Below are 57,671 nucleotides of genomic sequence, written 5' to 3'. Positions count from 1 at the left end.
ATCAAAGAAACTGCAAAAGAACTGGATCAATACAGCAATACCGATGAAGGAAAATACTATGAGCTGATCAAAAAAATCACCCTACTGAAACAGGCTTCCATGCGATTGAGCAATATCATCGAGTATTCGCCTATCAAAGGAATCTATATGGATAGAAAAAGATAGATCAGCAAAACGTTGAAGGATATTGTGACAAAAAGTCCTATTAAATTTTAGGAATAAATATTGTAATTTAACCTTCACGAATATTTGTTAAAATAATACATAATAGAAATATGGACATTAAAAAGGAATTCAGAGATTTCTCTGTAAAACATTTAGGAAACAACGGTTTGGTTACCGATCAGTATATGGGCATGTATGGCCCGACGAATCTTACTCCGTACATCATGGAAGAAAGAAGATTAAACGTTGCTCAGATGGACGTTTTCTCCCGTCTGATGATGGACAGGATTATCTTCCTGGGAACAGGAATTGATGATCAGGTAGCAAATATCGTTACAGCGCAGCTTTTATTCTTGGAAAGTGCAGACCCTTCAAAAGATATTCAGATTTATATTAATTCTCCCGGAGGAAGTGTATACGCAGGACTTGGAATTTATGACACAATGCAGATCATTAAACCAGACGTAGCGACAATCTGTACAGGTATGGCTGCTTCAATGGGAGCCGTATTACTGGTTGCCGGAGAAAAAGGAAAACGTTCTGCTCTTAAGCACTCAAGAGTAATGATCCACCAACCTTCAGGAGGGGCACAAGGTGTCGCTTCTGATATGGAAATCAACTTAAGAGAAATGCTGAAATTGAAGCAGGAGTTGTACGAAATTATCGGTCACCACTCAGGACAGACGTATGAGTGGGTGGAGAAATCTTCTGACAGAGATTACTGGATGACTTCTGAAGAAGCTAAAGGCTACGGAATGGTAGATGAGGTTTTACAGAGATCTACAGAGAAAAAATAAGTGATAATCTTTAAGATCAAAATAAATGACGCGCTGATTCAGCGCGTCATTTATTTTGGTGTTTTTATTAAGGTATATAATACATATGTTTGTAAGATATCGTTTTTGTATAATATAACTTTGAGAGAATAAAATAGCTCCGGTTCAAGAAATATACATTTAGTATTAGAAAAGAATAGTTCCTGCAAACACTCCTATACTTAATCGATGTATGGGAAGGGACCCGTAATAATCTAGGTTGGCTCCTGCTCCAAATCTAAAATTCTTAAAAGAGACACCCATTCTTGCATTAATATAACTTCTTTCATGAGTTTGTTGCTTGGTATTATAACTGTATAATGTTTGAAGTCGATTGTACAAGCTCCAATTTTCAGAAATTTTTGGAAAATATTCCAATATCAGGACATTTTCTATCGTATGATCTTTGATCATATCAATACGAAGGATATCTGCCAAGACAAAATTTTCATTTGCTTTTGTATAATGTACAGCGACAGTAGGTCTTAGTCCAATTTTGTTATGCATCCAGACACCGGTATTGATTGAAAGTTCATTGATGAGATTGTAAGAGACCATCGAAAGGGTCATGAATTCATTTTGATCCTTATTGTTTTGATACGTGTTTAAAGAGTTAACCACACCCAAAAAACCCAGCTTGCTGTTGCCTGTGAATTTTTTGTTCAGCATTATCTGTGTGCTAACCGATCTACCAGTTAACATGACTTCTATAGGAATTGGAGAAGAGGAAGGTGGGGGTACAGTAAAATGGTTGATTTCTTGGGTAAAGATAGATATGATAGAACACCGTAAAATAATGATATGAACAAATAGTTTCATCTGAGAGAAATTTGATTAAATGCTTTTTGTTTGAATAACTTTGCAAAGTTGCCACATGCTAATCAGTAAAATGTTAACTTAGTTCAAGAAATCACGTAACGACCAATACATATAAAAAATGCAACAGTTCATACAATATATAGAATCACATACAAGTCTTTTAGGTGAGGAAGTTGATAAAATTATCTCTAAGATTGAAACGGAAACGGTTAGAAAAAACGGATTTCTTTTGAAAGAGGGAGAATTGTGTAAATACAATTATTTTATTCTCAAAGGATGCTTCAGAATTTATCTGATCAGTGATCTTGGGAAAGAACAAATTTTGCATTTTGCTATTGAAAACTGGTGGATCACTGATTTGGCAGGGTTTTTAAATGAAAAAAAAGCCCGTTTCTATATCCAGGCATTGGAGAATTCGGAAGTCGTAAAAATTAGTTATAAAAACTACAATCTTCTCATTACTGAAATTCCAAGTTTTGAAACATTTATCAGAATGATCTTTCAGCAGTCATTTGTGAATTTACAGGAACACTTTATAGATACATTAAATAGTGAAGGAGAGTCTCGCTATTTGACTTTTGTAAAAAAATATCCTCAGATGACGCAGAGAATTCCTCAATATATGATTGCTTCTTATTTAGGACTAAGCGCCGAATTTGTAAGTAAAATAAGAAGGAAACTATATCAGTAAACATATGTATGTTTCTCATTTTTATTTCTTGAATTAATTCAATGATTCCTACTGTTATATGAGACTACCTTTGTCATGTTTAAAATAGAGAACATGAAAAAAGTACTTATGGTATTGACGATTTTTTTATTGGGAAATCTGTCTATTGCTCAGAACAAAGAGCGCTCACAAAAAATTAAATTACATACAATCATTGAGGCGATCGATAGTGGAGATCCATCACAATTTGCTGGATTACTCACTGAGAACTCGGTTTTTAAGTTTGGTAATTTTCCTTCAGCCGTAGGAAAATCAGCAATATTTAAAGCACAGACAGATTTTTTTGCTTCTGTTAAAAGCACAAAACACACTGTTCTGAAATCCTGGAAAGCACCTGATTCAATTGTGGCACAGATGGAGGTTACTTATATAAGACTTGACGGAAGTACGGTGACATTACCTGTAACAGATATTTTTATGTTGAAAAATAATAAAATAGATCAAACGCTTATTTATATGGATATTGCTCCGTTATACCAATCTCAATAGTGTTAAAAAGCACCTTTAAAAAAGGTGCTTTTTCTTTTTTTTAACAATCTTATGAATGCTTGATTTAAAGTTGTAATTTTTACAAAATAAAGATCTGAGCTTAAAGATTGAATGTTAATTCCGGTCTCCTGCGAAGTTATTGCTTTCTGTCCCGAAACAGAATAGATATTCACTTCTTTCATTTTTTCAGGAGTATCAATCAGTATAACATCATTCGCAGGATTATGGTGAATACTGAATATTTATTTGTTAACAGCAGTAAAATCGGCTGTTTTTGTAGGAGTAAAAGGTCATCTTTTTCCAAAGCTTAGTCTTACCAATCATTATTGTTTAACTAAGCTGGCAAAGATAAGCTTTATACTGCAAGTTTGATAGGTCTTTTCCACCATATTATTGTTGCGTAAGCTTGAATTCCTAATTTTAAATTTAATACAGGAATTTGAGAATCTGTTTCCATTTTCGGATTGAAAGTCAGGATATGAGTATTTAAACTGAATTCATTGTAAAAGCTATATTGTTAAAATACAATTATCCTTGTGTTCAAGATCAGTTTACAATCAATTTATACTTTCGCGCCATAAAAAGTATTATGAAAAAACTATTATTATCAGTGCTGGTAGTAACGGTAGGAATATCGTGCAGCAAAGATGATGACCATTCCAATAACCAGGATATTAATTACTCAAAACTTCCTCAGGAATTTCCTTTTTCCACGTTGGCAACAATCAATGGAGTAGATGTGATCAATGGCGGATTCGGCTCCGGAGCCGCAGCTCACCCTTCCAGAAAGGGAGAATTTTATGTGATTACCGATAGAGGACCCAATACAGATTATTTAAACGGAAAGAAATTTCTGACTCCTAATTTTACCCCAACCATTATGCATTTTAAGATCAATGCAGAAGGAAAAGTAGAAGTCATTCAATATATAAAACTTAAGAATCCATCCGGTCAACCGATCACCGGATTACCCAACCCTGTAGGAATGGGAAGTACGGGTGAAGTAGCTTACGATGCATCCGGAAACGTTCTGGGAACTGATAAATATGGGTTGGACAGTGAAAGTATTGTCGCAGCTCCGGACGGTACATTCTGGGTTTCCGATGAATACGGACCTCATATCGTACATTACAGTGCAGAGGGAGTTGAAATGGAAAGAATAAGCCCGGTCGGCGTGAATACAGGCACCAGAAAACTTCCTGCTGTATTGGCCAAAAGAAGAGCCAACAGAGGAATGGAAGGACTTTGCCTTACACCGGATGGCAGAACCTTAGTTGGTACAATCCAGTCTATGATGTATGTCCCGAGCAAAGCTGCCGCAAAAAATACAACGTTAACCAGAATTGTAACTTTTGACACGGTTACAGGTCAGACCAAACAGTTTTTATATAAACAGGAGGGCGGTGGCTCAGATTCTGTTTGTGATATTACAGCATTAAGCAACACCGAATTCCTGGTAATCGAAAGAGATGGAAACTTCGGATCACAAGGAGGAATTAAAAAAGTATACAGAATCAATATCAGCGTAGCTACAGATGTTACAGGAACCGATATAAATGCTGTTGACGGAATGAAAGTGAATAATAAAGCACTGGAAGAATGCACCTGGGACGAATTAAATACAGCGGGAATAAAAACTGTAACTAAAACGTTAGCGGTAGATCTTGTGGCAAAACTGGGATATGAACATGATAAGTTTGAAGGAATAGTTTATCTGGGAAATAATAAACTGGCCGTTTTCAATGATGATGATTTCGGAGTGGTAGATGATGGAAACGGAAACCCGAAAGCAAAAATATTACCTAAAACAGGTAAAGTAGACAAAGGAACTATGTACATAGTCGATTATCAATAGATAACTATTATCAAAAGCAGTAATGATATTTGAGCCTATATCATTGATTATCATATTTAATTTTGATAACATTGTATTGATAATAATATAGTTTTTGCTTTTAATTTATAATAAAAAAATAAACAGCTGCTAATAGCTGTTTATTTTTATTAAACAATAAATACAGATTGCCTATCCATTGCCACACAAATGCCTTCCTTTACAATATAGCATTCTACGTAATGATTTCCACGAAAACTAGTTGGCTCGGTGTGTGAAGAATAACCCATTTTAATCTGACCTCTAATACAGTCATTCCTTAAAGCTTCATCACCACGATTTAAAACTTTCCAATAAATAGTGTATGGTTGAGGAACATTGCAAGTAACAGAAAATGCAACCGAACGTCCTTTGTCGACCTTATTACCCCTTTCTGATAAATTATATGTTCTAAATCCATTTTTAGGAGTTACCCGACCTTTCAATGTAACTTTATAACGAGGATTAATTTTTCGTTGAATATTATGATCTTCAAGTCTTTCTTCAGTATCATTAAATGATAAGACACTTCCATCGGATAATTGCTTTAATTTTGAATTTTCAGATATTGTTTTTTTAAATTCTTCTCCAAAAATTGACTGCCATTTTTCTAAACTTGAGTTTAAATCTTGATCTTCATAAGCATCTGTAATTTTATCACTGTAATAAATCATTTTGTCACGAAAAACTAACCAACCATCTTGATCCCAACGGTCACCAAAGTTTTCTCCAGTTTCACTAGGATCAGCAATTGTAGGCATATAGTAATTTGATTCTACATAATTTTTAAGCTTTTTCATGATATTATATAAAGCAGTAGGAACGTCGTCATAACAATTTTCATTTTCGAGTAATGCGGCATCATTAATTTGTTCTCCAAGTAAAGTATTTAATATTATGGATTTTACTGAAAATGTTCTTTTATAATCACGAATATATTTTATTAATCTGACAACTTTTACAAAATGATGTTTAGTTATTCTACTTCTTTCATCAAGCCAATCTGTAAACTTTTCAGGATCTGTTAATTCAAAAATATTTTCATGCCTATTTGTAATGTACTTTTGACCATGTCTTTCCATAAATGGAACTATATCCATGTGAAAATCATTCGCATATGTAATGGTTACACACCTTGTCTTTCTACTTACTTTGTCTCTATATACATTACTTCCTCGAAATAATGTATATAAATTTTCTACATAATCTTGTGCCTCCCAATCTGTAAATTCTTCCAATTGAAGTAGTATATCTGCATCATATTCATCGGTCGTTCTTACTGGTTTAATAATTGTTTTATGTGCATAAGATCCTTGTGGAATAACATCGATAAAATTTTCCTCCAATAAGTCGCTATTTTTAAGGAATTGAGTAATTGCTTCGGTTCTTTCATCAAGCGTTTTTATTCTGCTTGAATTTAAATTGACCTGATTGTCAAGAAAATTTTTAAAATAATTAATTAGTTTCATAAGCGTTTATTTTAATTGTTGGTAAATATTCTTTTTCTGCAAAATCATAAACTATTAATGCCGGATGTATATTCCTCATTAGACCTCTACCACAAGCAATTCCAGCGGAAATTGGTATTGCTGGAAAAAGATGGAGGTTTTTACAAGATTTTTGCTCGATTTCTAATGAACTTAAAAATTGATGATACATTTTTACGAAATTTTCATAAGTTTTTTTTGAAAGGAATATATCCCTATTGGGAACAGTATTTACAGGTTTAATTAGATAAATGCTAGCACTTGAAATGAGATCTGCGGGAAGTTTATCTAAATCAATACTTCCACTTAAACTTAAAATCAAGATAACATCATCCGATGCTTTGATTTGTTTAGTTTCTATTTCAAATTGTATGTCTTCATTACCTTGCCATGCCCAGCTTTCTTCATTACCCCTCTGCTTTTGATATACCGATACAGGAACTTTATCTCCAATCTTGTATCCTAAGTATATTAATAAAGGTATTCTAGTTAATGCAAAAACAGATAAATGTCTGATAGAGCCACTATTAATTCCCTGCTCAAATAATCTTAGTTCTTTATCAATAATTCCTGTTCCCATTTGCCAATAAGAATCCCAGTTAATTTCTGGTTCTGGAAGTGCAGATAGATCTATTTCGATACTTTGTTTATCAAAACTATCAATAAAACGAGCAAATTTCTTATCAGTATTATAAACGGCATGTCTGGCATTTTCTTGAGAAAGTTCAACAGAAATCCCTCGGATGTTGCCCAACATTCTTAGTACAACAGAATCAGAATCTTTATGTAAGTTTGTAAGATGATGTATTCTAGATTCGTGCTCATTTTTATGAGCAATTAATCTTTCAACAGTAAACTCTTCTAAAGCTTTTTTATCATCAATGATTTTATGATGTTCTGCACAAAGAAGTATCAAATTTTCTTCAGTATTTCTTTTATCTATTGGCAATGCAGAAATTCCTCTTGGAGATTTCTGCTTATTAGTCCATCCAACAATATGGGCCATTTCACCAATATTGACACCATATCCTAAATCAATAAGATATTTGTTGCATATTGCACATCTGCCTCCGGATTTAGTATAAAGTTTTAATTTATCAATTTCCTTTATAGATGGTCTGTCTTCTACAATATAATTTTCTAAATCTATCTTTTTTTTCTGTGATCTCATTTCTTTAGTATTTTAAAACATTACAATTACATGACATTTATAGTTTCATAAAATTATTTTTCCTTTTTAAATTCTTAATAACTTACGATTTCAAAATTAGAAACTTAGTGCGCAATCATTTTGCGTGCTATTAAATATTTACTTTTATTTGTAATATTTTAAAAACATCAAAATAATAATAGAAAATGTTGTTTTTTTTACGGAAACCCATATTCTGTATGATAACATAATTCATATTATTGCAACCTAAAAAACTAATTAAATTACTATGAAAATTTTAAAGCTTGATTTTGAAAACTGCTTCGGCATAGGGCAACTAAAGCATGAATTTAATTTTAATAAAGTCAACTCGTACCTTATTTATGCACCGAACGGGACAATGAAAACCTCATTCGCTAAAACATTTGATTTGATTTCTAAGAATGATAAAAAAAATCTTCCAAAAGATGTTGTGTATAGTAAGAAGTCAAAATTTGAAATATTATCTGATGATGTAGAAATAAATCCAGATTCAATTTTGGTTATTAATGCAGAAGACAATTCTTATGATGCTACAAATAAAATAACATCATTTATAGCTCGTAAGGAACTTAAAGAAAAATATGATCAAATTTATTCTGACTTGAATAATGCTAAAGCTGAACTTTTAAAAAAGCTTAAAACAATATCAAAGAGTACTGACTGTGAAGTTGAATATATGGGAACTTTTAGCAGTGATTCTCAGAAAAACTTCTTTGACATATTATCCTCAAATGTGGATCAGCTTACTGAGGACTTTGATAAGATTACATTTAAGTATAATACAGTATTTGATACTAAAGGAATTGTAAAAAAATTCTTAGATAAAAATGAGGATTTATTAGATGACTATGTAGAAAACTATAATCAAATCCTTTCAAATTCTAAGTTATTTAAATTATCCGGTAATAATACTTTCGGAACCTATCAGGCAAATGAAATTATGAAATCTACAGAGGATAACTCTTACTTTGATGCCGGTCATAAATTTGTTTTGGAAGATGGAACAGAAATTACAGAATCATCACAATTAAAAGAATTATATAATGCTGAGCTTGCAAGAATTTTAGCTGATGAAAAGTTAAAAGAATCTTTTAACAAAGTCGACAAAGCTATTGGAGCAAACATAGATTTAAGAGCATTTAAACAAGTTATTGAGCAAGATAATTCCTTATTGGTAAATTTAAAAGATTATGAAGGTTTCAAAAAAAAGGTTTGGACTAGCTTCGTATCCGAGGTTAAAGATGATGCAGAAGCATTATCTAAAATGTATGAAGAGAAAAAGAAAGAATTAGATATTATTATCTCAGAATCTAAAAAAGAGTTAGAGCTATGGAATGATATTATCAACAAATTTAATGATAGATTTTATGTACCATTTGAAGTAAAAATGGGGAATCTACATGACGTAATTTTAAAAAGGGAGACTGCTAATTTGGAGTTTATTTTTACAGATGAAAATGAAGAATCTAAACCCCAAACAAAAGAAAATTTATTAAAAATACTTAGTAAAGGTGAACAACGAGCATATTTTATTTTACAGTTTTTATTTGAGATAGAATCAAGGAAAAATAATAATGAAGAAACATTGCTAATCTTTGATGATATAGCAGATTCTTTTGATTATAAAAATAAGTATGCCATAATAGAATATATTATTGATCTTCATCAATCAGAAAAATTCAAATCACTTATCTTAACGCATAATTTCGATTTTTATAGAACAATTGCATCTCGTTTGAATATGGGTAAACAATGTTTTATGACTTCTAAGGATGAAAATAGAAAAATTCAAATTATCCCAGGGCTGTATAAGCAAGATCTGTTTAAAGAATTTTTAAATAATTATAATGATGCAAAAACATTTATAAGTCTTATTTCATTTGTGCGCAATATAATAGAGTATTCAGACTCTTCAAATACAGACGATTATAAAAAACTTACTAGTTGTCTCCATGAGAAATCTGATTCTAAAGGGATTATTGTTGATGAAGTATTTACAATTTATAAAAACAGAATTATCAAACTTAGTGATAAGAGTATTGATTTTGATAAAGCTTTTAATATTCAGGATTTTATCTTTTCAACTGCTGACTCAATTGTAGCGGAAAAAGAAATAAACGAAATTTTATTAGAGAATAAAATTACATTAGCAATTGCTTGTAGATTAAAGGCTGAACAATATATGATATCTAAGCTACCAGAAGCAGATGTTACAAAAATAAATTATGTTCAAACAAGAGTCCTATCCAATATGTATAAGAAGAAATATCCTGTAAGTATTAACCTAGGAACAATAGATCGAGTAAATTTGATGACACCTGAAAATATCCATATTAACTCTTTTATGTATGAGCCCTTAATTGATATGTCTGTTCATCATCTAATTGACTTATATAAAAATACTCAAAACTTGAAATAGAAAAATGAGTATTTTATTTTGTCCATTTATTAAAATAAAATACATTTGTAAATGTAAGCATGTCATAGTGATTTAAAGTTATAATTATTAATATTTAAATCGTTTATTATGACACCACAATGTTTACGTTGCGCTGGTTGGAAACCGGTGTATGTTAGAGCTTATCAAAGAATGCGCTTAGGCCGTTTAGAGAATGTAATGCAACACTGCAGGTCTAGACCTGGTCAGCACAGAAATTAGAAGCAAAGTTAATCACTTTGCTTCTTTTTTATTCAGAAACCTACAAATAAATTACACAATTTAAATTGCTTAGCATATGAATGATAATGATTTTGAATTAAAAGCCTATACTTTTGTTCCCCAAATAATAGAGATCAGAGATGAAAGTTTTAAGAAATTTGAAGATGTGTCTTTAAAAGGTTCGCTTTCAACAAGAGAGATTACTGACCTTTCTGATTTGATTAATAATAGTATTGCAATAGTTACACAGTATTTTTCTGATTTATCAGATAGAAAAATTTTCATTTTCAGCAAAGGAATCCGTTATGGCTTTTCTGAATTAAATTATAAAGAATTTTATGAATTTATTTATCAATTCAATGAACACAAAGGTTTATCTGATCTTGTTTCAATTGAATATTTGAAGGAGAAAGTATTGATTTGGATAGTAGATATTTATAAAAATAAGTTTTCCAAGGAGGGCTTATTAAATTACTTAAATAGATTAGTAGATGATGATGTTAAAAAGTATTCGTTTTACTACCCGATTTTAAATCTTGAGGTTGATGAAGAGTTTTCCATTGGCGATGCTAAAATAACATATTTTACTAAAGAATATTTTGAACAATTATTTCAGGAAAAAAAATCCGAAGGAATCAGTGAAGATGATTTCAATAAATTATATAAAAAATATTTGGGTCAGGTTTTTGTTTGCGTAGAGGTTATTGCAGAGAAAAGGCTAGCTAGCAAATTAGCTTCTGAAAAAGCATCTTACATTGTAGATGTATTAAAACTTACATCTCCTACGGTGGTTATACCATTTGAAAAGTGTTTTCTAGAGCTTGCAAGTAAAATGCCTTCGAAATTTGATTTTCTTTCTTTTAAAGAGGGGAATAAATTTGGGCTGGCAATACATGAACAAGTAAATAGATGTCATCAAATAAGTTACACTGCAGAAATGATTAATGGATATATGCCCATTTATGACCAATTTGGAGGTTTATTTCATAGTAAAGTTCATCTAGAAATTTTAGTTAAAAACTCTATTATTTTTTATTCTAAATGTATATCTGAAGATGATTTACATCTTCGAATATCTAAGTTCATTATGATTCTTGAAAGCATATTTCTAAGAGATACTGAAATTCATGGCATGGTTCAAAAATGCAAAGCTCGATTCTTGAATTTTAGAAATATTAGTTCTAAAAACTCTAACGATAAATTAGAACTAATATTAGATAATATGTATCAAATCAGGCATAAAATGACTCATAAATCTATTCGCTTGTATATTGATAATTACGAACTACAAGTTTTCCAAGGTGAATTAGTTCAGATTTTATTTAGTATATGTGAAAAGGCTACTCTTTTTAATGATAAGAATATGTTTTTAGATTATTTAGATGAAATATGACAACGGAAATGTATTTATGTTTAATCGATTGGGAAATTATTGCTTATTTTATTTAATAGTTCCGTCTATTTTACCGTCGGGATTTTCAAACGTGTTTTTGTAACGAAAAAGATTTAATCTTTTCCTCTTCTTTTTAATTTTTATATTTTTAATTCCCAGTTTTACCAGCTTACTCAAGACTTGATCAACTTCAGTTTTGTGTACCTTTAAAATTACCTTTATCATCATATACCGGATTATTTAATATTCTTACATTATAGATTATCCTTTGCTAGATACCGCTTTTATAAAAGAAAGCCACCAACCATAGACTGTCCATCCAAAGAATACATTAATTAATAAAACGATTAGAAATTTGAACTTTAGTACTGGAAGACGAAGTAAAGCTATCATTGAAGGAATGAAATATATGAACAAAATTATTTTTAGAAATAATGCTCCTCCTTCTTCTTGTTGAGTAGTTACGGTTAAAATTTGTATCATGCCTATTTAATAAAAAAGCGTGGAACTAATATCAATCCGTACATAGGTGCCGCGAAGTACCCGATAACCAGAAAGACTTAGCCCACGCCGTATAAGCATGGGCGTAAGTCTATCATTTTTGGTTATCATTTTAAAGTTCGCGGCTTTATGTACCAAAACGATAGCTTACGCTTGACGTTATTTAATTTGTAAGCAAATATATAAAATCAAAATTAAAAGTTTATATAATCAAAATAAACAGTCTCACTTATTATTTTTGTATAATAAATTGTAGGTAAATCCTAAAGTAATTGTAATGAGTGTCATAAATGTATTGTAAATACACCATATTTAGAACTTCTTTTTATTATAATTATCCAGCTCGAAAACGAAAGCTTAAATTAAAATTTTCTTTTATCTGGTGACTGGATTTAGCAATTCTATGTTTCCAATATTTTTGTTAATTTTCTATGTAAATAAGATTATTATATTTTATTCTAATTCTAATCAGCTTTCCGAAAATCATAATTTCTAATTGTATCCCTTATCATGCATGAAGTTGAGGGGGCAATATTATTTTGCCAAGTCAATTCATAAATTTGTAATCAATGACAATTACACTTTTATGTAATATTTTCTAAATCTCTATGTTGCAAAATCAAATATTTTGTTTTTAAGTAATTGACTATTAAAATATTGTTGTAAATTTATTTAAAAATTTGACTATGAATTAAAGCTATCTCTTCAGGATAAATAATTTATCATGGAAGAAAGTATATATACCTTGCACACTTCGCTTAAAAAGTACATAAACGAAAATGGTAATTCAAGTAGTATGTTGAAAAGATTTTCCACTGAATTTAATAATCTAATTAAATACATGGAAAGCAAATCACTTACTAATTATTGTGAAGAAATTGGGGATTTGTATCTAAAATACAAGGACTCTATCATTAGTATTAAGGCTAAACAAAATTACCGCAATGACAGAAGATATATCATTCTTTTAAATGGAATGTTGAAGAAAGAATGGGTATATAAATATCGGGGAAGAAATTATGATATACCTTTTCCCGGTGATCTTGGTGTTTTTTTTATGAATTTTCTTAACAATTATTGTAGTGAAAAAAAACTAGCTATTGGTACAAAGAAAAATTATTATAGATGTCTTTATACATTCTGTGAAAGATTACAAATAGACAATATTATTTCACTAAAAAACGTTACTTCTGATTTAATTCTTTCCTTCTTATCAAGCCAAAATTCTATGGCTAATGAATACGCGATAATATTTAGAGCAATATTAAAAAAATTGTATGAAGAAAAAATTGTAGATTATCATGCTTCACACATTTTAGATCAATTTAAGAAAAAAAGGTTCAAAAAATTACCATCATATTATACTCCTATTGAAATTTCACAACTTGAGGCTAATATTGACAGGACAACAGCTGTCGGTAAAAGAGATTATGCAATGATATTATTAGCAACTAGATTAGGGCTTAGATCTTCAGATATTAGGTATTTAAATTTTTCAAATATTAATTGGAATGAAAATATTATTCGGCTTGAACAGTTTAAGACAAAGAAAATAATAGAGTTACCATTACTAATAGATATTGGAGAAGCTATTATTGATTATATAAAGCATGGAAGGCCAAAGTCAAATAGTTCTTATATATTTTTAAGGGCATCGGGACCTTATAATGCATTAAGTGATGGGGCATTTTATGCGGCAATTAAAAAGTACTTTAAAATAGCTCATATTGATTTTAAAAATAAAAAAGCGGGAAGTCATTCCTTAAGGCATAGCTTAGCTACAAATATGTTAAATAAAGGTACTTCTTTATTAATAATATCAGGTTCCTTAGGACATTCAAATATAACTTCAACAACGGATTACCTAAACTTGAATATTGAGAACTTACTATTATGTTCTTTAGATGTTCCAATTGTAGATAAAGAATTTTATTCACAAATTAATTATTGTCATGAGTAAAGAATTTGTTTTTACAAGTAAATTAGCACCTTATATTGAAAGCTTTTTAAGAGAGAAGGAACAAAAAGGTTTTTTAAAAAGAGATGGGCTAAAATGGATAATGTTAGAATTCGACAAATTCTATAATGAGTATAACATTCGAGATTCGTATATAAAACAAGAGACAATTGTTGAATGGAAGAATAGCAGAAGTAATGATAGCGAACGTAGTCTTTACACAAAAATTTCTGCATGGAATCAGCTTGCTAAATATATGTGCTCTTTGGGTGTAGAATGCTATATTCCTAAACTCCCTAAAAATGGAGGAAGGAATAGGTATTTACCATATGTATTTACCCATAAAGAAATGGAAGAAATTTTTTCAACATCTAGCCAAATAAGGATATGGAAAAAAGATCCTCGAATTATGGTATTTGTAGTTCCTGCTTTAATTAGATTACTTTATAGTACGGGTATTAGAATTAGCGAAGCATTAGAAATAAAAAATGAAGATATTGATTTTGAAAAAAGATGTATACGTATTATAGGAGAGAAAAATAATACAGAAAGATTATCAGCAATAAATGATTCTTTACTGCTAGTTTTGAAACAATATAAAGAATTTAGAGATTGTATTAGAGTTGAAAATATCTTATTACCTAACCATCATTTCTTTATAACCCAACTTGGAAAAAAATGTTGTGTTAATCGAGTTAGAGATTGGTTTAATGAAATTCTAAAGTTTTTAGGAATTAAACAAAAAACAGGTGGGAATCCACCTCGTTTACACGATCTTAGACACACAGCAGCAGTTCATGCACTTATAAAAATGGTAAGAAATGATATAGATATTTATTGTGCTTTACCAATAATTTCGGCTTTTCTAGGACATGTAAATGTAAGGTCAACGGAAATGTATGTTAGAATGACTGCGGAGGCATTTCCTGAATTAATAAATATGGAGAAATTGGCAGCTCAAATTTTTCCAACAGTTGAATCTTTAAATATTGAAAGTATATGACAGATTTTGCCAAGCATTTACATAACTATATACATTTATATCTCATTGGTGAATGTGGAGTTAGTGCAAATACTATTAGAAGTTACAAAAAGGGATTTAGATTACTTGTTATATTTATGAAAGATGAGAAAAAAATTGCTCCAGATAAGATAGAGTTAAAGCATCTTAATAAAAATGTCATTTTAGATTTTCTTAAATGGTTAGAGATAGAACATAAGAATTCAATATCTACAAGAAATCAAAGATATGCTACTATTTGTTCATTCTGTAAATATCTTCAATATGAAGAACCCGATAGAATGATAGAATGGCAAAGTATTCGTTCAATTAGCCCCAAAAAAGAACTACGTAAAGCAATTACATATTTGACAATGGAAGGGATTAAATTATTACTTGAGCAAATACCTGATGATACTATAGCTTCTAGACGGGACTTGACAATGTTAGCACTTTTATATGATAGTGCTGCTCGTGTACAAGAGATTGCTGATTTAACAGTTTCCTGTATAAGGTTTGAAGAACCATATTTTATTAAAGTTACTGGTAAAGGAAATAAGGAGAGAGAAATTCCACTACTAAAGGAACAAATGAAATTGTTGGAGCTATATGTTAAAGAAAATAATCTTAATAAATCAGAAAAATTAATGAATCCTTTATTTACTAATCGTTTTGGAGGAAAATTAACTACTGCAGGTATAACATACATTTTTAAAAAATATGTTCGAAAGGCCAGATTAATTGATAGTAATTTAATTCCAGAAAGTATAAGTCCGCATACTATGAGGCATTCTAAAGCGATGCATCTGGTACAAGCTGGAATTAATCTGATTTTTATTAGAGATTTTTTAGGACATTCAAGTGTAATAACTACTGAAATATATGCCCGTGCTGACTCAAAACAAAAAAGAGAGGCTTTAGAATCTGTTTATGAAGATGTTATTCCACAAAAAGGAAAAGTAGGGTCATGGGAAAAAGACAGCAAACTTAGGAATGATTTAAATAATTTGGGGATATTATAACTTAGTCTTTACTCATCTATTACGGCGTATATTTGGAACTCATATGTAGCAGATAAATTAATTAAAACTTCTATATTCATTCGGTGTCACACCCCGTTCTTTGCTTAAATAACAAATATGGTTTTATCTGGCTTACTACATAAACCGGAAGACGAAGTAGAGCTATCATTGAAGGAATGAAATATATGAACAAAATTAGTTTCTATAAAATTATGAAATTTATTTTCACTTCTCAAACTTAAAAAATTAATATCTATATTTGTCTTAGAAATACGAACAGGGCGAGCAAAATCTGAACAGTTTCGGCAGGGTTTTCAAAGTCTGAACAGTTCTTTTTCTAAAAATATTATATGCTCTACCATTCAAGTGGTAGAGTTTTTTATTAAAAGCCATAGTTTAATCAAAAACATAAAAAAATAGCAACAACAGAATTAGGAAACCGTACCAATAGCATATTCTAGGAAGGTCATTTTTAATAGTTGCTCGTTTTTTAAGATTATCTAATTATAAAAAGACTAAATAATTTAGATAAAAATAATAAGGCTTTAGTATAATTTTCGCTTATTTAATTCTTAATGATACAGTTTGTAAATCTTATTTGGCATTTTTAACAAAATACTTTTGAACGATTAAGGTCATTTCTTGATGACCTTTCCCTTCAATCTCTTTCATTAATTCTACCGGAATTTCAAAACTATTAGCCTTGAAGTATTACCCAAATTCAGTGTATAGAGCATTTATCCATTTTTCTGAAGCTTCTTCTTCTTCTTCTGTCCCTAAAAATTGCACAAGTTTAGGACTTATTGGTTCTTTTTGGTAGTGAAATGTTGCATTTCTAAAAAAGTCAAACTTTTCAGTATAAGAGGAAGCTATTAGTTTATCTATAGTTTCATCAGACAGTTTCAATTCTTTCCAACCTTCAATTATCAAATAAAGAGAAGAGAAGACAAGAGTAGAAGTATGTCATGTAAATACCTACTGTAGAAGAAAAAATCAATATTACATAAGATACATCATCTTTTAAGCTTTTTATAAAATCCTTTAAATTTTCTTTTCTTAAATTATCCTGCATATAACGGCATAAAGGTAGTATCTATATAATGTGAACACCTTAATTTTACTTTCAATATTTTCCATTTGTTATCGTTTTTAGATTAATTACTATTTGAATTTTTAATTTTATCTGATGTTGACATAGTTTTAGCTTTTCCTTTAACCATAGTTTCGGAAATGTAAATCAACTGCCCTTTTTTGTGAGTATAATAATCTGAATTTAGTAATCTAAAATATCCTTTTCTGAAGTGGGGTATTTTAGAAATTTGATAATTGATTTCATCATATATTTTATCAGACATTTTAAATATGACATTATTATCTGATCTATTTTCACCTCTTGGAAAAGAAATTTTGGGAACACCTTCTGTAATACACTCAGGAAAACACTTCATATATGCAATAGTGTTGATAGCAAGCCTAAACATTCTACATAATGTATTAGATTGCAAATCTTGTTTTTTACTCAAATCCGTATAAAATATGTCTGATAAAACACCATTATTTTTTCCATGAGAAAAGTATAATTCTAACGTGTCATTATCAAATAAGCTTAAGGCAAAAGCATAACCGTTCTTCTCATTGGGAATATGTAATCCAAAAGAATAATAAACACAATTTGAACTTCCTTTTACTTTAGTGTAAGTAATTTGTTTCTTTTCTCCATTATCATAAAGATATTTTCTTATTCCGTCTAAGTCCGATAGGTTGGTACTCTCGAGGAAATCCTGTAAATATTTTTCTAGAAAGAAAATATGAAGTAATTCTCCTTTTGAATCTTGCGACCATAGTTCTAAGCCAGTTATTAATAGGTCTCTTTTTTCAGGACTTTCATCAGGTAAAAGAGGAGAATATAAAATATTGTGTCTCAATAATGAGAAAATACTATCATTCGAAAATTGCGGAGTAAGTTTTTTTTGATTTTTATAGAGTTCATCCCAATAAAACCTTAGTGGAGAACTGTAGCCTATTTTTTTTCCTTTATCCATAATAGCTTAATTATCGTTTTTGAAACTTGATATTTTATGATTACATTAGACTGGCAAATGTGTTGCCGACAAAAAGAAATTATTCACTTTAAAAAAAATCTTCTTCGGAAAACTACAACTTCTGACTAATAAAATCAACGCAAAAGTTTGAAGAAGCTATTTCCATAAATAACATTAATAAATTCCGTTTTATATTTGAGATAATACTAAATAGTCATTTTCATTTCTTTTCCAAATAAATGCTGCTTTTGTTCGAACAATTGCTTCAATAAATTCAAAAAAATTGTCGGGCCACCCTGGTATTTGACCAAAAATTTTCTCATAAGGCAATTCTTTACCAATGTTAAAACCAGAAACACTTCCTTCGACGAGCCAACGCAACAACATTCGATCGACAAAAAACGTCCAAGAAGGTTCATTATCTGAGCCGCACATTAAGACACCAATATTAGAATTATTTTTTAAATTTTTATCTTGAAGAATAGGTTTTATAAACTCTTTATATGGTTCAATTAATTCTCCAATATTTACAAACGCATACTCTCGGATAAAGATTTGCTTATTTGGAATCACATTACAAATGGACAAATTAGGAATTCCAAGTTTATTAGCAACAAATTCCTCATGTTTTTTTTTGCAAAGAACTATTTTCTTTACAGTCCATGTTTTTGTGTCATTATCAATCATCTTGGCGTGAGTTTGACACAACCAAATTCCATTTGATATACTTGATCTTTCTGCGGAAGTCATCGTCTCATCATAACGGGGACCTTTTCTTGAAGCTGCAGAAATATGTGCAGCAACTCCGATATTATTGGTTGAAATAATAGATTCAAAACTTGGCCCAATGGTGAAAGATTTACACATTGAGCACAAGTATGCGGATCGTTTTGCCAGGCTTGTCTTTGTAATGATGCTGAAATTGTCTCTATCCGAAGTTTTAGCCATAATTTTAATATATATTTATTTTTTAATCTACAAAATTATGAGTTATCCCTGTTGAAATATGCTCTATAAAATTTATCTTATTAATTAATTGAGAATTAATGATTGCTAATGTAAAGCAATCTATTTCTGTAATTAAAAATGATAAAAATTCAGTATTATAAAAGGCTAATGGTTTGTCTTTTATAAATTGGTATTCTATTCCATTATAGTGAATACTAGTACTGGAATTAGTCTGAAATCCTTCGAAATGAATAGTATTTCTAGTGTAAAGTAGTAGTTTTGAAAATTCTAAGAACTTTGTATTAATATCTAAATGTTCAATAAGTTTTTCAATAGTAACGAGAAGTTTATGATTCTCTAAGCTCTGGTATTTTGCTATCGTTCTAACAAAACCTTCAAATCTCAAAAATACTCGTTGGAACAAGCTCTCTCTTATACTACTAGTAACTGTACTAAGTTTTAAATTTAAAAAATAAGCCATATCTTCATTACTTTTAAACTTAATTTTTTCTATTGATGGGATATGGGGATAATATGTAGCTAATAACTCAACTAAAAGCATTGTTGTTTCAACATCAGAGATCAGCCTGTTATAAAATTGAGTTCTGCAATCATTATCTTGATAGCGATTCATAGAATAAAAGGAAGTACTGATTTTTATATATACAGATTTATAAATTTCAAATAGCTCAGGTGTACTGGTTAATTTATGTTTTAACTCCATTTATGTTTAATATTAGTTTTAAAAAGTTACAAATAAAATCTTTTTTAGATATTTTGAAATGAAATATTAATCATTTATGATATAAATTCACTAATCTATAACTTTATTCATTTGATCGTACTGCTGTAGCATCAAGCTCTCATAGTTTACATTATAAAATTCAATTTTTTCAAATAAGTGATCCAAACTGTCAATAGGTGTACCAAGAGGAAAGTCAAAAAAGAACTCTTTTTTAGAGGCTTCAGAATAGAAATTATTAAAAATTGTTTTAGAAATTGAAATAAGATTGTTAATTTCTTTGATATTCATGATTCCAATATAATTTTTGAAATCCTGATCACTATGAGCATAAACTTTATTTCTTAAATCCACTAGCTTCTTAATAGTCTTTGTTGATTTTTTAAGCAAAATACGTATACTTTTACGAGTGTCGTTAGACATAGTTAGCTTATCGTATTTCTGTCCTGAATTAAATCTCGTATTTAAAGAATAAAAGGAGTAATAATCATTTTTATTTGAGCTAAATAGTTTAAATAATTCAATTATTGTGATTCGAAAGAAATTCACTTCTACAAACCTGAAGAAATCACTTGAGATTTTTTCATGATTTATTAAATTCGCTTTTTTATGATTATCATTATTCAAAAATAATACTACGTCAAAACTTGATTTTGCGTTTAAAATAATTTTGGATATAGTATCCAGTTCTTCTGATAAGCTATTTTGCCCTAACATTTTTTTTAATTATTTCATTAATACTAATTAAATTTATTCTTCATTATCATAAATATGATTCAATCCCACATAAGTATGCTCAATTAATGAAATAGATTTAACATCATTTGTATTAATAATTGTCATTACAAATTCACTTATTTCACTTATCAAAAAATGGAGAAAGTCTTCATTATAGAATGTAACTGGATTATTTTGCTTTAGTTCAAAATCCTGTCCTTTATATGAAATTGTAACATCAGGTTTCGTATGAAATCCTTCTGTGTGGATAGTATTTCTAATATAAGTTACTAAATCAATTAAAGCTTTATACTGATCATCAACATTTAATTTAACAATTAAATCTTTTGTCAATTTATTCAACTTTTCACCGTTTAGTCCTTGACTTCGTGCAATTAGTTTTATAAAGTTTTCAAACCGCAGAAAGATGTTTACAAATAAATTTTCTCTTAAATCAGACACTATAAAATCTAATTGATTTCTCAAGAAAATTTGTTTTTGTTCTTCATTTTCAAATTTTTGCAAATTCCACAGTTCAAGATCGTCAAAATGTTCACCGATTAGATGAAATAATATTACATTTGTTTGAGTTGCTTGACCTGCAAGTTTATAGAAAACAGTTCTACAATCTTTATTTTCATCATATCCATATGACTTAACGATATTTAATGCATCTGAAAAGATAAATCTTATATCTTCGTACATATCAACTAATTTTTGCACTGTAATTTTCTCGTGTTTAATATCCATATTTTTAATATTTATTTAAAAATTATTTTCAAAAGTTTAGAAAACCTTAATTGTAATAGCATTTATTATTTGTAGATGATTCTTTTCATATAACTAATTTTAAAAAGGGTAATATTTATTTTTTAGCGTTTAGCCGCTTAAATTCATTGATTACCGGATTCATAAATGCTAAACTTTTAATCTCAGACTCCTTTTGATGTAAAACAGAAACAATATATTCCATATCATCTATCTTGTCTGAATCAAACAAATAGCAACTGTTTGTCAACTCATCATGGCTTGCTTTGAAGAATACAAGTGATTCAGAATGCTTATGTTTTATTCTCTCTCTGCTCTCCAAATTAAGAATATTTTCGTTATTAGAATACAGATACATTTCACCAACATATAAAACTTCAATAATTCCTTCTGTTTCAATACGATTTGCTATTTCATCGAGTTTTCTATAGACAGTAGTTTTTATTGAGCTATCAAATGATATAAATTTCATTTTCTCATCATTATAAATAATAAAGCAAGTTGGCATTATTATTTTTTGCATTTTAAATACAGTTAAGTGCATCATAATGAAATTGCTAAATAAATCTTTCGATCCAGGAAACATCTTTTCAAAAGTTGTCACAGGGACTTTTAAATCAGTTTGTCCAAAGCTGAATTCTGCCCTTGAAGCTTTTTCAAAACGGTTTTCTCTAGTATAAAATACATAGTCATCAGTTAGCAACATATTTTTAGGAATACGGTGAAAATTCATGTCATCAATCTTTTTTTCAAGTTGATCAGACAGTATATCATTTTCGTTTAGCGCTTCCTTCATTGCCTTCATAAATAATTTCATGTTATTAATACCGGATATGAAATTATCATACAGCTCTTCATTACTGCCCCTTTCATAAAATGAAAATTCAGCAGAAAACATTACTTCAATCAAATTAAATTTTATGAAAAAATTTTGCATTGAGTCAATCAATGTAGAAAATTCTACATCATTTTCTATTGTAAAAGACAATTCAGGTAAAGCAACATTGTTGTTAGTAGTATATACTACAATTCGTATTCTTTTCTCTAAATCAAAAGGTTGTTGTTTCAAAATCTCATTGCGCTTTTCGATAAACCACTTACACACATCGTTAAGCAGATATTTTTGTCTGTTTTCTTCATAAACTTTGAGAAATTGTGTATGTGCTAATGACTTTTGCAGCATAAATGTCACATTCCTATACTCAGAAAAAAAATTATCTAAGTGAGAGATGTTGTCGAAAAAGTTAATTCCTTTTTCAAATTTTTCCAAGCTGCTTAAAGCACTATAAAGCTTGTGATAAGCAGAATATAGTAAACCTTTAGTATTCTCTTTTGGATTAGTGTTATTCATGGTTTATAATTTATTGGTAGTATTATGCAGGGAGATTGCTTATTCATCTATCGTAAATTAAAGTTTTTTAATCCTTTGTATAGTTTACTTAGTTTGAAATATTTCCTTCTTATTAATTCATATAAAGTTGCTCTATTAATTTTTTTTTAAATAATGATTTATTGTTTTGAATTAAGTCTATATGTTCTCCTACCCACCTCCAAACATTATTTGCAAGCCTACTTGCCATCATATTATCACCGGAAGTTGCTTGTCCATGTCCTAATAAAAGATAAGACTTATCATCTACATTTATTCCGAATAAATAACCTTTATTTCTTAAAATACCAATATCTGAGTCATCTAAATCAGGATAAATTCTGAAGCCTGCTTCAAATCTTTCGATACTTTCCGGCCAATTGTTTTTTAAGATCCTAATAAAATCCCTATTACTCCAAACATTCTTATCATTATGAGGTTTTATATCTATAAAATATGCCGTATCATTAGTAAATCTTACAAATAATAGTGGACCAGTTCTTCTATTAAAGAAATCTTGATCAGTAGCTTTTTCATGCGAAATATGAAGGTGGTGTATCCCCCAATCATTAAATAAACTATCATGAACATTACTATTAAAAGACTGTTTACTTTGAAATGGATTTACATCCAGACCTTTACTCGCTTTATTGAAAATTTGTATTAAAGACAAAATATTTACACTGTTATTATTTTCAATTGATTTTAGAAGTTCCTTCGAAATCATTATTTTTCTTGGGACTATTGCAATATATTTCAATCTAAAATTAAAATATCTAACTAGCGACAAGTTTACAGAATTGTGTATTTTATATTTTACATCTGTCTTTAAGTAAAAATCACTTAAAATCTCATTAATCAAATTTTCTACTTCTTTATTCATATTATTTCAAATAATACTCAAAGGTAATATCTTACTACGCAATGTTTTTGCACACATTGTTTTTTTCAATAATTATGTGAAGCCTCACGATTACTAGTATTCAATATTACCTTACTTAATATCTAAAAAATCCTAACTTTTAAAGTTAGGATTTTTTAGATATTATTTTGTAATGTCAGAAAGATCTTTTCGAAAACATCTTTTTTTTTAAAATACCATACCCATCAAACCAGTTTTATTATTTCGTATATTTACAATGTTACATAATTAATACAAGCAAGCTCTGGAGTGCTACGTACTTCATCTAAAAAAAGAAAATGATTATTTCCTTTATGCTTTAATGGTCTTTCAATATTGAATGAATAATTACGGTCGGTTACTTCAGTAATAGTTACTGGAAAGGCTTTTCTACCATTCCATGAAATCCAAGCTTTATCTCCGACATTAAAGTTTTCGCTCGTTCTTTTATCAAAGTGAATAGGTTTAATATTTTTCACTATTGTTATTCTTCTAAGATCAGAATTTCTGATTGAAGGTTTAGAATCTTTTTTTCTTTTGGGAGTAAATCTTTTCAAATAAGTGGTAAAACTTTCCATTCATATATTTGTCAGCTGTAGTACCATAAGGAGTGCTGACATTTGGAGTAACCCTAGTAAGATTTGTAACTGTTGCATTTCTCCATGTTCCCAGGCTATTAGCATCAGAAGTTAACACTCTGCCGTCTGCCTGAGCTTCGTCTACAATTTTTAGTGCTTCATTTACAGTACCATTATTAATATCAACTTTAGCGAAAACTTCAAAAGTGGAAAACATAACCACCATAGATATTAATTTAGTTTTCATAAATAATTAGTTTAATACTATAAAGTTAATTATTAAAAAAGGTGAGGAAAAAAAGAATTCTGCGGAATTATTATTACAAAAATGTGAAATTACTACTACAGGATATTACCTAAGAAATGTACAGCCGAAATTGCCTGTGACAGAGAAAGGGTATCGTAATTGATGATCAAGACAAAAAATCGTGAGAATAAAATTTGAAAAAATATGTATAGAATAGTTATTTAAACATTCAAATTAAAAAATAAAAGGTGACTTTAAAGATTAATAGTCAAGAAACTGAAGACGATTCCATATGTAATTTTGAAGTTCTTCACAATTTATTATCAAAAGCTTAATAAATAAAAATGATCTTAATCTTTTTTATTTTCAGTACTTTGTAAATGTAACTTTAGATAATATTTTACTTTTGATAATTATCGTTATCAAAAGCTTTCGATAAAGTCGATATTCAGTAATTAGATTTTTTTTAAAGAAAACGGCGAACAAAATGTTCGCCGTTTTTATTTGGAGTTGGAAAATACAATATTCCATCGGCTTCAGCCGAAACTTACCATGACAGGATTAGTTAAAAGCTTCAATAATCTTAGAGAAATCTTCCAGTTTTAAGGCAGCTCCACCGATAAGACCACCGTCAATATCCGGTTGTGAAAAAATTTCTTTAGCATTATCCGGTTTTACAGAACCTCCGTAAAGGATAGAAACTTCGTCAGCAACTTCCTGTCCGTATTTCGCAGCAATAATGCTTCTGATGTGAGCATGGATTTCCTGAGCCTGCTCAGGACTCGCTGTTTCTCCTGTTCCGATAGCCCATACAGGCTCGTAGGCGATAACCACTTTCTTAATTTCTTCAGCAGAAAGGGTAAATAGAGCAACTTCAGTCTGGTTTTTTACCACCTCAAAGTGCTCTCCTGCTTTTCTTTGCTCAAGAGTTTCCCCGTTGCAATACACAGGAATAAGACCTTTGTCAAGAGCCAGTTTAATCTTTCTGTTGCAGTGAGAATCTGTTTCACCGTGGTATTGTCTTCTTTCAGAGTGTCCGATTAATGAGCCGGTTGCATCGATAGATTCAAGCATATCTGCAGAGATTTCTCCGGTATAGGCACCGCTCTCATGCTCGCTCATATCTTGGGAAAATACCCCGATTTCATCCTTTTCAAAGATGTCTTTGGCCATCATCAGGTATAATGAAGGGGGAGCAATCCAAACCTCACAGTTGGTAGTATTGTTATTTTTATAGCTTAGTAACTGAATCATCAATTGTTGTGCATCAATTACATTTTTGTTCATTTTCCAGTTGCCTGCAACTATTTTTCTTCTCATAAGATTTATTATATTGATTTATTTACTTTTTATTCTTTCTCACCAGGTAATCTGGGGGCTTTTTTATCTCTCGCTGATTAGTTTGATTGAGCAGAGTATTGGAGTCATAATACACATTTATAGATTGTTTACAACTCTTTTTATACTGTCTAATATATTTGCCGTATTGAAGTTAATCAATAATCCTAATTTTTTATCAGATAACTTTAAATAAGTATTCAATTGTTTATAGTGAACGTTATCTAATTCTTTTACCGATTTCAATTCCAGAATGACCTTATCTTCAATTAAAATGTCAATTTTAAAATTGATATCAAACTTTTGTCATCATAATAAACAGGAAGTATAACTTCGGATTTAACATTCAGATCATTTTTTTCTAATTCATAAATCAGTATTTTTTGATATACAGATTCCAATAAACCAGGTCCTAACTGGTTATATACATTGAAAACAGATTTTCGTACGATATATGAATTTTCGTTTTCTGTCATAATAAATAATCTGCGTGATCTGCGAAATCTACGAGCAAAATATTACGCAATCCCCCAAAGATTCTTCAGCAGAATATAGAATGTATGCTCCTCTTCAGTTACTTTATTATCTGCTTTGATAAGTGATTTGGCAAACTGAACAAACTTTACACGCTCATCTTCTGTAGAATCATCCAGGAAGCATCTTGCATGAAATTCAAAATGATCTTTCCATTCCTCAGGCTGTAAAAGAGCAAGGGTTTCAAGTTCATTGTCAAGATTCATTCTGAAAGGAAATTCGTCAGCAAGATATTGTTGTACAAGCATCCCTTCTTCCGGAGCAAACTCTCCGTCTACAGAAGAAAGGATCATTAATAAGTGGTATCCTGCAATTGATTTATTTGATTTTTGCATTGTTTTTTTTGAATTTATAGTTTAGTGTTTACGTCTCCCGATTATTTCTTACTTTATATAATCCTTTGCAGGCTGTTTATCTACAATTTTTCCATTTTGAAGAATCAGAACAAACGGGTTGCTTCTTGCAATGGTTTTAATAGCAGTACCGTCCATCATGGCATTTTTAATCGTTTTAAAAGTATTCTGATCTGTTGAAACGCCATATATAACTGCTCCTTTCTGAGTATTGACTTTGGTTTCTACCTTTTGAAGAAGATCGGCAGAAACCTCTTTCGGATGATAAGAAAATACTAAAACAGCTTTCGGAGCTTTGATGATCTCATCCGTAAGTTCCATTCCCGCAGGATCTTCAATCTTGAATTTTACAATCTCAGATTTATATCCTTCTTTTACAAGAACAGATTCATTTTTTCCTTCTTCAATCTTCCATGGAGAACCTTCTGCCCAGTATTTCGTTTCTTTGATGTAATCATCCTGGTTTACCTTTAAAATTTCTCCTGTTTTTTGATTTTTCAGAGAATAAAAGGTCTTATATTCAGAAGGATTTTTATTGATTTTTTCTTTTTCTCCTTTAATATCTGTTCCAACTTTATAATCACGGAAATCGATGATCGGTTCATGCATAATTCCTTGAGCCATAATGTAAATCATTCCCAAAGAAAATACAGCGAAAAGAGCATATTTGAACTTGCCTGTAGATTCTTTTTTACTGCTTCCGTACTCATCCGTTTTACGGAAATCTTTTTTATACAGAGCAAACAGAAGGATAAGTCCCACCAAAAGAGCAACATCTTTAAAGAAACTCTGCCAAGGCGTAAATTTAATAGCGTCTCCGAAGCATCCGCAATCTGTAACCACATTGAAATAGGCAGAATAGAATGTAAGGAATCCAAAGAACACACAAAGCGCTATCAATGCTGATAAGGTCAATTTTAGCTTCAGTTTAAGCAACAACATAAATCCGAGGAAAAGCTCGAGTACAACAACAATAATTGAAAACAGCAACGCAAATTTTTCAAAAAACGGCATGTTGAATACAGCAGGTGAAAAATATTCCTCCATTTTGAAAGAGAATCCCACAAGATCCACAGCTTTCACAAAGCCGGACAGGATAAAAATAACTGCGATAATAAAGCGTAATAAACCTTTGATCATATTAAATAGTTTTGGGTTCGAATTGATTTTCTTTTTCCGAGAACTTAATCAGACAGAAAACAGCATAGTTCAGCATGTCGAAATAATTGGCATCAAGACCTTCAGAAACAATCGTTTTGCCCTGGTTATCCTCAATCTGCTTCGTTCTCAGTACTTTCTGATAAATAAGATCTGTGATGGAAGAAATTCTCATATCTCTCCACGCCTCACCGTAATCATGATTTTTTCGCTCCATTAAAGCCTGGGCTTCATGAGCATATTTGTCATACAGACTTATGATCTCTTCTTTATTTTCGTTGAAATCATTGGAAAACCCTTTTTCAAGCTGAATAAGACCAATGATAGAGTAGTTGACAATTGCAATAAATTCATCCTCCTCACTTTCATCTACCATCTTTTTATCGGTCATTTGCAATGTACGGATTCTGTTGACTTTAATATAAATCTGATCCGTAATGGAACTCGGTCGCAAAACCCTCCATGCTGCCCCGTAATCCTGTAGCTTTTTACTGAAAAGGTCACGACACTGACTGATAACTTTCTCGAACTGTACTGATGTTTTTAGCATAAATTTTCTTAATCTTCCAAATATACGAATTGTTTTAGATTGGTAGCAAAGTACGGAGGTGAGAGGGAAGGTGGGAGTATTTGAGAGTCTGAGAATAGGAACGTTAAGCTGTAAGGGTTTGCAGCCACCGGTAAAAAGGATCCGATTCTTTACACTGATCTTCGTGTTTCAGGTACAATTTATTAATTTTGCAGCAGATAAATCTTACTCTTATGCTCTCCAATCCTCCAATTCTCCAACCCTCCGACAACCCAACTTACTCAATCAACTGCAACGGCCGTTTGGTACAGCTTGATACTCCAAAAATCATGGGAATTCTCAATCTGACTCCTGATTCCTTTTCGGACGGTGGAAAGTTTAACACAGAAAAAAGGGCATTGGAACATGCGGAAAAGCTATTGAGTGAAGGCGCCGAAATTCTGGATATTGGACCACAATCCACACGCCCGAATGCAGAGTTTTTGACCAGTCAGGAAGAAATACAAAGAATCGGGAATACCATTTCCCAGATCAAAAAAGAATTTCCTCACACATTGATCTCTCTGGATACATTTTATGCAGAGACCGTACGCTTTGGCTTTAATGAAGGCATAGATATTATTAACGATATTTCCGGTGGACAATATGATGCACAGATGTTTGATGCGGCCGCGGAAACTGGTCTTCCCTATATTTTAATGCATGTAAATCCGTCTTACGAATCAATGCATGACAAAATTAAATTTACAGATATTACCTTAGAAGTCAACAGGTATTTCTCTCAAAAAATAGCAGAACTTTTGCAAAAGGGAGTAAAAGATATAATTCTTGATCCTGGTTTTGGTTTTGGAAAAACAGTAGAAGATCAGATGAAAATGATCCATGAAGTGAAGTATCTTGGATTTGAAAATTTCCCTTTATTAATCGGGATTTCGAGAAAATCATTTATTTATAAACCCCTAGGGAAGTCACCAATGGATATCAATGAAGAAACTCAGAAACTCCATCAGACAGTCCTTGAACAGGGAGCCAAAATTTTGAGAGTGCATGATGTCGCTCAGGCAAAGGAAACTTTAGTGCACTTTTTACAAAAAAAATAAAAAGTGTTAAAAAAACTTGTGAGTAATTAAAAAGTTTATACATTTGCAACATGAATTTTACGAATCAGAAAAATATCATCGTCATTTCTATTATTGCTGTTGTCATTAACAACAGTAAGGAAACGGCATTTTAAATAGATTTTAAATTTAAATTATATACAGGCCGTTTCAATTTGAAACGGCTTTTTTTATTTTAATTTTTTATTGTACAAAGTATGTATCAGTTATTAAGCGTAGTTATTATCGTCATTATTATTCCCTTGCGTCTGTGAGAAGGAAAGTGTATGACTTTACATATATCGGGCCCTCTCACAGCGTGAGAGGGCTTTTTTTATTCCATTTGTTAATTTTTTAAACCAGTACAGCATGTATTACAACGACGACACGGTCATCTATTTTAACGGTAACTTCAGAAAAGCAAAAGAAGCCGGAACCGATCTTTACGGGCAATCTCTTCACTACGGATACTCCGTTTTCGAAGGAATTAAATCTTACAGTACCGATAACGGAACGAAAATTTTTAAAGCAAAAGAACATTACGAAAGGTTAAAAAGGTCCGCCGACCTGATGCATATTCCGTTTGAATATTCTGTAGAGCAGCTTACAGATCTTACCTATGAACTTTTGGAGAAAAATGGATTTTCAGATGCTTATATCCGTCCGTTGGTGACCTGCTCACCCAATATGTCACTTTCAAAAGGGAAAGAATCTTACCTCTCCCTGTTAGCATGGGAATGGAATAACGGTTATCTGGCAGATAAAATGAAGATCGTGACTTCAGAATTTCAACGCCCGAATCCCAAAGCTTTTAAAGTGGAAGCCAAAGTAGGAGGGCATTATGTGAATTCGATCCTTGCTTGTCAGGATGCCAAAGACAAAGGCTACGATGAAGCTTTGGTTCTGGATGAAAACGGAAATGTTGCCGAAAGTTCAGGAGCCAATGTTTTCTATGAAAAAGACGGTACATTATTCACACCCGCCAAAGGAAGTATCCTTCCCGGAATTACCAGACAAACAGTGATGGAAATCTGTCATGAACTTCAGGTCCCCGTGAAAGAAACATTCTTTAAACCCGAAGAAATGCGTGGTGCTGATGCAGGCTTTTTCTGTGGTACCGCAGCAGAAATTGTTGCTCTTGATTCATTGGATGATGTTTCCTTTACCAAAAATTGGGAAGATACGCTAAGTCATAAAGTACAGGAGGCTTATTTAAAATTAGTAAGATTTTAGTCATTGTAGATTTTTAAAGTATAAGTGTTTGATTGTTAATTTTTTATGTGTTATTTGTAAACGATTGAATATTGTAGTTTTCAATAAAATCGAAATTAAGGAAAATATGACAAGCTGTAGTTTTGAACCAAAATTTAGGAAAAAGCTTCATTGATACGTTGTGAAAATCTAAAACTTTCAAAATTTTACTGAGAAATAGACAACGCATGTAAGGAAACTCGGGGAATAGTAAAAAGAACCGGATTATAACGAACGGACATAGATAGCTAGGGATTTGTTTAACGCTAACAGAACCTTATTTAGAGGAAGAAATAAAAAAAAAAAAGGATAAATATGTTGAATAAATATTCAAAAACATTCACCCAAAATAATGAGCAGCCTGCTGCAAAAGCGATGTTGTATGGAATAGGCTTTACAGAGGAAGATATGCAGAAGGCCCAGGTTGGCATTGCAAGTATGGGATATGACGGAAATACCTGCAATATGCATTTGAATGATCTGGCAAAAGTAGTCAAAAAAGGAACCTGGAATCATGGTCTTGCTGGATTGATTTTTAATACAATCGGCGTAAGTGACGGAATGAGTAACGGCACAGACGGAATGCGCTACTCACTGGTCAGCAGAGATGTCATTGCAGACAGTATAGAAGCAATTTGTGGAGCCCAGTATTATGATGGCGTCATTGCCTTACCGGGATGTGACAAAAATATGCCGGGCACGCTCATAGCGATGGGAAGACTCAACAGACCTTCGATCATGGTCTATGGAGGAACAATCGCTCCGGGCTGTTATAAAGGAGAATCATTGAATATTGTTTCAGCATTTGAAGCGCTGGGAAAAAAAATTGCAGGGGAGATCACGGATGAAGATTTTGAAGGAGTTATTAAAAACTCGTGTCCGGGAGCAGGAGCTTGCGGAGGAATGTATACAGCCAATACCATGGCTTCGGCCATAGAAGCACTGGGAATGAGCCTTCCGTACTCATCTTCAAACCCCGCCTTAAGTAAGGAAAAGAAAGAAGAATGTCTGGAGGCAGGAAAATATCTTAAAATATTATTAGAAAAAGATATTAAACCTTCCGATATCATGACCCGAAAGGCTTTTGAAAATGCGCTTCGCTTAATTGTAATTCTTGGTGGAAGTACAAATGCCGTTTTACATTTTATTGCTATGGCTAAAAGTGTCGGAGTATCCGTTACCCAGGATGATTTTCAGAAAATGAGCGATTGTACACCTGTTCTGGCAGATCTCAAACCAAGCGGAAAATATCTGATGCAGGATTTGCACGACCACGGAGGTACGCCGGCTGTCATGAAATATCTCCTGAAGGAAGGATTACTGCATGGAGATTGCCTTACCGTCACCGGAAAAACAATAGCAGAAAATCTGGAAAATGTTCCTGATCTTGATTTTAGTCAGCAAAAAATTATAAGACCGCTTTCTCAACCTGTAAAAGAAACAGGACATCTCAGAATTTTATACGGAAATCTTGCAGAAAAGGGAAGTGTTGCAAAAATAACAGGGAAGGAAGGTGAGCGGTTCACCGGAAAAGCAAGGGTCTTTGACGGAGAAAAGAATCTGATCCGGGGTATTGGAGACGGAACAGTACAACATGGAGACGTGATTGTAATAAGGCATGAAGGCCCGAAAGGAGCTCCCGGAATGCCCGAAATGCTGAAACCAACAAGCGCACTGATCGGAGCCGGATTTGGAAACAGCGTAGCACTCATTACCGATGGCAGATTCAGTGGAGGAACCCACGGTTTTGTAGTGGGTCATATTACTCCTGAAGCCCATGAAGGCGGATTGATTGCTTTCGTAGAGGACAATGATCTTATTGAAATCGATGCCGTAAACAATACGATACAACTGAAAGTTTCAGAAGAAGAAATCGCTAAAAGAAGGGAAGGATGGCAAAAGCCTGAATTAAAAGTAAAAAAAGGACTGTTGTATAAATATGCTCTCACTGTATCATCAGCAGCTGAAGGTTGTGTGACAGACGAAATCATGTAAATAAAAGAATAATGACGAATTGGAATTTATCAACAGAAAAAGAGCTTAGCGGCAGTCGGATCATTCTTGAAGCTTTTCTTCAGGAAGGGGTGAAGACCATTTTCGGATATCCCGGAGGAGCTATCATTCCTATTTATGATGCCCTCTACGACTATAAAGATAAGCTTGAGCACATTCTGGTACGACACGAGCAGGCCGCAGTACACGCGGCGCAGGGGCTGGCAAGGGTTTCGGGAGAAGTCGGTGTGGTAATGGCAACCAGTGGCCCGGGTGCTACAAATCTGATAACAGGACTGGCAGATGCCTTACTCGATAATACACCAGTAGTCTGCATTACAGGACAGGTTTTCGAACACCTTCTGGGAACGGATGCTTTTCAGGAAATAGATGTGATGAATATCAGCAGCCCTGTGACCAAATGGAATTACCAGGTCACTGATGCCCGTGAACTTCCGGAAGTCTTGGCCAAAGCATTTTATATTGCCAAATCAGGACGTCCGGGTCCGGTTTTAATTGATGTCACTAAAAACGCTCAGCTGCAAACTGTTGAATACCAGGGATACACTCCTTGTGATTCTTTGAGAAGTTATAAGCCTGATCCGGTTCCGGATTCGGAAAGCATCGAAAAAGCCGCAGCTTTGATTAATGCCGCAAAGAAGCCCTTTGTAATTGCTGGTCAGGGAATTCTGTTGGGAAAAGCCGAAAAAGAATTCCTTCAGTTCGTCGAGAAATCAGGAATTCCGGTTGCCTGGACGGTGTTGGGAATGAGTGCTGTTCCCACTGATCATCCTCAGGCTGTAGGAATGGTGGGGATGCATGGAAACTATGGACCCAATGTCCTTTCTAATGAATGTGATGTATTGGTTGCCGTAGGAATGCGTTTTGACGACAGGGTTACAGGAAGGCTCGATCAATACGCCAAACAGGCAAAAATTATTCATTTTGATATTGATAAAGCTGAAATTAATAAAAATGTAAAAGCAGATGTACCGGTTCTTGGCAATTGTAAACATACGCTCCCTCTTCTTACTGAGTTGATCCAAAATAGAGCACATCAGGATTGGCATACAAAATTTAAAGATTGCCATGAAGTGGAAAGTATTAATCTGATTCAGGATGAATTGTACCCTAGGGAAGGAGAAATTACGATGGGGGAAGTGATCAGGTGTCTCAACGAAATGACTGCAGGAGAAGCAATTATTGTCACAGATGTAGGACAACATCAGATGGCTGCCTGCCGATACTCAAGTTTTAAGCATTCCCGTACCAATGTCACAAGCGGGGGATTGGGAACAATGGGATTTTGTCTTCCGGCAGCAATTGGGGCCAGCTATGCCGCAAAAGGTCGCCCGGTGATAGCGATCATGGGAGATGGAGGTGCGCAGATGAATATCCAGGAGCTGGGAACAATCATGCAATATCATCCGGAGGTGAAAATTTTAATCCTGAATAATTGCTATCTCGGTATGGTAAGACAGTGGCAGGAATTATTTCATGAAGAAAGATACTCTTCAGTAGATATTCAGAGTCCAGATTTTGTACAGGTCGCCAAAGGATATCATATTCAGGGAAAGAGAATTTCCCAAAGAGAAGATCTGGAAAACGGACTTCGTGAAATGCTTCATCACCACGGAACTTTTCTCCTTGAAGTCATGACAGGGAAAAAGCATAATGTATTTCCTATGATTCCCCAGGGAAAAAGTGTCTCAGAAATTGTATTGAGTAACAAATTTTAAAAAAGAAAAAGATGAAATCGCCATGACTGCATAACATAAACACTATGAAGGTGAAGCGATTCCATATGACTATTGAAAAACATTAAATATCTGCATATGAAAACAGAACATAAAGAATATACCATCACAGCCTATACAGAAGATTATTTCGGATTGATCAGTCGTATCAATGCTATCTTTTCAAGAAGAAGGATTTCCATACAGACCTTTCATGTAGGACCTTCAGAAACAGAAACGGTGAAAAAGTTCATCATCGTCATCAGAGAAACTGAAGAATCTGTTCAGAAGATTACCCGTCAGATGGAAACACAGGTCGATGTACTGGAAGTGCATTATCACAAAAATCCACATTTCACAGCAATGGAATATGCCAGCTGAACGTAACAATGAAACATTTCAGTGGAGTTTAAAAGACGAACACTTAAGCTTTTAGAAACCTTTGATTTTCGCCTTATTTAAAGTAAGGTGAAGCGCTTAAGAAAAAATGAATAGTGAAAAAATAAGATCAAAGAATCTTTATCATCAAAATAATATATAATAATTAAAATCAAGAAAAATGGCAAAATTGAATTTTGGAGGAGTTGAAGAAAACGTAGTAACAAGAGAAGAGTTTCCATTACAAAAAGCCCAGGAGACCTTAAAAGATGAAGTGGTAGCCGTAATCGGATATGGAGTACAGGGACCGGGCCAGGCATTAAATCAGAAAGATAACGGAATTAATGTCATTGTAGGACAGCGTAAAAATTCAAAATCATGGGATAAAGCAGTAGCAGACGGATTCGTACCGGGAGAAACCCTGTTCGAAATTGAAGAAGCTTTACAAAAAGGAACCATTATCTGCTATCTTTTAAGTGATGCAGCACAAATTGAATACTGGCCAAAAGTAAAACAGCACCTTACACCTGGCAAAGCGTTATATTTCTCTCACGGTTTCGGAATTACATTCAATGAACGTACGGGAATCATTCCTCCTGCTGATGTTGATGTTTTCCTGGTAGCTCCTAAAGGTTCAGGAACTTCTTTGAGAAGAATGTTTCTTCAGGACAGAGGTTTGAACAGCAGTTTTGCCGTATATCAGGATGCTACAGGGAAAGCAAGGGAAAGAGTAACCGCTTTGGGGATTGCCATCGGAAGCGGATATTTATTTGAAACAGATTTTAAAAAAGAAGTATACAGCGACCTTGCAGGAGAAAGAGGAACATTGATGGGAGCTGTACAAGGAATATTTGCTGCCCAGTATGATGTGTTGAGAAAAAATGGACACAGTCCGTCAGAAGCATTTAACGAAACGGTAGAAGAACTTACCCAGTCTTTAATGCCATTGGTAGCGGAAAACGGAATGGACTGGATGTATGCGAATTGCAGCACAACCGCTCAGAGAGGAGCATTAGACTGGTGGAAACGCTTCAGAGACGCCACATCCCCTTTATTCGAGGAACTATACGATAATGTTGCCAAAGGAAATGAAGCCCAAAGGTCTATAGATAGCAACAGCAAACCCGATTACAGAGAAAAACTGGAAGTCGAATTGACCGAGCTTAGAGACAGTGAAATGTGGCAGGCCGGAAAAACGGTCCGCAGCCTGCGACCGGAAAACAATTAATCAATCGTAAAAAAATGATGAAGGAAGAAATAAGCTCCTCCGTTTTGGAGAAGGTCTGCAAAGCGGAGGAGCGTCTTAAGAATGTTATTGTAAAGACCCCTCTGGCAGTAAATAATAACCTGTCATTTCTCTATCAGGCCAATATCATGTTTAAAAGAGAAGATCTTCAGCGGGTAAGGTCTTATAAAATCAGAGGAGCTTACAATAAAATGGCTGGTATGTCTCCTGAAAGCCTGGCCAAAGGAGTGGTATGTGCGAGTGCAGGGAATCATGCCCAGGGAGTGGCGTTTGCCTGCCATACGATGAAAGTGAAAGGAACGATCTTCATGCCTTTACCGACACCTGGACAAAAACTGGAGCAGGTAAGGATGTTTGGCGGTGAATATATTGACGTTGTTCTTTACGGAGATACTTTCGATGAGGCTAAAGATGCTGCGTTGAGGTTTTGTAAAGATCACGATGGTGTATTTATTCATCCCTTTGATGATCCTGCGATTATTGAAGGTCAGGCAACAGTGGCACTGGAAATTCTTGACCAATCGGAGCATTCTGTAGATTATCTTTTCGTACCGGTAGGTGGAGGAGGGCTGGCAGCAGGAATTTGCTCCGTCTTCCGGGAGTTGTCCCCTAAAACAAAAATTATTGGCGTAGAACCTTCTGCCGCTGCCAGTATGAAAAAGGCAATGGAAAAAGGTAAACCGGTATTGCTGGAGAAGATCAGCCGTTTTGTTGATGGAGCCGCGGTACAGCAAGTGGGAAACCTTACTTTCGAACGGTGCAAAGATGTACTGCACCAAATGGCTACTGTAGATGAAGGATTGGTCTGCCAAACTATTTTGTCCTTATATAATAAAGATGCCATCGTCGTTGAACCTGCGGGAGCGCTTTCTGTTGCCGCATTGGAAAAGTATAAAGATGAATTAAAAGGTAAAAATGTAGTATGTGTGATCAGTGGAAGCAATAATGATATCACCCGTATGGAGGAAATTAAAGAAAAAGCTCTTTTGTATGCAGGATTGAAGCATTATTTTCTGGTCAGGTTTCCGCAGCGTCCGGGAGCACTCAAAACTTTTGTAATGGATGTACTGGGGCCTGATGATGATATCACCTATTTTGAATACACCCAGAAAAACTCAAAAGAAAAAGGAATCGCTGTCGTAGGAATCGCTTTGAAACAAAACGGAGATTTTACACCATTGATCCATAAAATGAAAAAGTACGATTTCTTTGTCAATTATCTGAACAATGACCCGTCTCTGATGAACCTTCTTATTTGAGAAGGTTGCAAGCTGCAAGCTGGAAGCCGGGAGAGGAAAGTTGGAAGTACTGTTAGGCGAAATACATTTTGGATGTTTGTAATTCCTGAAATGGATCAATACTAGTGCGCGAATCTCTGATTAAAACCACAAAAGTCACAAAAGCTTTTGAATACTTAAGTTATTTAAAAGTGACAAACTTTGTGGATAGCAAGTTCACTAAAGTTTATGAAAACCTTTGATTTTCTTTTAAAGTGAGTTAACGCTATAGTCGCAAAGATCTTTTACTGAATTAAAAAAAAATTTTCGCAAGGGCTTTCACTCAACTAATCGTCAATGATACTTTGCTGGGCAGAGCGCCTTAGCAAACGTAAAATAGGAGAATATACCCAGACACTTAGCGATCGTAGCGTTATAAAGCACAATTTTTATTGAAAAAAATCTGTGTTATCTGCTTGATCTGCGAGGGGCTCATTCGGTTAGTTCAACGAAATTCTAAAAACACAATGATGAAAAAAGCTTCACAAATTCTTGTGAAGCTTTTTTATTTATCGTTCAAGCGAAAAGTTAGTAATAACCTTCGGACGTCCGGTCTCATTAGCTACTTTCCAGGATGTTCTGTACATCCATTCAGTCATTTTATAGAGCTTTTTATAATTGATGTTTTCAGATTCATCCTGTGGAGTATGGTACTGATCATGTAGCACACTGGTAAAGAAGATAGCAGGAATTCCGGCTTTAGCATAAGGAAGATGATCACTTCTGAAGTAAAAATATTCCGCATGATTCGGGGAGTCCCAATCTTTTAAATAGTTGAATTTTGTACTTTCGTTATTAGCCTCTTCAGCCATTCTTACCAATTCTTCAGAATTTTTATGAGGCGCGTTTCCGCCCAGTAAAGCTGCTTCATTATTATCATTTCTTCCGATCATATCCCCATTCAGGACGGCTACAATTTTTTCTTTCGGAACAACAGGGTGGGCTGCATGCCATCTCGATCCCAGCAGACCTCTTTCTTCAGCACCGTGGAACACAAACAGAATACTTCTTTTTCCCGGTTGCTTTTTGTAGGCTCTGGCCATAGCGAGCATGGCAACACAGGTACTGGCATTGTCATCAGCTCCGTTGTAGATGGTGTCATTTTTCACTGGATGTCTGATCCCGTCGTGATCCTGGTGTCCGCTTAATAAAACATATTCATCCTTAAGAACGGGATCTGTACCTTCTATTTTTCCGATGATATTGACCGAAGGATATTTGTAAGTTTCCGTAACGAGATTCAGGGAAACCTTAGGATTGCTTTTTACCCAATCTGCATTTTCTCTTTTGATCCATAGAACAGGGATATTCTGGGTTATTTTTTCCCGTAAACCTTCCACCCCATAGCTGCCTCTTGTCATTTGAGGAAGAACTTCGACCCAGCTTTTTTCAGAGATATCGTCGGTAATGAAGACAATTGCCCTGGCTCCCAGTTCATAGGCTTTGTTATAATACTTGTTTCGCACAAATCCGGGATATCTTCTTACAAAAAGGGTCATATCCTTATCTATATTTTTATCGGAAGCGTTAACGGCAAGTACTTTCCCTTTAATGTTCAATGCGGAAAGGCCTTCGGGTTCTGTATTTCCGGCATAGACAATTTCAGCATCAAAAGCCGTATTTACTGGTTCCGCAACCAGAAAATCTTTCCATAATTTCAGGTTTTTATCACCAACCTTCAGACTGCTTTGAGGCGTGATCTGATGCCTGTACATTTCAAAAAACTGAAAGAAAGTTCCATGATCACCGGCGGGCTTCATTCCTGCTTCTTTAGCTTTATCTGCGAGCCACATCGATACTTTCAATTCATCTAAAGTTCCTGCTTCACGGCCCCAGAACTGATCTGCGGCCAGTTCATACATATCCTTTCTGAGATCGGTTTCTTTGATGGCCGACACCAGAGGCTTTTTGTAATTCTGGGCATTTCCGATACTGAATAAAACTAAGCTCAGTACAGAAAAAATATAGTTTTTATTCATGGGCTTTCTTTAGTTCAGGTTAGCCAGTTTGTCTGAGAACTGCTTTGAGAATTCTTTTCTGTCTTCTTCCAGTTTTTCAGGATCAGAAGGCAAAATATAGTTAAAAAGGATTTTATCTTCGTTATCCAGGAAGATGATTTCCTTCTCATTTCCGTCAATCATTTGGGAGAAGATCGCCCACATGGAAGTGTCTTTTAATTTTAATAATTCAAAGAACTGTTCTGCTTTTATTTCGATTTTTTGCATGCGATGTTGTTGTATGATGAATAATATAATTGTTGAAAAAGGTATCTCGAGACTAGAATTCCAGGAATTTAAGTTTAAACTGAATGGCAAAATTCTGTCTGAAATCAGGAGTTGCGTAATATCCGACTCTATAAAAGAATCCAAGGTTGAAATAACTTGAAAGGAAATTGTTCCATTCCAGACCGACTTCCTGATACAGGTGATCCAGTTTTTTGAATTTGAACTGGTGGTATTCAGGATGTTTCATATCTCCGATAGTTCCCCGAAGAACAAAATCAAAGCTGGAAACATTATGCCCGAAGCTTTTGAAATAGAAAGGAAGCCTGTGGGTAAAATAATAGGCTACAAACCTGTCGTTATAATACTTCCCGCCTTCCAGTGTTGCAAAACCAAGGAAAGAGGTAAGGTTAAAATTAAAATCTTTACCCGGAGACGCAAGACCGTTCATCGTAAAGTTCTTCCATATCGGTGCTTCCCCGAAAACCATCCCTCCGTACAATCTGAAACCTGTAGTTCCGATCGGGGTTTTAAAATTGTGAAGGAAAAGAGCATCAAAGCGGGAATAATTAAAGTTTCCTCCCAATGCTTTATAGCTTTGCTCGTAATTGAAATACAGCTCAGGATACTTCTGATCAATCAGAGATTTGCCCTGCGGCGTCATGATATTGGTAGAATTCGGAGAATATTTTAGCGTGAATAACGTATTAAAGTTTTTAAATGAAGATCCACCGTTTCTAAACTGATAATCAAATTCAGCTTCTTCAATATTTCTTCTCACGGCAAAAGCCATGGTAAGTCCGTTGGTCACATCATTCAGATAAGAAAGGGAAGCCCCTTTAAAGTGATAATATCTATCATTATTAAGGTTATTCCCGAAATTCATCATCCTCATTTTAAACGTCCACAGTCGCCGGTAGAATTCTCCGGAGGCCGTTACATCGTCATAAAATTCAAATCTGAAGAATGAATTTTTATCCAGTGTCGTCTTCATATCAAGCCCCATCCCATATTTCCATCTTCTGTCTTTAACTCCGTAGGCAAAATAGTAATCAGGAGAGAAATAGGGATTGAAATTTTCATTCATTTTGGCTTTTAATCCCAATCTGAAACCCTCATATGAGTTGTAGTTCACGATCTCATCAACGGCAAAATCTACAGAATTAACCCTGATTTGTCCGTTAAGAAGACCTGAGATGATCTGAGCCTTGCTGTCAATTTTATATTTTTTACCTAAACTGTCGATCGTTTTATAGGTATTCTTTTCTCTGTCAGTTAAAGGGTCTGTCCTGTAATACTCAAGGGAATGGCCATCAATACTTTTGATATCGAAAGTGTAGCCTTTGAAATCTTTTGGATTTTCTTCAATAGGAGATTGGAAGTCAAAATATTTGGATGTCAGGAAGGCGTAGGTTCCGAAGCTTTTTTTATCCTTCTTGTCTTCACGGTCTTTATCGCCCATCGCCATTTTTCCCATTTTAAGCTTGGCGGTTTCATGAGCCAGGAACCATTTGTTATTATAAAATACCCAGGTACTGGTGATGATTCCGTCGTTCTTGTTTTTACTGAAATTTTCAATCTTTTTTACTCCGTAGGTTTCAGTATCTACATAAATGGCACCGTTGTATTTCCTTTTCTTATCCATTTTTTTGTAATTCACTTCACGGAAGCGGATCACAAAGTTTTTTCGTCCGTCAAGCTCAATCGTATCCGAAAGAAAAAACCTGTAGAGCCCTCTGTTTTCCTGTTTAATCTGTTCAGGCACCACATCCCTGTTGCTTTGCTGCAGGGCGATCATTTCATAGACAGGTTGTTTCAGGCCGGAGATCCTGTTGTCCAGGATATTTATTTTTTCACCATATTTTTTTGAATATAAAAACTCCTGTGCTCTTTCCCAGAGGAAAAGTTTGCTTTTTGAAAATATCTTTCTTGCATTGCTGTTGTTTAATGAGTCTTTCTCCCTTTTTTTCTTGAAAAGGTTTAAATCATTAAAATACTGCTTGAATTGTGTAAGGCTGTCCTGATCAATATCCAAAGATACTTTCTCATAAGATTTGTAGGAATAGGAACCTAAGCTCTTGGGAGAATTCTGGCTGAACAGTTTATTTACTTTTTTAAGAATTTCCAGGGCTCGGGGATCACTTTTATCTTCAATGATTACCGTTTCAATAGCTGTGGTATTCTTCAGAGACTTTTTTACCAGTGATACTTCGAAACTGCTGTCTACTGACGCCGTTTCTTTCTGATACGTATCTGCTTCGATATCGATGTTTTTACAGGATGTCTTAAATTCAAGAACGCCCTGAACATTGGTATAGCCCAGAATACTGCCGTTACAGGATATCTTAACGTTGGAGACAGGCTTATTACTGGCATCATCAACAACTTTAATTTTCGATTGTGAATGACCCAAAAAGCAAAGTAAAAAAAATAGTAATGCTAAACCTCTTTTCATGTGAAAAAACTAGGTCAAAAATAATCATATTTATTGTGCTGGAAAAGTTTTTAACATAGTATAACATTGATTTGATCTAATTTATCCATGGAAAAATTGAACAGGGAAAAATTGTATTGATGATACCGGCATTCTGGATTACAGATATTAAAATCATCTTTTTTACCCTATCACCCGGCTTTCTGTTTACGGTTTCAACTTTTATCTGTCATCCAGCGCTTTCATAAAATCAATAATATCATCAATTTCTTTATCGGTAAGCTGTAAAGGAGTATCTGAAAGGGTCTGATTCTCTACGGCAAACCCAAAACCTTTACCACCGCCTTTGTTATAAAAATTCATGACTTCTTTCAATGTTCTGTAACCTCCATTATGCATATAGGGAGCCGTTTTATTGATGTTTCTGAGGGTTGGTGTCTTAAAGGAATGCTGCAATGTAGCTACAGTTTCATGAAATTTTCCTCGCCCGGGATCCCGGTCAAAAATCCTATTATCCCCTTTGACGGCTACCCCAAGAACTTCCTGCTCCGTTTTTTTGAAGGTAGGAGGAACAGTTCCGTTGAATAAAGGAAGAAAATGGCATATAGCACACTGGGCTTTCCCGACAAAAAGATTGAAACCTCGTTTCTGGCTTTCTGTCATCGCCGATTTGTTTCCTCTCATATAATCATCAAAATTTGAGTTAAATGTGGCCAGGGAACGAATATAGCTTGCCAGTACATTCTGAAGTTGCCAGACTTCTGTTTTCTGAGTCTGATAGATTTTTTGGAAAGCTTCCTTATACTTTTTATCCTGATTAATTTTAGCAAGAATTACATTAAGGTCACCATGCATTTCCTCCTTATTGGAAATCACATCAGAGCTTTGGCCCTCCAGGTCATCTTTTCGCATATCCCAAAACTGGCCGTGTTGAAAACCCGCGTAATTGAGGGAAGGAGCATTTCTTGCCAATTCTGCATTTTCAAGAGACATTGATCTCGCCAGGCCATCTGTGAATGCTTTCTCAGGAATATGACAGGTTGCACAGCTTCTGTTGTTATTGTTGGAGAGAATTTTATCATTAAAAAGCTGATGTCCGAGACGGGCTTTTTCATCCGAGTACGCAAATTCTTCTCCGGGAGTAAACGCATTAGGATTAAACGCGTTTTTAGAAAAAAAAGTAGCCGCATTTTTATTCAGAGCAGTGGTCACCTCTACATCCTGAATCTGCTCCTGTTTTTTAAATTCCTGAAGTAAGGCTGTAATTTTATTGAGATGATCGGGAATGAAATTCACATAATCGAAGGTGTTTTTATCAGTGTTTTTCTTTAAAAAAGCATTGGCAGAGCTGATTTCTGAAATAATGGCTTGTAAAGATTTATCTTTTGACTGCTGAGTTGAAATCTGCTCTAAAGTGTGTTGTACCCCGCTAAGAGAGTAGGGGATTTCTTCTAAGAAAGTACCGGAAACAGGGGTGTCAAAGCCAGAAATCCCTAAACTGGAAATTCTGAAAACCTCCTGTCTCACAGCATCGAAAGCCTGATTTTTACTTACTGTAATAACCTGGAAATTCGTAGCGATCGTATTACTTTTATTGATTAATTTCCTGAGAAACCTGATTACTTCCTCTTTATTCTGTTTTTCATAGGGGTAGAACATTTCTTCCAAAACCTGCAAACCTTCAGGCTCTATTTCAGTATGCTCATCCATTTCAATCTCAGGAAGGGCAGCTCCATTGATGAATCTTGCCGAATGAGGAAGGAAATATTCAACGGCCCATTCCATTTTTTTGTAGGTTTTTCGGAGATCCTGAAATTTTTGCTGAAGGGCCTTTTCGTCAGCATCTTTAGATACCAGGCCAATCAATTCATTGATCTGTTTTTCAAATACGGAATTGTTGTTGAGGATTTCCTTTTTTACAGAGCCTAGATCTTCATATACAACCTGAGGTTTTTCATTCTTACAATAAGACAATATGAAAAGAGCGGCTGCACAATATAAAAACAGAAGTATCGGATATTTTGAAAGTTTCTTCATAGGTATGAAAAAGTATCAACAGAAGAATTTCCATTGATACTTTGAAGTTTTATGAGTAATTAAAGCTATTTTTCTACGTTTCTGATGATGACAACCTGTCCTCCTTCTTTGTTGGTGTTCACTCCGGATCCGTCTGGATTTTTGAATTTATCCAACTGCCATGTATGCGAATGAATATTTACGGTAAAGGTGTTTGGAACTCCTATGATGTCAGAAATATCTGTCATGGCACCAAATTCCCATGAACCGAATTTCTGAAGATCACCGGACTGGTTGTACGCTGTCTGCCATGCCTGATCATTTCTGTTGTGCTTCATATTCAACCATGGTTTGTACTGTTTTGTAGCAATATTAAGCTGCCAGATGTATGAATCATGATTAGCTCCTTTGTAGTAAGAGTCTCCGTCTTCCTGGATGTAAACGAAGTTTTCAGTTACACAAAGGTTATCAGGGTTGATGAGGTTATTACCAGGATTAGAATCTCCTTCAGCAACGACTTCCAGTTTTCCTGTCAGCATATTATTGGAGTTAAGAACCAGTTTGTAAACTCTTCCCCACATTGTTAATCCCGGTTTTGGATTCACTCCATCGGACGATTCTCCGGTAGCGGTAAAATAGATTTCTCTTCCTTTTCCGGCTCCTTTTCTGTAATCTACATCTTCAACCCTTGAAAAGCGTATCGCTTTATTATTAATGTTTTTTTGGTTGATTTCGGCTCCTGTAAGATTCTTGGCGTTAGGAATTTCAACAAACTCTACATCGTAGCTGTTTCCTTTGGTCATATCAGTTTCCGTGTAGTTGTCGTTGGTTCTTTTTAAAGCATATAATTTTCCGTTATCAAGGTCGCCTTGAGTATCAGCTACATACATGATCAGCTGTCCTGCAGACTGGTGAGAAGAAGAATACGACTGATCTTCACCAATAATAATATAAGATTTTCCGTTGGATACATCTTTAGGAAGCGGAACGGCATTTTCCATTGAAGCTTTTCCTAAAGCAGGCTTTACCCTCGATTTATCCGAAGCCTGAGAAGCTGGTGCTAAGGGATTTAAAGCATGAACCATACTCTCTTCACCGGATTCGCCTGCAGTAAGGAATGCACTGAAACCGTGAGTTTGAGGAGTAGCCAGGGTAGCCGAACATAATCTTGTTATGCCTCCTGTTCCGTTCAGAATATATTCACCTTTTACAGGTCTGAATGTTTTATCTAAATACACTCTGGATACCGATTGCTTGATCTCATGGTTTGTGATCATCAGGTAACCGTCAGAGTTTGGATCTTTCATAATCCCCATTCCGTCCGGCTGACCACCAAAGACAAAGTCAGGAGATCCGGGTAAAATGTCAGAACTTGAAATAAGAGTGGTAATGTTTAAGTTTTCAAAACCCTGCATAGCGTACACAAAAGCGGATTCTTTAGAAAAATTTTCAAGTTTAATCTGGTCATTAACCGGAGTGTTTCCGTCTCCGTTATCATCATTACAGCCTTGAAATACAAGAGCTGCAAATAACAGAGCACCGATAGTTTTGTTAATTTTCATAATTGTTTTTTGAATTTCGATTGAGACAAAACTAAAACTCTCGTGTTAACTGGACTTTACGAAGACAAAACAAATAGTTTAAGATTCGCTCATGGTTTGTTAAGCGAAGGTCAATAATTAGAATGGATATAAATAGAGAGACTTTGATGAATATCTGAATAATAAGGAATGCCCTATTATAACGCAGAGACGCTAAGGCTTATAGATATCTGTTTTTTTGTTCGCAAAGGTATTCTATTTAGTAAAAAACGCAATCATTTCATGGCTGAGTGTAGCGCCTCTGCGAACGAAAATATCTATGATGATATGAGGGTTTCTTGCGTCCTTAGCGTTAAATAAAAGATAATAGTTAAAACTAAAACAGGCTGTCTCAAATGAAACAGCCTGTTCTAATATTTATAAAAGGTATTCTATTTTAGATATTCAACGCTTTTTGATAAGCGTTTTCTAATCCTTCAAGGTTTTTACCGCCTGCAGTTGCAAAACCTGGGTTTCCACCACCACCACCTTGGATTTCTTTTGCAAGATCCTTTACGATAGCGCCAGCCTGATAATCAGCAGCCAGATCATCAGAAACTCCAACAGTAATCATTGGTTTTCCGTCCGCATCAGAAAGAATGATCGTTACAGAAGCAGGTATTTCTCTCTTCAGCTGGAAAACGATATCTTTTACAGATCCAGCATCCAAAGATGTTTTCTTCACTAAAAGCTGTTTGTTTCCTTTTTGCTCGTAAGCATCCTTCCAGTCGCTGATTTCTCCTTTTGCTTTTTCTTTCTTAAGAGCGTCTACTTCAGCCTTTAAAGAAGCATTTTCCTCGATTAGTTTCTCGATAGATCTTACAACGTCTTTAGATTTTAACAACTGGGAAAGTTCAGCCATTTGTTTTTCAATATTGTTGAAGTATTCCTCAGATTTATCTCCGGAAATAGCCTCAATTCTTCTGATTCCTGCTGCAGCAGAACCTTCGGAAACAATTTTGAAATGACCGATTTCGCTGGTATTTTTCACGTGAGTTCCTCCACAAAGTTCTTTTGAACTTCCAAACTGGATCATTCTTACGTTATCACCATATTTCTCACCAAATAAAGCCATTGCTCCTTTCTCTAAAGCTTCCTGAATAGGGATGCTTCTGAATTCCTGTAAAGCAATGCTCGCTTTGATTTTTTTATTGACTTTATCTTCAATTAAAGCAAGCTCCTCTTCATTGATTTTATTGAAGTGAGAGAAGTCAAAACGTAAATAATCAGGCCCTACATAAGATCCTTTCTGCTCTACGTGCGTTCCCAAAACTTCCCGTAATACCTCATGCAGAAGGTGAGTCACAGAGTGATTTCCCTGTGAATTTTTTCTTTCCGTTGCATTCACACGAGCGTAGAAAAGAGCACCTGCATCTTTCGGAAGACCGTTGATTAATGAAATAATTAATCCGTTTTCTTTCTTGGTTTCCAGTACTTCGAAGCTGTCGGCAGCATTTTCCAATACTCCTTTATCACCAACCTGTCCTCCTCCTTCAGGATAGAATGGGGAACTGCTCAGGACAACCTGATAAAATTCTCCGTCTTTATTTTCTACTTTTCTGTATCTTGTAATATAAGTTTCAGACTCAATCTGGTCATACCCGACAAATGTTTCCGGTTTTTCTTCCAGCACAACCCAGTCGTATACTTTCTGAGCAGAATCAGATTTTGAACGCTGTTTCTGTTTTTCCATTTCAGCATTAAATCCAGCTTCATCAATGGTTAATCCTTTTTCCTCAGCAATAATTCTTGTTAAGTCATCAGGGAAGCCATAAGTATCGTATAGTTCAAAAACTTCTTCGCTAGGCAATACTTTCTGATTGTCAGCAATTGTTTGTTGAATTAATTTTTCAACCCTGATCAGTCCGTTTTCAATTGTTTTTAAGAATGATTCTTCTTCACTTTTGATCACTTCTGTTACCAGTTTTCCTTGTTTTCCAAGTTCAGGGAAGAAGCTACCCATTTGTTCCTGAAGAACGGCCACCAATTTGTAAAGGAAAGGTTCTTTCATATTTAAAAATCGATAAGAATAAGAAATCCCTCTTCTCAAAATTCTTCTGATAACATAACCAGCTCCTCCGTTGGAAGGTAATTGGCCGTCTGCAATGGCAAAAGAAACCGCTCTGATGTGATCGACAACTACACGAATTGCAATATCTTTTTCATCTTCTAAAATTCCGGTATACTTCTTTCCTGACAGTTCTTCCACTTTAGCGATTAACGGAGTGAAAACATCAGTGTCATAGTTGGACGATTTCCCTTGAAGTGCCATACAAAGACGTTCGAAGCCCATCCCGGTATCTACATGCTGAGCAGGTAATTTTTCCAGAGATCCATCTGCTTTTCTGTTAAATTCCATGAAAACGAGATTCCAGACCTCCACCACTTGTGGATGATCGTTGTTCACCAATTCCAAACCAGAAACTTTAGCTTTTTCTTCCGGAGTTCTTAAATCGATATGAATTTCCGAGCAAGGTCCACAAGGTCCGCTTGCACCCATTTCCCAGAAGTTATCTTTTTTATTTCCGTTGATGATTCTGTCTTCTGAAATATGAGATTTCCAGAAATCAAATGCATCCTGATCCCTGTTAAGGTTCTCAGAAGCATCACCTTCAAAAATTGTAACATATAAATTTTCTTTTGGAATTCCGTATACTTCAGTCAGTAATTCCCAGGCAAAAGCAATAGCCTCTTTTTTGAAGTAATCCCCGAAAGACCAGTTTCCCAGCATCTCAAACATGGTGTGGTGATAGGTATCTCTACCCACATCATCCAAATCATTGTGCTTTCCTGAAACTCTCAGACACTTTTGTGTATCGGCAATTCTAGGGGCGGTAGGCGTTTTGTAGCCTAGGAAAAAGTCTTTGAACTGCGTCATTCCTGAGTTGGAAAACATAAGGGTAGGATCGTCTTTCAGCACGATAGGCGCCGAAGGAACAATAAGGTGATCCTTACTTTTAAAATAATCTAAAAATTTTTGACGTATCTCTTGTGATGTCATAGTATTGCTTTTGCTTTTTTAAATATCAAATTTTGATAAGATGCAAATTTAGGATTTTTAGGCGATTTAATATCTACTATTTGATATTTTCAAGTACGTTTTATCAAATATCTGACCTCATAGTCAATCATCGTTTTTTTTTATAATTGGTTATCGGCCATAAGGAATAGATTTTTATGTTTATAGAAACCTGTTAGGTTGGTAAAATTGAAACATAACAGGTAATGAGTTGATTAAAACAGCAATTCCGGACTTTAATTCTACAATAAAAAAAATCTTATCTTCGTTTATAATTTCCTTGTGATGATGAAAAATGAAATTCTTAAAAGTTGGATAGAACAGTATTCCGGGGCACTATTGAAAAGAGCGCTCTATATGCTTTCCAACAAAGAAGATGCCCAGGATGTAGTGCAGGAAGTTTTTCTGGCTGCATTTTCAGCATATGATTCTTTCGAAGGAAACAGCCAGCCGCTGACCTGGCTGATGGGTATTATGCACAGAAAAATTGCAGACTTTTACCGTAAAAAATATAAATCTGAGCCTAATATACGGCTTGATCATTTTTTTGATGAAACAGGTTCATGGAAAAATAACGATGTTTTAAACGATTGGAATGTTTCGGGAAAAGAATCTGAATTGCTGGATGATCAGGACTTCAATAAAACATTGGAGGAATGTATCGAAGAATTGCCGTCCAGGTGGAAGATTCTATTAAAAATGTATTACATCGAAGAGAAAAAAGCACCCGAAGTCAGTCAGGAATTAGATGTTTCTACGACTAACCTATGGAAGATCTTACAGAGGAGCCGCATGCAGCTGAGAGAATGTCTTGAATTTAACTGGTTCTCAAACAGATAATGATTTAAAATGATACGAAGAATTTTACATATTTTATTCTTACCATGCAGTGAAGCTACTTTACTGATGGAAAAGCGGAATGCCAGTTCTATTTCTCCAAAAGAGGACAGGAAACTGAGCATGCACCTGATGATTTGTAAATGGTGTAAGATGTATAACAAAAAACTGAAAGTACTGGATAAGGTATTTAAAAAGACCTTATCCAAAAATACAGCTGAAATAAATGACGTTGAAATTCAGGATTTTAAAGATAAAATGATTAAAAAATTAGATTTTTAAGAAAAATTTTGTCAGGATTTTGAAACAGCTCCGACTATACTTTTGAAAAACAACATAAGTATTCATTCAAAATCTTAAAAAATATGGTCGGAACTCAAAACACTTCAAACAAGAATGCAACGTATCAGTCAGGATACTATATTTCGCTTTTCGGAGCAGCTCTTATCTTACTGTGGATAGGTATTTTCAAATTTACTCCTACTGAGGCAGCAGGAATAAAACCTTTGGTCGAAAACCATTTTCTGACCTTTTTCGTATATAAGATTATGAGCGTCCAGACAGTGTCAAATCTTATCGGAGCGATAGAAATTATCATTGCCTTACTTCTCATATTTAGTGCGAAATTTGCTGTATTAAAAAGATATGCAGGAATAGGAATGGTGGTAACATTTACGGTGACATTAAGCTATCTCTTTACAACTCCCGGAATGTGGAAAATAGTAGATGGAGTTCCGGTAACGGACTTCTTTATCGTCAAAGACCTTATGTTTTTAGGATTTGGACTGATGCTGCTCCAAAATAAAAAGTCATGAATAAAAAGAATAAAATGAAAAATATACTCATTGTGCTCGGAATCGTTCTGGGTATAGCAGTTTTTGCTGCAGGATCGGGGCTTTTTAAAAAAAATAAGCCTACACAGGTAAAAGAAGAAAAACAGGAAATTATGGATATTAAAAATGCTAGAGAAATTTATTTTGCAGGCGGATGTTTTTGGGGAACAGAACATTTCTTTCAACAAATTCGTGGAGTAGTAGGTACAGAAGTAGGATATGCCAACGGAAATACTCAGAACCCAACCTATGAAGAAGTGGTAAGCCATACGACAGGCTTTGCGGAAACGGTAAAAGTAAAATATGATCCTGAACAGGTGGATTTAAAACTGTTGATTGACCTTTATTTTAAAACCATTGATCCCACCAGTAAAGATCAACAGGGAAATGACAGAGGAAATCAATACAGAACAGGAATTTACTTTACGGACAAAACTGATGAAGCGGTTGTAAAGAATGAAGTTCAGAAATTGTCTAAAAATTATAGTAAACCAATTCTGGTAGAAACAATTCCTTTGAAAAATTTCTACAAAGCAGAAGATTATCACCAGGATTATCTGGATAAAAATCCGGGAGGCTACTGCCACATAGAACCGGGACTTTTTGAAATGGCGAAGAAAGCCAATCCGCTTCCGAAAGCAACAACCTACCAGAAGCAGGATAAAAAAGTCTTAAAAGAAAAATTATCTGCAGAACAATATAATGTCACTCAGGAAAATGGTACGGAGAGACCTTTCCAGAATGAATACTGGAATGAAACCCGCGAAGGAATCTATGTCGACATTACCACAGGGGAACCTCTGTTTGTATCAACGGATAAGTTTGAGTCAGGCTGCGGATGGCCGAGCTTTTCAAAACCGATTACCAAAAGTCTGATTAACGAAAAGCTGGATCGTACCCACGGAATGGACAGGGTAGAGGTAAGAAGTAAAACGGGAGATGCCCATCTGGGACACGTTTTTACAGATGGCCCTCAGGATAAAGGAGGACTTCGTTATTGCATCAACAGTGCCTCCCTGAAATTTATTCCAAAAGCGGAAATGGAATCTAAAGGATACGGAAAATATCTTCCGTTGTTAGATAAAAAGTAATGTGAAAGAAGGCTGCCGATCGGCAGCCTTTTATTCTGAATTAATGCTGCAGTTGAAATCTTTCTTTGATACTGAGCATTGAGAGGTTTAAAAATAAAAGAAATCCAAAAACAAAATAATATACATTTTGGGGAAGGATCGTAAACATTGACTGCATTTTTTCAAAAAAATCAGGTTTATATTCAGTAGTGAGAACATCATTACAAAGTAAGCATTCATATTCAGATTCCTTTACATTGGGATCTTTGTAAAGTACGGTAGCAAAAATATGTCCCGTTTTTTCCATATCAACGGCATATTGTTCATGATTCGATATATTCATGTCATTTAAAACAGATACAAAATCACCATAAGTATTATCATTGTTTAAAATAAACTCAATTCCTGTATTTTTCTCATTTTTCTTTTGGAGATTTTTTAGTTCAGAAACATATAGCTTTGAATGATCTTTGGCAGTTCCGGGAAGTATATTTATTTTTTTATATTCCCAATTTCTATAGGGTTCAAAAGTAACATAGAGAGATGAGGTTTCTTTTCTGACTTTTGCCGGAAGTCCAATATCTACTACTGAAACATTAATTTCTTCAAATTTTTGATTTCCATAGTACCAAAATAATAATGGAATCAGAATCGCACTGATAAGTCCAGGGACATAATATATTTTCCTCACTTAGTTTTTTGATAAAAATAATAAAAAAAATATACCTAGAAAACAGGAGTTAAAACACATGAAATTATATCTAATTTTATAATCCTAAGATCACATCAAAAAAATAAATAACCCATGAAAATATTTAAATGGATAAAAAAATTACTCCCGATAGTACTGGCTATCCTTATTTTTGGGTTAATTATCGGTTTTGTTTTTGAAAGAATCTCCCGCTCAAAGGCAGATACAATTCAGCCTAATGGTCAGCTTGTAGAAGTTGAAGGTCACCAAATGCATTATCTGAAAAAAGGAACCGCTGGTCCCACCTTTGTTTTTGAAACAGCTTTTGACCCTGCAGGGCATCTGCAGTGGTATCATATCCAACAGGAACTACCTGATACCTTTACTACTTTTTCTTATGACAGATCAGGAATTTTGTGGAGCGAAAGAGGCCAAGCACCCAAAACCGGTGAAGAGACGGCTGAAGAACTTCATACATTATTGGAGAAAGCAAGAGCTCCCAAGCCTTATGTGCTTGTTGGTCATTCTTTTGGAGGAACATTGGTTAGGTTTTTTGTTAATAAATATCCAAAAGATGTTGCCGGTATTATTTTAGTCGAGAGCCAGTGTCCGGATGATAAAAAATACCTTTCGCCTGAACTATATACTCTCGTTAACCAGGGGTTGCCGGGAGGATTGCTGAAATTTGCCAATACTTTCGGACTGGCGAGACTGATGTTTAAGAATATGTTTCCTCCACAACCACAGTACAAATATCAGAATTCCATAATGCCTGCATTGATACACAAAAGTGCTTATGGCGTACTTGAAGAGCAGGATCAGATGAGTGCTGTTAAAAAAGAGGCCACGAAAATAAAGTCCTTCGGTGCGATTCCGCTCTGTGTGATCACAGCAGGTGATACAACACGATTTGATGCTTTTATTAAGGATCCGAAATTAAAAAATGAAATGCTTGGAGCATGGGATAAAATGCAGAAAGATCTGTTGAAAATGTCTACAGATAGCAAACAGGTTATCGCTACATCAAGTGGACATTATATTAACCAGGATCAACAAATAATTATTGAGAATGCAATTAAAGACATGTATAAAAAGGTAACAGCACCTTAATAGTTCAGTATTCCCGTAAGTTCTTTGCCCATCAATTGTATGATGATACTTTTCAAAAAGAATATCAGTTTTCATAACATCTTTAAGATTAAAACATTAAATTTGATAGAACTAATAAGGATTTATGAAGTTAATCGAACTGGCAGAAGAACTGAAGGTATCTGCAGAAGCTATAAAACAATTTATACAGGATTTTGACCTTGAATTGGTAGACTGTATCAGTACCAATTTCGAAGTAAAGGAGGATTTTGAAAAATTTGCCCGTGAGAATCTGGATTTTTTAAGGTTATATGAAAAAGATCTTGATAAAAATAAAACGGTAGAGCAGATTGCAGAAGTTATCAATCAGCCTAAAGAGAAAGTAGAAAAAGCCATAAAAGAGAACAATCCCAATATTTTTGATAACGGTTTCTTTAAATCTTCGATCTCAAGTTATGGGATTGATCATAAAATAGGTGGTAATTATCAGTTTGTCTACGACTATTTCGGGCATAAAACAAGCCTGCAGAAAAGAGATTTTATAGGATACAGGGATCTTTTCTTCTACACTTCATCTGTGCTTGAACCTTTTTTAAATCCTCAGCAGATCAAAGACTGGGGGATCAATAAACCTGCGGGAATTGTATTGTACGGTCCTCCCGGAAGCGGAAAGATCTTCTGGGCCAATAAAATTGCTGAAATCATAGGCTATCAATTTAAAGAAGTTAAAAAACATTATTTAGGAACTTCCTTTGTGGATGGAAATGAGGTTAACTTCAGCGATTTTCTGCTGTCTATGCTCAAAGAAAATAAAATACTTCTTTTTCTTGATGATTTTGATGAAATTATGATGCAGAGAAAGGCAGAAACCGATGTTGCTTCCTGCAATCTTGAAGTACAGGAGCTTATTCTTCATTATATCGCCAAATTTGAAAAAGAAAATGTGTTGATGGTGGGATCTGCCAATTCTGTATCAGAAATTGACGAAGAGATTCTTGCTCCCGGAAGATTTGATGTCATGATCCCGGTCTTTCCTCCCAATGCGTCAGAGCGTTCAGAAATTATCCTATATGCGATGACCCGCGGCCTTGAGGAAGATTCATTGTTATATAAAATTCTTAAAAATAATAAAGCCGATAAAGTTCCGTTCTGGCAGGACATTGCTTCAAAAATGAAAGTTTTTAGCAATACGATGTTAATTGATTTTACCCAAAGCCTCAAAAAGAGAATCAAAAACCTGTATCAGAAAAACAGAAATGAAAAGCTTAAAATTGATCAGAACCTTCTCAATGCGGCTCTGAGAGATGCTGCAGGAAAGCTTACCGGCGAATATCTCGATCAGGTAGCCCGGTTTTTAGCCGATGTCGTGATCAATAACTTTGATGAATTTCAGTTCAGAATCAAAGCACTCAAGACAGAACTGGAAACCTATAAAGTCGTTGAGGAACCCAGAAGGGCAATCGGTTTCTCCCACAACGAAGAAGAGGAAAATAAAAAGAAGTAAAGAATTAATCTACTGCTCCATTACTCATGAACAGCATCTGGGAACTTGAGACTTTTTACCGGAAGAGAAATATAACCATTGTAGGATCCGGATTTTCCGGACTCTGGACGGCGATCTCCCTTAAAGAAAAGTTTCCTGAAAAATCAGTTTTAGTGATTGAAAGAAATCATATTCCTTTAGGCGCTTCCACAAGAAATGCAGGTTTTGCCTGCTTCGGCAGTCTTACAGAAGTGATTGCCGATTCTCAGAAAATGGGTTGGGATAAAACATTGGAGCTGATCAGGATGAGGTTTGAAGGACTTCAGAAAATCAGACACTATTTTACAAGGGATGAAATAGATTTTGAACTTGACGGAGGCTATGAAATTTTGAATGATGATCAGCCTTTACAATATCTTGATTCCGTCAATGAACAATTGAAATCTATAACAGGATCAGATCATACCTATACTCTCACCCAGAATAAAATCAGTGAATTCGGGCTCGGAAAGTCTCGGTTTCTCATTGAAAATGCCTGTGAAGGAAGCCTGCATTCCGGTAAGTTGTTGCAGAAACTTCTTGAAAAATGCCACGAACTCAAAGTTGAATTTTTATTTGGGACAGAGGTGAAGACCATTGAAGAAAAAGCGGATGAGATGCAAATTTTCCTTTCAAATGATCTTACATTGAAATCTGACCGGCTGATCTACTGTACGAATGCTTTTAGTGACAGATTTTTGAAAAATGAAGAAATAATTCCGGCTCGCGGGCAGATTATTTTAACAGAGCCTGTTGAAGATTTAAAATTAAAAGGAACATTCCACTATGATGAAGGCTTCTATTATTTCCGGAATCTGGGAGACAGAGTATTGCTGGGAGGTGGAAGAAATCAGGATTTCAAAACCGAAGAGACTGCAGCATTTGAAACCACTGAATTTCTGCAGAATCATTTAGAAAATTTTTTGAGAGAAGTCATTCTACCGGGCAAAGAAGTAGATATTGCTCTCCGATGGTCAGGAATTATGGCGATGGGCTCAGAAAAAATACCTATTGTAAAGCAAGTTTCTGAAAGACAGTTTTGTGCGGTAAGACTCTCCGGAATGGGAGTTGCCCTGGCTCCAAAGATTGGAGAGATGGTTGCTGAGATGATAAACATTATATGACGGAGAGTAGATAATAGACAGATAGATAATAGACGGGGAGATTATCACACTCTCACACGCTGCAACACTCTTATTCTCGAACCCGCCAACTCTCTCAATCAACCCCTTTCCACTCCAAAAGAAATCCTTATTTTTGCAAAAAGAAAATATTCGTGATCAACAACGACCAGATAAAAGACGTTCAATCCAGAATTGAAGACTTGCACAGATACCTTCAGATTGACAAAAAAAAGATAGAAATTGCCAATGATGATGAAAAAACGGCGGCACCGGAGTTTTGGGATAATCCCAAAACAGCGGAAACATTTCTGAAGCAGCTTCGTTCCAAGAAAAAATGGGTAGAAGACTACGAAGAAATCAACACTCAGTTTGAAGACCTTCAGGTTTTGGCAGATTTTGCCAAAGAAGATCCCGATTCTGAAAAGGAATTGGATGAAACCTTTCCGCAGTTGGTTGAAAAAATCGAGGACCTGGAATTTAAAAACATGCTTTCCAATGAAGGCGACGAGCTTTCTGCGGTTCTTCAGATTACTGCCGGTGCCGGTGGTACAGAAAGCTGTGACTGGGCTTCCATGCTGATGAGAATGTATACGATGTGGGCAGATAAGCAGGGATATAAAATCCGTGAACTGAATTTCCAGGAAGGAGATGTAGCAGGAGTAAAAACAGTGACCTTAGAAATTGAAGGCGAATATGCCTTCGGATATTTAAAAGGAGAAAACGGAGTGCACAGGTTGGTAAGAATTTCCCCTTTTGACAGTAATGCTAAAAGACACACGAGTTTCGTTTCCGTATACGTGTATCCTCTGGTGGATGATACGATTGAAATCAATATTAATCCTGCAGATATCAGCTTTGAAACAATGAGGTCTTCCGGAGCAGGAGGGCAGAACGTAAACAAAGTGGAAACAGCAGTACGTCTTCGCCACGCACCTACAGGAATTATCATTGAAAACTCCGAATCCCGTTCGCAGCTTCAGAATAAGGAAAAAGCGATGCAGCTCCTTCGTTCGAGACTTTATGAAATGGAACTTGAAGAACGTATGAAGGCCAGAAATGAAATTGAAGCCAATAAAATGAAAATCGAGTGGGGAAGCCAGATCAGAAACTACGTCATGCACCCTTACAAACTGGTAAAAGATGTACGCTCAGGCCATGAAACCTCAGATGTGGATGCCGTGATGAACGGAAATCTCACTCCTTTCCTGAAAGCCTTCCTGATGGCTGATGGTACGGCGGTTTCCGATGATGATCTTGATCTATAACATATCATGTCTGAATTTTAGTTAAAATCTTATAATTAATTTTTGTTTCAGACATTTTAGACTTATTTTTGTTGGACATCGATATATATGGAAGATTTCAATAGCTGGAAGGATTTGTTAAACCCTGAATTTTATATTAAAATGGGAGGGTTTTGGTTGATTTTATTTATTGTTTTTGCTGAAACGGGTCTTTTTGTAGGGTTTTTCTTACCTGGAGATTCATTATTATTCGTTTCAGGAATTTATGCTGTTGAAATCATCAAAGAGACATTTGGCTCCACAGGGAGCGATTTCCTTGATACGACACTCTTAGCTTCTGGAGTTGCCTTAGCGGCAATCGTTGGAAATGAAGTAGGATATTATTTTGGAAGGAAGGCCGGACCTGCTTTATACAAGAGACCGGATTCAATGCTTTTTAAGAAAAAATATTTGTATCAGGCTCATGATTTCTTTGAAAAACATGGGGCATTAGCCATTATTATGGCAAGATTCTTACCGGTGGTGAGAACATTTACCCCGATCGTGGCAGGAATTGTAAAAATGGATAAAAAAGAGTTCCTGAGAGATAACGTGATCGGAGCTGTTTTATGGTCTTTTATTTTGATCTTTGCGGGTCATTACCTTGACAAGCTGTTTATGGAACAGTTTGGAATCAATTTAAAAGAA

The 57,671-nt window shown here is 34.4% G+C and carries 52 protein-coding genes and 1 pseudogene (2 of these 53 running past the window's edge); 26 read left to right on the top strand and 27 right to left on the bottom strand.

Annotated elements, in window-relative coordinates; translation table 11 throughout:
- Together dnaG and clpP are read left to right on the top strand one after the other, a co-directional pair.
- Positions 1–165: the final stretch of a DNA primase gene (gene dnaG / locus M030_RS0109290; RefSeq protein WP_027373258.1), read on the top strand. Its footprint begins 1,821 nt before the window's first position; 165 of the gene's 1,986 nt are visible here — the last part of the coding sequence; its start codon lies beyond the left edge, outside the window; its stop codon occupies positions 163–165.
- Between the two features lie 110 nt (positions 166–275).
- The gene (gene clpP, locus M030_RS0109285) at positions 276–962 is read left to right on the top strand and encodes an ATP-dependent Clp endopeptidase proteolytic subunit ClpP (RefSeq protein WP_027373257.1); all 687 of its coding nucleotides are present in this window, start codon (positions 276–278) and stop codon (positions 960–962) included.
- 165 nt (positions 963–1,127) lie between these two features.
- Here clpP and M030_RS0109280 read toward each other — a convergent pair whose 3' ends face one another.
- The gene (locus M030_RS0109280; protein WP_027373256.1) at positions 1,128–1,649 is read right to left on the bottom strand and encodes a hypothetical protein; all 522 of its coding nucleotides are present in this window, start codon (positions 1,647–1,649) and stop codon (positions 1,128–1,130) included.
- 268 nt (positions 1,650–1,917) lie between these two features.
- Here M030_RS0109280 and M030_RS0109270 point away from each other — a divergent pair, with 268 nt between their 5' ends.
- A complete protein-coding gene (locus M030_RS0109270; protein WP_027373255.1) occupies positions 1,918–2,490 on the top strand; it encodes a Crp/Fnr family transcriptional regulator in 573 nt (190 codons plus the stop codon).
- A gap of 93 nt (positions 2,491–2,583) precedes the next feature.
- Positions 2,584–3,018, top strand: a complete 435-nt coding sequence (locus tag M030_RS23935; RefSeq protein ID WP_051584976.1) for a nuclear transport factor 2 family protein — start codon at positions 2,584–2,586, stop codon at positions 3,016–3,018.
- A 2-nt stretch (positions 3,019–3,020) separates the two neighbouring features.
- Here M030_RS23935 and M030_RS26065 read toward each other — a convergent pair whose 3' ends face one another.
- Positions 3,021–3,251, bottom strand: a complete 231-nt coding sequence (locus M030_RS26065) for a T9SS type A sorting domain-containing protein (protein WP_410492703.1) — start codon at positions 3,249–3,251, stop codon at positions 3,021–3,023.
- Between the two features lie 356 nt (positions 3,252–3,607).
- Between M030_RS26065 and M030_RS0109255 the strand changes: the two genes are divergently transcribed.
- The gene (locus M030_RS0109255; RefSeq protein WP_027373253.1) at positions 3,608–4,873 is read left to right on the top strand and encodes an esterase-like activity of phytase family protein; all 1,266 of its coding nucleotides are present in this window, start codon (positions 3,608–3,610) and stop codon (positions 4,871–4,873) included.
- A 149-nt stretch (positions 4,874–5,022) separates the two neighbouring features.
- Here M030_RS0109255 and M030_RS23930 read toward each other — a convergent pair whose 3' ends face one another.
- Positions 5,023–6,360, bottom strand: a complete 1,338-nt coding sequence (locus tag M030_RS23930) for an SMODS domain-containing nucleotidyltransferase (protein ID WP_051584974.1) — start codon at positions 6,358–6,360, stop codon at positions 5,023–5,025.
- A complete protein-coding gene (locus tag M030_RS0109245) occupies positions 6,347–7,549 on the bottom strand; it encodes an HNH endonuclease (protein WP_027373252.1) in 1,203 nt (400 codons plus the stop codon). The genes M030_RS23930 and M030_RS0109245 overlap by 14 nt, the downstream gene beginning before the upstream one ends.
- A gap of 268 nt (positions 7,550–7,817) precedes the next feature.
- Between M030_RS0109245 and M030_RS0109240 the strand changes: the two genes are divergently transcribed.
- Together M030_RS0109240 and M030_RS0109230 are read left to right on the top strand one after the other, a co-directional pair.
- Complete coding sequence (locus tag M030_RS0109240) at positions 7,818–9,989, top strand: hypothetical protein (RefSeq protein WP_027373251.1); 2,172 nt, start codon at positions 7,818–7,820, stop codon at positions 9,987–9,989.
- 316 nt (positions 9,990–10,305) lie between these two features.
- The gene (locus M030_RS0109230; RefSeq protein WP_027373250.1) at positions 10,306–11,622 is read left to right on the top strand and encodes a hypothetical protein; all 1,317 of its coding nucleotides are present in this window, start codon (positions 10,306–10,308) and stop codon (positions 11,620–11,622) included.
- Positions 11,623–11,883: 261 nt separating this feature from the next.
- Here the strand turns inward: M030_RS0109230 and M030_RS23925 are convergent, their stop codons facing one another.
- Positions 11,884–12,105 carry a superinfection immunity protein gene (locus M030_RS23925; protein ID WP_034722345.1) on the bottom strand — a complete coding sequence of 74 codons (222 nt, stop codon included), beginning with the start codon at positions 12,103–12,105 and terminating at the stop codon, positions 11,884–11,886.
- A gap of 742 nt (positions 12,106–12,847) precedes the next feature.
- Here M030_RS23925 and M030_RS24910 point away from each other — a divergent pair.
- From M030_RS24910 to M030_RS0109205, 3 genes are read left to right on the top strand one after another with little or no spacing between them, the layout of a single operon-like run.
- On the top strand, positions 12,848–14,083 hold the full coding sequence (locus tag M030_RS24910; RefSeq protein ID WP_051584972.1) for a site-specific integrase: 1,236 nt from the start codon (positions 12,848–12,850) through the stop codon (positions 14,081–14,083).
- On the top strand, positions 14,076–15,083 hold the full coding sequence (locus M030_RS0109210) for a tyrosine-type recombinase/integrase (protein WP_027373248.1): 1,008 nt from the start codon (positions 14,076–14,078) through the stop codon (positions 15,081–15,083). The genes M030_RS24910 and M030_RS0109210 overlap by 8 nt, the downstream gene beginning before the upstream one ends.
- Positions 15,080–16,102: a tyrosine-type recombinase/integrase gene (locus M030_RS0109205; RefSeq protein ID WP_027373247.1), complete on the top strand. Its 1,023-nt coding sequence runs from the start codon at positions 15,080–15,082 to the stop codon at positions 16,100–16,102. Before M030_RS0109210 ends, M030_RS0109205 begins: the two co-directional genes overlap by 4 nt.
- Positions 16,103–16,813: 711 nt before the next feature.
- On the opposite strand, the gene M030_RS0109200 is transcribed toward M030_RS0109205, so the two are convergent.
- From M030_RS0109200 to M030_RS0109125, 15 genes and pseudogenes are all read right to left on the bottom strand, one after another.
- Positions 16,814–17,032 carry a hypothetical protein gene (locus tag M030_RS0109200; RefSeq protein ID WP_027373246.1) on the bottom strand — a complete coding sequence of 73 codons (219 nt, stop codon included), beginning with the start codon at positions 17,030–17,032 and terminating at the stop codon, positions 16,814–16,816.
- A gap of 224 nt (positions 17,033–17,256) precedes the next feature.
- Positions 17,257–18,144 (bottom strand): hypothetical protein, encoded by an 888-nt coding sequence (locus M030_RS0109190; protein WP_027373245.1) that lies wholly within the window; start codon positions 18,142–18,144, stop codon positions 17,257–17,259.
- Positions 18,145–18,333: 189 nt separating this feature from the next.
- Entirely contained in the window at positions 18,334–19,092 is a 759-nt protein-coding gene (locus tag M030_RS24905) for a hypothetical protein (RefSeq protein WP_051584970.1), read from the bottom strand.
- A gap of 22 nt (positions 19,093–19,114) precedes the next feature.
- Positions 19,115–19,816, bottom strand: a complete 702-nt coding sequence (locus M030_RS0109180; protein WP_027373244.1) for a hypothetical protein — start codon at positions 19,814–19,816, stop codon at positions 19,115–19,117.
- Between the two features lie 90 nt (positions 19,817–19,906).
- Positions 19,907–20,551: a hypothetical protein gene (locus M030_RS0109175; RefSeq protein WP_027373243.1), complete on the bottom strand. Its 645-nt coding sequence runs from the start codon at positions 20,549–20,551 to the stop codon at positions 19,907–19,909.
- Between the two features lie 33 nt (positions 20,552–20,584).
- Positions 20,585–21,301 carry a hypothetical protein gene (locus tag M030_RS0109170; RefSeq protein ID WP_027373242.1) on the bottom strand — a complete coding sequence of 239 codons (717 nt, stop codon included), beginning with the start codon at positions 21,299–21,301 and terminating at the stop codon, positions 20,585–20,587.
- A gap of 115 nt (positions 21,302–21,416) precedes the next feature.
- On the bottom strand, positions 21,417–22,670 hold the full coding sequence (locus M030_RS0109165; protein WP_027373241.1) for a hypothetical protein: 1,254 nt from the start codon (positions 22,668–22,670) through the stop codon (positions 21,417–21,419).
- 112 nt (positions 22,671–22,782) lie between these two features.
- Entirely contained in the window at positions 22,783–23,571 is a 789-nt protein-coding gene (locus tag M030_RS0109160) for a hypothetical protein (protein ID WP_027373240.1), read from the bottom strand.
- A 251-nt stretch (positions 23,572–23,822) separates the two neighbouring features.
- Complete coding sequence (locus tag M030_RS0109155) at positions 23,823–24,167, bottom strand: hypothetical protein (RefSeq protein ID WP_155860241.1); 345 nt, start codon at positions 24,165–24,167, stop codon at positions 23,823–23,825.
- Positions 24,109–24,414, bottom strand: coding sequence for a hypothetical protein (locus tag M030_RS0109150; protein WP_027373238.1), 306 nt, complete (start codon positions 24,412–24,414; stop codon positions 24,109–24,111). Before M030_RS0109150 ends, M030_RS0109155 begins: the two co-directional genes overlap by 59 nt.
- A 561-nt stretch (positions 24,415–24,975) precedes the next feature.
- Positions 24,976–25,734 (bottom strand): triose-phosphate isomerase, encoded by a 759-nt coding sequence (tpiA, locus tag M030_RS0109145; protein ID WP_027373237.1) that lies wholly within the window; start codon positions 25,732–25,734, stop codon positions 24,976–24,978.
- Positions 25,735–25,851: 117 nt separating this feature from the next.
- A pseudogene (locus M030_RS23910) lies at positions 25,852–26,228 on the bottom strand (GxxExxY protein).
- Between the two features lie 42 nt (positions 26,229–26,270).
- Positions 26,271–26,621 carry a TerB family tellurite resistance protein gene (locus tag M030_RS0109135; RefSeq protein ID WP_027373236.1) on the bottom strand — a complete coding sequence of 117 codons (351 nt, stop codon included), beginning with the start codon at positions 26,619–26,621 and terminating at the stop codon, positions 26,271–26,273.
- A 48-nt stretch (positions 26,622–26,669) separates the two neighbouring features.
- Positions 26,670–27,779, bottom strand: coding sequence for a BT_3928 family protein (locus M030_RS0109130; protein WP_027373235.1), 1,110 nt, complete (start codon positions 27,777–27,779; stop codon positions 26,670–26,672).
- Position 27,780: 1 nt separating this feature from the next.
- A complete protein-coding gene (locus M030_RS0109125) occupies positions 27,781–28,347 on the bottom strand; it encodes a DUF1599 domain-containing protein (RefSeq protein ID WP_027373234.1) in 567 nt (188 codons plus the stop codon).
- Between the two features lie 308 nt (positions 28,348–28,655).
- Here M030_RS0109125 and folP point away from each other — a divergent pair, with 308 nt between their 5' ends.
- The 7 genes from folP to ilvA all read left to right on the top strand — a co-directional run bounded on the left by folP (position 28,656) and on the right by ilvA (position 37,285).
- Complete coding sequence (gene folP, locus M030_RS0109120; protein WP_081806315.1) at positions 28,656–29,426, top strand: dihydropteroate synthase; 771 nt, start codon at positions 28,656–28,658, stop codon at positions 29,424–29,426.
- 366 nt (positions 29,427–29,792) lie between these two features.
- Positions 29,793–30,656 (top strand): branched-chain-amino-acid transaminase, encoded by an 864-nt coding sequence (gene ilvE, locus M030_RS0109110; RefSeq protein ID WP_027373232.1) that lies wholly within the window; start codon positions 29,793–29,795, stop codon positions 30,654–30,656.
- A gap of 333 nt (positions 30,657–30,989) precedes the next feature.
- The gene (gene ilvD / locus M030_RS0109105) at positions 30,990–32,669 is read left to right on the top strand and encodes a dihydroxy-acid dehydratase (protein WP_027373231.1); all 1,680 of its coding nucleotides are present in this window, start codon (positions 30,990–30,992) and stop codon (positions 32,667–32,669) included.
- Positions 32,670–32,680: 11 nt separating this feature from the next.
- Positions 32,681–34,405 carry a biosynthetic-type acetolactate synthase large subunit gene (gene ilvB, locus M030_RS0109100; protein ID WP_027373230.1) on the top strand — a complete coding sequence of 575 codons (1,725 nt, stop codon included), beginning with the start codon at positions 32,681–32,683 and terminating at the stop codon, positions 34,403–34,405.
- A 96-nt stretch (positions 34,406–34,501) separates the two neighbouring features.
- Positions 34,502–34,783 carry an ACT domain-containing protein gene (locus tag M030_RS23905; protein WP_051584965.1) on the top strand — a complete coding sequence of 94 codons (282 nt, stop codon included), beginning with the start codon at positions 34,502–34,504 and terminating at the stop codon, positions 34,781–34,783.
- 178 nt (positions 34,784–34,961) lie between these two features.
- Positions 34,962–36,008, top strand: a complete 1,047-nt coding sequence (gene ilvC / locus M030_RS0109090; RefSeq protein WP_027373229.1) for a ketol-acid reductoisomerase — start codon at positions 34,962–34,964, stop codon at positions 36,006–36,008.
- A gap of 14 nt (positions 36,009–36,022) precedes the next feature.
- Positions 36,023–37,285 (top strand): threonine ammonia-lyase, encoded by a 1,263-nt coding sequence (gene ilvA / locus M030_RS0109085; RefSeq protein WP_081806311.1) that lies wholly within the window; start codon positions 36,023–36,025, stop codon positions 37,283–37,285.
- Positions 37,286–37,812: 527 nt separating this feature from the next.
- Here ilvA and M030_RS0109080 read toward each other — a convergent pair.
- The 6 genes from M030_RS0109080 to alaS all read right to left on the bottom strand — a co-directional run bounded on the left by M030_RS0109080 (position 37,813) and on the right by alaS (position 48,556).
- The gene (locus M030_RS0109080; protein ID WP_027373227.1) at positions 37,813–39,282 is read right to left on the bottom strand and encodes a M20/M25/M40 family metallo-hydrolase; all 1,470 of its coding nucleotides are present in this window, start codon (positions 39,280–39,282) and stop codon (positions 37,813–37,815) included.
- Between the two features lie 9 nt (positions 39,283–39,291).
- Entirely contained in the window at positions 39,292–39,528 is a 237-nt protein-coding gene (locus tag M030_RS0109075; protein ID WP_027373226.1) for a hypothetical protein, read from the bottom strand.
- A gap of 52 nt (positions 39,529–39,580) precedes the next feature.
- Positions 39,581–41,980 carry a hypothetical protein gene (locus M030_RS0109070; protein WP_027373225.1) on the bottom strand — a complete coding sequence of 800 codons (2,400 nt, stop codon included), beginning with the start codon at positions 41,978–41,980 and terminating at the stop codon, positions 39,581–39,583.
- Positions 41,981–42,181: 201 nt separating this feature from the next.
- Positions 42,182–43,996, bottom strand: coding sequence for a cytochrome-c peroxidase (locus M030_RS0109065; protein WP_027373224.1), 1,815 nt, complete (start codon positions 43,994–43,996; stop codon positions 42,182–42,184).
- 65 nt (positions 43,997–44,061) lie between these two features.
- Positions 44,062–45,537: an alkaline phosphatase PhoX gene (locus M030_RS0109060; RefSeq protein ID WP_027373223.1), complete on the bottom strand. Its 1,476-nt coding sequence runs from the start codon at positions 45,535–45,537 to the stop codon at positions 44,062–44,064.
- A 415-nt stretch (positions 45,538–45,952) separates the two neighbouring features.
- A complete protein-coding gene (alaS, locus tag M030_RS0109055; protein WP_027373222.1) occupies positions 45,953–48,556 on the bottom strand; it encodes an alanine--tRNA ligase in 2,604 nt (867 codons plus the stop codon).
- Positions 48,557–48,859: 303 nt separating this feature from the next.
- Here alaS and M030_RS0109050 point away from each other — a divergent pair, with 303 nt between their 5' ends.
- From M030_RS0109050 to msrB, 4 genes are all read left to right on the top strand, one after another.
- A complete protein-coding gene (locus M030_RS0109050; RefSeq protein WP_027373221.1) occupies positions 48,860–49,414 on the top strand; it encodes an RNA polymerase sigma factor in 555 nt (184 codons plus the stop codon).
- Positions 49,415–49,423: 9 nt separating this feature from the next.
- On the top strand, positions 49,424–49,693 hold the full coding sequence (locus M030_RS0109045) for a hypothetical protein (RefSeq protein ID WP_027373220.1): 270 nt from the start codon (positions 49,424–49,426) through the stop codon (positions 49,691–49,693).
- A gap of 83 nt (positions 49,694–49,776) precedes the next feature.
- Positions 49,777–50,226: a DUF417 family protein gene (locus M030_RS0109040; RefSeq protein ID WP_027373219.1), complete on the top strand. Its 450-nt coding sequence runs from the start codon at positions 49,777–49,779 to the stop codon at positions 50,224–50,226.
- Positions 50,227–50,240: 14 nt separating this feature from the next.
- On the top strand, positions 50,241–51,335 hold the full coding sequence (msrB, locus tag M030_RS0109035) for a peptide-methionine (R)-S-oxide reductase MsrB (protein ID WP_027373218.1): 1,095 nt from the start codon (positions 50,241–50,243) through the stop codon (positions 51,333–51,335).
- Between the two features lie 40 nt (positions 51,336–51,375).
- On the opposite strand, the gene M030_RS0109030 is transcribed toward msrB, so the two are convergent.
- Entirely contained in the window at positions 51,376–52,005 is a 630-nt protein-coding gene (locus M030_RS0109030; RefSeq protein WP_027373217.1) for a hypothetical protein, read from the bottom strand.
- A 114-nt stretch (positions 52,006–52,119) separates the two neighbouring features.
- Here M030_RS0109030 and M030_RS0109025 point away from each other — a divergent pair, with 114 nt between their 5' ends.
- The 5 genes from M030_RS0109025 to M030_RS0109005 form a co-directional block, all read left to right on the top strand.
- Entirely contained in the window at positions 52,120–53,115 is a 996-nt protein-coding gene (locus M030_RS0109025) for an alpha/beta fold hydrolase (RefSeq protein WP_027373216.1), read from the top strand.
- Between the two features lie 124 nt (positions 53,116–53,239).
- A complete protein-coding gene (locus M030_RS0109020; protein WP_027373215.1) occupies positions 53,240–54,598 on the top strand; it encodes an AAA family ATPase in 1,359 nt (452 codons plus the stop codon).
- A gap of 26 nt (positions 54,599–54,624) precedes the next feature.
- A complete protein-coding gene (locus M030_RS0109015; protein WP_027373214.1) occupies positions 54,625–55,740 on the top strand; it encodes an NAD(P)/FAD-dependent oxidoreductase in 1,116 nt (371 codons plus the stop codon).
- 152 nt (positions 55,741–55,892) lie between these two features.
- On the top strand, positions 55,893–57,005 hold the full coding sequence (gene prfB, locus M030_RS0109010; protein WP_027373213.1) for a peptide chain release factor 2: 1,113 nt from the start codon (positions 55,893–55,895) through the stop codon (positions 57,003–57,005).
- 87 nt (positions 57,006–57,092) lie between these two features.
- Positions 57,093–57,671 carry the 5' portion of a DedA family protein gene (locus tag M030_RS0109005; protein ID WP_027373212.1) on the top strand. 120 nt of this gene lie beyond the right edge of the window, so the window shows 579 of its 699 coding nt (coding positions 1–579); its start codon is at positions 57,093–57,095; the stop codon falls past the right edge of the window.

This window comes from Chryseobacterium sp. UNC8MFCol, assembly GCF_000482305.1.
Taxonomy (GTDB): domain Bacteria; phylum Bacteroidota; class Bacteroidia; order Flavobacteriales; family Weeksellaceae; genus Chryseobacterium; species Chryseobacterium indologenes.
This window is presented reverse-complemented; position numbering and strand designations above follow the sequence as displayed.

Excerpts from the sequence above, each read along its gene's own strand:
- clpP (WP_027373257.1), top strand. The coding sequence starts at position 276 with ATGGACATTAAAAAGGAATTCAGAGATTTCTCTGTAAAACATTTAGGA.
- M030_RS0109280 (WP_027373256.1), bottom strand. The coding sequence starts at position 1,649 with ATGCTGAACAAAAAATTCACAGGCAACAGCAAGCTGGGTTTTTTGGGT.
- M030_RS0109270 (WP_027373255.1), top strand. The coding sequence starts at position 1,918 with ATGCAACAGTTCATACAATATATAGAATCACATACAAGTCTTTTAGGT.
- M030_RS23935 (WP_051584976.1), top strand. The coding sequence starts at position 2,584 with ATGAAAAAAGTACTTATGGTATTGACGATTTTTTTATTGGGAAATCTG.
- M030_RS0109255 (WP_027373253.1), top strand. The coding sequence starts at position 3,608 with ATGAAAAAACTATTATTATCAGTGCTGGTAGTAACGGTAGGAATATCG.
- M030_RS23930 (WP_051584974.1), bottom strand. The coding sequence starts at position 6,360 with ATGAAACTAATTAATTATTTTAAAAATTTTCTTGACAATCAGGTCAAT.
- M030_RS0109245 (WP_027373252.1), bottom strand. The coding sequence starts at position 7,549 with ATGAGATCACAGAAAAAAAAGATAGATTTAGAAAATTATATTGTAGAA.
- M030_RS0109240 (WP_027373251.1), top strand. The coding sequence starts at position 7,818 with ATGAAAATTTTAAAGCTTGATTTTGAAAACTGCTTCGGCATAGGGCAA.
- M030_RS0109230 (WP_027373250.1), top strand. The coding sequence starts at position 10,306 with ATGAATGATAATGATTTTGAATTAAAAGCCTATACTTTTGTTCCCCAA.
- M030_RS23925 (WP_034722345.1), bottom strand. The coding sequence starts at position 12,105 with ATGATACAAATTTTAACCGTAACTACTCAACAAGAAGAAGGAGGAGCA.
- M030_RS24910 (WP_051584972.1), top strand. The coding sequence starts at position 12,848 with ATGGAAGAAAGTATATATACCTTGCACACTTCGCTTAAAAAGTACATA.
- M030_RS0109210 (WP_027373248.1), top strand. The coding sequence starts at position 14,076 with ATGAGTAAAGAATTTGTTTTTACAAGTAAATTAGCACCTTATATTGAA.
- M030_RS0109205 (WP_027373247.1), top strand. The coding sequence starts at position 15,080 with ATGACAGATTTTGCCAAGCATTTACATAACTATATACATTTATATCTC.
- M030_RS0109190 (WP_027373245.1), bottom strand. The coding sequence starts at position 18,144 with ATGGATAAAGGAAAAAAAATAGGCTACAGTTCTCCACTAAGGTTTTAT.
- M030_RS24905 (WP_051584970.1), bottom strand. The coding sequence starts at position 19,092 with ATGGCTAAAACTTCGGATAGAGACAATTTCAGCATCATTACAAAGACA.
- M030_RS0109180 (WP_027373244.1), bottom strand. The coding sequence starts at position 19,816 with ATGGAGTTAAAACATAAATTAACCAGTACACCTGAGCTATTTGAAATT.
- M030_RS0109175 (WP_027373243.1), bottom strand. The coding sequence starts at position 20,551 with ATGTTAGGGCAAAATAGCTTATCAGAAGAACTGGATACTATATCCAAA.
- M030_RS0109170 (WP_027373242.1), bottom strand. The coding sequence starts at position 21,301 with ATGGATATTAAACACGAGAAAATTACAGTGCAAAAATTAGTTGATATG.
- M030_RS0109165 (WP_027373241.1), bottom strand. The coding sequence starts at position 22,670 with ATGAATAACACTAATCCAAAAGAGAATACTAAAGGTTTACTATATTCT.
- M030_RS0109160 (WP_027373240.1), bottom strand. The coding sequence starts at position 23,571 with ATGAATAAAGAAGTAGAAAATTTGATTAATGAGATTTTAAGTGATTTT.
- M030_RS0109155 (WP_155860241.1), bottom strand. The coding sequence starts at position 24,167 with ATGGAAAGTTTTACCACTTATTTGAAAAGATTTACTCCCAAAAGAAAA.
- M030_RS0109150 (WP_027373238.1), bottom strand. The coding sequence starts at position 24,414 with ATGAAAACTAAATTAATATCTATGGTGGTTATGTTTTCCACTTTTGAA.
- tpiA (WP_027373237.1), bottom strand. The coding sequence starts at position 25,734 with ATGAGAAGAAAAATAGTTGCAGGCAACTGGAAAATGAACAAAAATGTA.
- M030_RS0109135 (WP_027373236.1), bottom strand. The coding sequence starts at position 26,621 with ATGCAAAAATCAAATAAATCAATTGCAGGATACCACTTATTAATGATC.
- M030_RS0109130 (WP_027373235.1), bottom strand. The coding sequence starts at position 27,779 with ATGATCAAAGGTTTATTACGCTTTATTATCGCAGTTATTTTTATCCTG.
- M030_RS0109125 (WP_027373234.1), bottom strand. The coding sequence starts at position 28,347 with ATGCTAAAAACATCAGTACAGTTCGAGAAAGTTATCAGTCAGTGTCGT.
- folP (WP_081806315.1), top strand. The coding sequence starts at position 28,656 with ATGGGAATTCTCAATCTGACTCCTGATTCCTTTTCGGACGGTGGAAAG.
- ilvE (WP_027373232.1), top strand. The coding sequence starts at position 29,793 with ATGTATTACAACGACGACACGGTCATCTATTTTAACGGTAACTTCAGA.
- ilvD (WP_027373231.1), top strand. The coding sequence starts at position 30,990 with ATGTTGAATAAATATTCAAAAACATTCACCCAAAATAATGAGCAGCCT.
- ilvB (WP_027373230.1), top strand. The coding sequence starts at position 32,681 with ATGACGAATTGGAATTTATCAACAGAAAAAGAGCTTAGCGGCAGTCGG.
- M030_RS23905 (WP_051584965.1), top strand. The coding sequence starts at position 34,502 with ATGAAAACAGAACATAAAGAATATACCATCACAGCCTATACAGAAGAT.
- ilvC (WP_027373229.1), top strand. The coding sequence starts at position 34,962 with ATGGCAAAATTGAATTTTGGAGGAGTTGAAGAAAACGTAGTAACAAGA.
- ilvA (WP_081806311.1), top strand. The coding sequence starts at position 36,023 with ATGATGAAGGAAGAAATAAGCTCCTCCGTTTTGGAGAAGGTCTGCAAA.
- M030_RS0109080 (WP_027373227.1), bottom strand. The coding sequence starts at position 39,282 with ATGAATAAAAACTATATTTTTTCTGTACTGAGCTTAGTTTTATTCAGT.
- M030_RS0109075 (WP_027373226.1), bottom strand. The coding sequence starts at position 39,528 with ATGCAAAAAATCGAAATAAAAGCAGAACAGTTCTTTGAATTATTAAAA.
- M030_RS0109070 (WP_027373225.1), bottom strand. The coding sequence starts at position 41,980 with ATGAAAAGAGGTTTAGCATTACTATTTTTTTTACTTTGCTTTTTGGGT.
- M030_RS0109065 (WP_027373224.1), bottom strand. The coding sequence starts at position 43,996 with ATGAAGAAACTTTCAAAATATCCGATACTTCTGTTTTTATATTGTGCA.
- M030_RS0109060 (WP_027373223.1), bottom strand. The coding sequence starts at position 45,537 with ATGAAAATTAACAAAACTATCGGTGCTCTGTTATTTGCAGCTCTTGTA.
- alaS (WP_027373222.1), bottom strand. The coding sequence starts at position 48,556 with ATGACATCACAAGAGATACGTCAAAAATTTTTAGATTATTTTAAAAGT.
- M030_RS0109050 (WP_027373221.1), top strand. The coding sequence starts at position 48,860 with ATGATGAAAAATGAAATTCTTAAAAGTTGGATAGAACAGTATTCCGGG.
- M030_RS0109045 (WP_027373220.1), top strand. The coding sequence starts at position 49,424 with ATGATACGAAGAATTTTACATATTTTATTCTTACCATGCAGTGAAGCT.
- M030_RS0109040 (WP_027373219.1), top strand. The coding sequence starts at position 49,777 with ATGGTCGGAACTCAAAACACTTCAAACAAGAATGCAACGTATCAGTCA.
- msrB (WP_027373218.1), top strand. The coding sequence starts at position 50,241 with ATGAAAAATATACTCATTGTGCTCGGAATCGTTCTGGGTATAGCAGTT.
- M030_RS0109025 (WP_027373216.1), top strand. The coding sequence starts at position 52,120 with ATGAAAATATTTAAATGGATAAAAAAATTACTCCCGATAGTACTGGCT.
- M030_RS0109020 (WP_027373215.1), top strand. The coding sequence starts at position 53,240 with ATGAAGTTAATCGAACTGGCAGAAGAACTGAAGGTATCTGCAGAAGCT.
- M030_RS0109015 (WP_027373214.1), top strand. The coding sequence starts at position 54,625 with ATGAACAGCATCTGGGAACTTGAGACTTTTTACCGGAAGAGAAATATA.